The sequence below is a fragment of the Vibrio caribbeanicus ATCC BAA-2122 genome (assembly GCF_000165125.1).
GTDB lineage: Bacteria > Pseudomonadota > Gammaproteobacteria > Enterobacterales > Vibrionaceae > Vibrio > Vibrio caribbeanicus.
Genome location: NZ_AEIU01000074.1, coordinates 1 through 57,671 on the forward strand (window position 1 = coordinate 1; position 57,671 = coordinate 57,671).

General features: G+C 40.3%; 39 protein-coding genes (1 of these 39 running past the window's edge). 23 read left to right on the forward strand and 16 right to left on the reverse strand.

Features of this window, described 5'->3' with window-relative positions; genetic code table 11:
- Positions 1 to 53 precede the first annotated feature (53 nt).
- Positions 54 to 1,574 carry an acetaldehyde dehydrogenase ExaC gene (exaC, locus tag RH40_RS10115; protein ID WP_009601376.1) on the reverse strand — a complete coding sequence of 507 codons (1,521 nt, stop codon included), beginning with the start codon at positions 1,572 to 1,574 and terminating at the stop codon, positions 54 to 56.
- A 235-nt stretch (positions 1,575 to 1,809) separates the two neighbouring features.
- Here exaC and RH40_RS10120 point away from each other — a divergent pair, with 235 nt between their 5' ends.
- Positions 1,810 to 3,567, forward strand: coding sequence for a sigma-54-dependent Fis family transcriptional regulator (locus RH40_RS10120; RefSeq protein ID WP_009601377.1), 1,758 nt, complete (start codon positions 1,810 to 1,812; stop codon positions 3,565 to 3,567).
- 131 nt (positions 3,568 to 3,698) lie between these two features.
- Here RH40_RS10120 and gnd read toward each other — a convergent pair whose 3' ends face one another.
- The 4 genes from gnd to RH40_RS10140 all read right to left on the reverse strand — a co-directional run bounded on the left by gnd (position 3,699) and on the right by RH40_RS10140 (position 10,646).
- Positions 3,699 to 5,147, reverse strand: coding sequence for a decarboxylating NADP(+)-dependent phosphogluconate dehydrogenase (gnd, locus tag RH40_RS10125; RefSeq protein ID WP_009601379.1), 1,449 nt, complete (start codon positions 5,145 to 5,147; stop codon positions 3,699 to 3,701).
- 36 nt (positions 5,148 to 5,183) lie between these two features.
- Positions 5,184 to 5,900 carry a 6-phosphogluconolactonase gene (gene pgl / locus RH40_RS10130; protein ID WP_009601380.1) on the reverse strand — a complete coding sequence of 239 codons (717 nt, stop codon included), beginning with the start codon at positions 5,898 to 5,900 and terminating at the stop codon, positions 5,184 to 5,186.
- The gene (gene zwf / locus RH40_RS10135; RefSeq protein WP_009601381.1) at positions 5,897 to 7,399 is read right to left on the reverse strand and encodes a glucose-6-phosphate dehydrogenase; all 1,503 of its coding nucleotides are present in this window, start codon (positions 7,397 to 7,399) and stop codon (positions 5,897 to 5,899) included. Before zwf ends, pgl begins: the two co-directional genes overlap by 4 nt.
- A 385-nt stretch (positions 7,400 to 7,784) precedes the next feature.
- Positions 7,785 to 10,646: an HD domain-containing phosphohydrolase gene (locus tag RH40_RS10140; protein WP_009601382.1), complete on the reverse strand. Its 2,862-nt coding sequence runs from the start codon at positions 10,644 to 10,646 to the stop codon at positions 7,785 to 7,787.
- A 204-nt stretch (positions 10,647 to 10,850) separates the two neighbouring features.
- On the opposite strand from RH40_RS10140, the gene RH40_RS10145 reads away from it, so the two are divergent.
- Both RH40_RS10145 and RH40_RS10150 read left to right on the forward strand, forming a co-directional pair.
- Positions 10,851 to 11,234 carry a cytochrome b562 gene (locus RH40_RS10145; protein WP_009601383.1) on the forward strand — a complete coding sequence of 128 codons (384 nt, stop codon included), beginning with the start codon at positions 10,851 to 10,853 and terminating at the stop codon, positions 11,232 to 11,234.
- A 270-nt stretch (positions 11,235 to 11,504) separates the two neighbouring features.
- Positions 11,505 to 12,419 (forward strand): DMT family transporter, encoded by a 915-nt coding sequence (locus RH40_RS10150; protein WP_039954561.1) that lies wholly within the window; start codon positions 11,505 to 11,507, stop codon positions 12,417 to 12,419.
- Positions 12,420 to 12,538: 119 nt separating this feature from the next.
- Here the strand turns inward: RH40_RS10150 and RH40_RS10155 are convergent, their stop codons facing one another.
- Positions 12,539 to 13,477 (reverse strand): LysR family transcriptional regulator, encoded by a 939-nt coding sequence (locus tag RH40_RS10155; RefSeq protein WP_009601385.1) that lies wholly within the window; start codon positions 13,475 to 13,477, stop codon positions 12,539 to 12,541.
- A 230-nt stretch (positions 13,478 to 13,707) separates the two neighbouring features.
- Here RH40_RS10155 and RH40_RS10160 point away from each other — a divergent pair, with 230 nt between their 5' ends.
- Complete coding sequence (locus RH40_RS10160; protein WP_009601386.1) at positions 13,708 to 14,904, forward strand: glycine C-acetyltransferase; 1,197 nt, start codon at positions 13,708 to 13,710, stop codon at positions 14,902 to 14,904.
- Positions 14,905 to 14,944: 40 nt separating this feature from the next.
- Positions 14,945 to 15,976 (forward strand): L-threonine 3-dehydrogenase, encoded by a 1,032-nt coding sequence (gene tdh, locus RH40_RS10165; RefSeq protein WP_009601387.1) that lies wholly within the window; start codon positions 14,945 to 14,947, stop codon positions 15,974 to 15,976.
- 84 nt (positions 15,977 to 16,060) lie between these two features.
- Here the strand turns inward: tdh and RH40_RS10170 are convergent, their stop codons facing one another.
- Positions 16,061 to 16,282: a hypothetical protein gene (locus RH40_RS10170; protein WP_139056874.1), complete on the reverse strand. Its 222-nt coding sequence runs from the start codon at positions 16,280 to 16,282 to the stop codon at positions 16,061 to 16,063.
- A 559-nt stretch (positions 16,283 to 16,841) separates the two neighbouring features.
- Between RH40_RS10170 and RH40_RS10175 the strand changes: the two genes are divergently transcribed.
- Positions 16,842 to 23,501 (forward strand): RTX-family protein-10, encoded by a 6,660-nt coding sequence (locus tag RH40_RS10175; protein ID WP_009601389.1) that lies wholly within the window; start codon positions 16,842 to 16,844, stop codon positions 23,499 to 23,501.
- A 36-nt stretch (positions 23,502 to 23,537) separates the two neighbouring features.
- On the opposite strand, the gene RH40_RS10180 is transcribed toward RH40_RS10175, so the two are convergent.
- Genes RH40_RS10180 through RH40_RS10190 form a run of 3 tightly spaced genes read right to left on the reverse strand, consistent with a single transcriptional unit; the run spans position 23,538 to position 26,490 of the window.
- A complete protein-coding gene (locus RH40_RS10180) occupies positions 23,538 to 24,791 on the reverse strand; it encodes an NAD(P)/FAD-dependent oxidoreductase (RefSeq protein WP_009601390.1) in 1,254 nt (417 codons plus the stop codon).
- Positions 24,791 to 26,173 (reverse strand): FAD/NAD(P)-dependent oxidoreductase, encoded by a 1,383-nt coding sequence (locus RH40_RS10185; protein ID WP_009601391.1) that lies wholly within the window; start codon positions 26,171 to 26,173, stop codon positions 24,791 to 24,793. The genes RH40_RS10180 and RH40_RS10185 overlap by 1 nt, the downstream gene beginning before the upstream one ends.
- Complete coding sequence (locus RH40_RS10190; protein ID WP_009601392.1) at positions 26,170 to 26,490, reverse strand: (2Fe-2S)-binding protein; 321 nt, start codon at positions 26,488 to 26,490, stop codon at positions 26,170 to 26,172. Before RH40_RS10190 ends, RH40_RS10185 begins: the two co-directional genes overlap by 4 nt.
- Positions 26,491 to 27,627: 1,137 nt before the next feature.
- Here RH40_RS10190 and RH40_RS10200 point away from each other — a divergent pair.
- Positions 27,628 to 29,259 carry a methyl-accepting chemotaxis protein gene (locus RH40_RS10200; protein ID WP_009601394.1) on the forward strand — a complete coding sequence of 544 codons (1,632 nt, stop codon included), beginning with the start codon at positions 27,628 to 27,630 and terminating at the stop codon, positions 29,257 to 29,259.
- A gap of 96 nt (positions 29,260 to 29,355) precedes the next feature.
- Here RH40_RS10200 and RH40_RS10205 read toward each other — a convergent pair whose 3' ends face one another.
- Together RH40_RS10205 and RH40_RS10210 are read right to left on the reverse strand one after the other, a co-directional pair.
- Complete coding sequence (locus RH40_RS10205; protein ID WP_009601395.1) at positions 29,356 to 30,456, reverse strand: acetate and sugar kinases/Hsc70/actin family protein; 1,101 nt, start codon at positions 30,454 to 30,456, stop codon at positions 29,356 to 29,358.
- Positions 30,457 to 31,204: 748 nt separating this feature from the next.
- Positions 31,205 to 31,639, reverse strand: a complete 435-nt coding sequence (locus RH40_RS10210; RefSeq protein WP_009601396.1) for a hypothetical protein — start codon at positions 31,637 to 31,639, stop codon at positions 31,205 to 31,207.
- 480 nt (positions 31,640 to 32,119) lie between these two features.
- Between RH40_RS10210 and RH40_RS10215 the strand changes: the two genes are divergently transcribed.
- The 4 genes from RH40_RS10215 (at position 32,120) to RH40_RS10230 (ending at position 35,416) form a co-directional block, all read left to right on the forward strand.
- A complete protein-coding gene (locus RH40_RS10215; protein WP_009601397.1) occupies positions 32,120 to 33,328 on the forward strand; it encodes a NupC/NupG family nucleoside CNT transporter in 1,209 nt (402 codons plus the stop codon).
- 105 nt (positions 33,329 to 33,433) lie between these two features.
- Complete coding sequence (locus RH40_RS10220; protein WP_139056875.1) at positions 33,434 to 33,892, forward strand: DUF3429 domain-containing protein; 459 nt, start codon at positions 33,434 to 33,436, stop codon at positions 33,890 to 33,892.
- A gap of 151 nt (positions 33,893 to 34,043) precedes the next feature.
- Entirely contained in the window at positions 34,044 to 34,511 is a 468-nt protein-coding gene (locus RH40_RS10225) for a DM13 domain-containing protein (protein WP_009601399.1), read from the forward strand.
- A 50-nt stretch (positions 34,512 to 34,561) separates the two neighbouring features.
- On the forward strand, positions 34,562 to 35,416 hold the full coding sequence (locus RH40_RS10230; protein ID WP_009601400.1) for a mechanosensitive ion channel family protein: 855 nt from the start codon (positions 34,562 to 34,564) through the stop codon (positions 35,414 to 35,416).
- A gap of 190 nt (positions 35,417 to 35,606) precedes the next feature.
- On the opposite strand, the gene RH40_RS10235 is transcribed toward RH40_RS10230, so the two are convergent.
- The 3 genes from RH40_RS10235 to RH40_RS10245 form a co-directional block, all read right to left on the reverse strand.
- Entirely contained in the window at positions 35,607 to 36,218 is a 612-nt protein-coding gene (locus RH40_RS10235; RefSeq protein WP_009601401.1) for a PGAP1-like alpha/beta domain-containing protein, read from the reverse strand.
- A 163-nt stretch (positions 36,219 to 36,381) separates the two neighbouring features.
- A complete protein-coding gene (locus RH40_RS10240) occupies positions 36,382 to 38,004 on the reverse strand; it encodes an ABC transporter ATP-binding protein (RefSeq protein ID WP_009601402.1) in 1,623 nt (540 codons plus the stop codon).
- Positions 38,005 to 38,017: 13 nt separating this feature from the next.
- Positions 38,018 to 38,512, reverse strand: a complete 495-nt coding sequence (locus RH40_RS10245) for a hypothetical protein (protein ID WP_009601403.1) — start codon at positions 38,510 to 38,512, stop codon at positions 38,018 to 38,020.
- A gap of 204 nt (positions 38,513 to 38,716) precedes the next feature.
- Here RH40_RS10245 and RH40_RS10250 point away from each other — a divergent pair, with 204 nt between their 5' ends.
- Positions 38,717 to 41,077 (forward strand): Lon protease family protein, encoded by a 2,361-nt coding sequence (locus tag RH40_RS10250; protein ID WP_009601404.1) that lies wholly within the window; start codon positions 38,717 to 38,719, stop codon positions 41,075 to 41,077.
- Positions 41,078 to 41,131: 54 nt separating this feature from the next.
- Here the strand turns inward: RH40_RS10250 and RH40_RS10255 are convergent, their stop codons facing one another.
- On the reverse strand, positions 41,132 to 42,124 hold the full coding sequence (locus RH40_RS10255; protein ID WP_009601405.1) for a 2-hydroxyacid dehydrogenase: 993 nt from the start codon (positions 42,122 to 42,124) through the stop codon (positions 41,132 to 41,134).
- 404 nt (positions 42,125 to 42,528) lie between these two features.
- On the opposite strand from RH40_RS10255, the gene RH40_RS10260 reads away from it, so the two are divergent.
- From RH40_RS10260 to RH40_RS10310, 11 genes are all read left to right on the forward strand, one after another.
- Positions 42,529 to 43,035 (forward strand): hypothetical protein, encoded by a 507-nt coding sequence (locus RH40_RS10260; protein ID WP_009601406.1) that lies wholly within the window; start codon positions 42,529 to 42,531, stop codon positions 43,033 to 43,035.
- A 12-nt stretch (positions 43,036 to 43,047) separates the two neighbouring features.
- Positions 43,048 to 45,192 carry a UDP-forming cellulose synthase catalytic subunit gene (gene bcsA / locus RH40_RS10265; RefSeq protein WP_009601407.1) on the forward strand — a complete coding sequence of 715 codons (2,145 nt, stop codon included), beginning with the start codon at positions 43,048 to 43,050 and terminating at the stop codon, positions 45,190 to 45,192.
- A 12-nt stretch (positions 45,193 to 45,204) separates the two neighbouring features.
- Positions 45,205 to 47,127 (forward strand): cellulose biosynthesis cyclic di-GMP-binding regulatory protein BcsB, encoded by a 1,923-nt coding sequence (locus RH40_RS10270; RefSeq protein ID WP_009601408.1) that lies wholly within the window; start codon positions 45,205 to 45,207, stop codon positions 47,125 to 47,127.
- Positions 47,124 to 48,149, forward strand: coding sequence for a family 8 glycosyl hydrolase (locus RH40_RS10275; protein ID WP_009601409.1), 1,026 nt, complete (start codon positions 47,124 to 47,126; stop codon positions 48,147 to 48,149). The genes RH40_RS10270 and RH40_RS10275 overlap by 4 nt, the downstream gene beginning before the upstream one ends.
- Positions 48,146 to 49,567: a hypothetical protein gene (locus tag RH40_RS10280; RefSeq protein WP_009601410.1), complete on the forward strand. Its 1,422-nt coding sequence runs from the start codon at positions 48,146 to 48,148 to the stop codon at positions 49,565 to 49,567. The genes RH40_RS10275 and RH40_RS10280 overlap by 4 nt, the downstream gene beginning before the upstream one ends.
- A gap of 131 nt (positions 49,568 to 49,698) precedes the next feature.
- Positions 49,699 to 50,223, forward strand: a complete 525-nt coding sequence (locus tag RH40_RS10285; RefSeq protein WP_009601411.1) for an NUDIX hydrolase — start codon at positions 49,699 to 49,701, stop codon at positions 50,221 to 50,223.
- Positions 50,224 to 50,459: 236 nt separating this feature from the next.
- Positions 50,460 to 52,283 (forward strand): extracellular solute-binding protein, encoded by a 1,824-nt coding sequence (locus tag RH40_RS10290; protein ID WP_009601412.1) that lies wholly within the window; start codon positions 50,460 to 50,462, stop codon positions 52,281 to 52,283.
- 10 nt (positions 52,284 to 52,293) lie between these two features.
- Positions 52,294 to 53,382: a microcin C ABC transporter permease YejB gene (locus RH40_RS10295; RefSeq protein ID WP_009601413.1), complete on the forward strand. Its 1,089-nt coding sequence runs from the start codon at positions 52,294 to 52,296 to the stop codon at positions 53,380 to 53,382.
- 2 nt (positions 53,383 to 53,384) lie between these two features.
- The gene (locus tag RH40_RS10300; RefSeq protein WP_009601414.1) at positions 53,385 to 54,422 is read left to right on the forward strand and encodes an ABC transporter permease; all 1,038 of its coding nucleotides are present in this window, start codon (positions 53,385 to 53,387) and stop codon (positions 54,420 to 54,422) included.
- A gap of 2 nt (positions 54,423 to 54,424) precedes the next feature.
- Positions 54,425 to 56,017, forward strand: a complete 1,593-nt coding sequence (locus RH40_RS10305) for an ABC transporter ATP-binding protein (protein WP_009601415.1) — start codon at positions 54,425 to 54,427, stop codon at positions 56,015 to 56,017.
- Between the two features lie 858 nt (positions 56,018 to 56,875).
- A protein-coding gene (locus tag RH40_RS10310; RefSeq protein WP_009601416.1) for a LysR family transcriptional regulator crosses the window boundary here: on the forward strand, positions 56,876 to 57,671 show its 5' portion. Its footprint extends 86 nt past the window's final position; only the first 796 of its 882 coding nucleotides appear in the window; the start codon lies at positions 56,876 to 56,878; the stop codon falls past the right edge of the window.

Genomic DNA, 57,671 nt, shown 5'->3' on the forward strand with positions numbered 1-57,671 from the left:
ACTTTTAGGCTACTTGGGTACGGAGCTTTAGTGATGTACCTTAGCTTTTGTCATTAAAAAAATCCGAGTGGATTGACATCGTAGCTTACTAAAAGGTTTTTAGTGTTCTGGTAATGGTCGAGCATCATCTTGTGTGTTTCGCGTCCAATTCCAGACTTTTTGTATCCGCCAAAAGCGGCATGCGCAGGGTAGGCATGATAGCAGTTGATCCAGACTCTCCCAGCCTCAATCTTTCTACCCATTCTATAGGCAAGATTGGTATCACGAGTCCAAACTCCGGCACCGAGACCAAATTCAGTATCATTAGCGATCGATAAGGCCTCCTCTTCATCTTTGAACTTTGTGATAGCAATAACAGGCCCAAAAATCTCTTCTTGGAATATGCGCATTTTATTGTGGCCTTCTAATAACGTAGGCTGGACATAATAGCCTGATTCTAATTCTCCAGTTTGCGGTGCTAATTCACCCCCAAAAATTAAATTTGCTCCTTCCTCACGACCAATTTCTATATAACTCATAATTTTATCTAATTGCTCTTTAGATGCCTGTGCTCCAACTTGAGTCTCGGTATCTAAAGGGTTTCCTTGCTGAATGTTTTTCGCTCGTTCGACGAGCTTGGTAATGAAACGATCGTAAATCGATTCATGTACAAGAACTCTTGATGGGCAAGTACAAACTTCGCCTTGGTTAAAGAAAGCCAGCAGTGTGCCTTCAATACATTTATTCAAGTAGGCATCCTCGTGATCGAAGATGTCGGCAAAATAAATATTTGGAGACTTCCCGCCAAGTTCGACCGTTGAAGGAATAAGATTTTCTGCGGCACATTTAAGGATATGGTGTCCGACATCTGTTGAACCAGTAAAGGCGAGCTTTGCGATCCTGTTGCTGCTTGCTAGAGCTTGTCCCGCCTCTGAACCATATCCATTGACTACATTTATGACGCCTGGGGGTATGAGATGACCAATTTTTTCTATAAGAGCGAGGATAGAAGTTGGCGTTTGCTCTGCAGGCTTTAGCACAACACAACAACCAGCAGCAAGAGCTGGTGCCAGCTTCCAAGCAGCCATCAGCATAGGAAAGTTCCAAGGAATTATTTGACCAACAACACCTATTGGTTCAGGAAAATGATAGCTGGCAGTGTGCATATCAAGTTCTGCCGCTGTCCCCTCTTGTGCGCGAATACAGCTTGCAAAATAGCGAAAATGATCGACAACGAGAGGTAAGTCTGCCTTGAGGGTTTCTCTTATCGGCTTACCGTTCTCCCAAGTCTCTATTATGGCAAGCTCTTCAATATGTTCTTCCACTGTATCTGCGATTTTCAGCAAAATATTGGCTCTTTCGGTAGCACTAGTCAGAGCCCAACTGTCTTTAGCTTTGTGCGCAACGTCGAGAGCGAGATTAACGTCAGCTTCGGTTGACCGAGCGACGCTACAATAAACTTTCCCATCGACAGGTGAGGTATTGTCAAAATAGTTTCCTAAAATTGGTTCAACCCATTGGCCTCCGATGTAGTTGTTATAGTGAGTTTTAAAGTGTACTGAAGAGCCTTCTTCACCTGGACGTTGATAAATCATAATGTTTCCTTTCATTGTTGTTCTTTGATTGAAAATTGTAGCAATAAAGTGGCAGCGGCCAGCAGAGCAAACGCAAATATCACACCAAATTTGATCAATATGTTCTAATTAATTTAAGGTGATGTTTTTACAAGCAAAATTTATGTTATGTTTCAATATCCCCAAAATAAGAGAAAGCAGACGAGTATAGGTGTTGCAAAATGACACATAGACGCTGTTTAGTATTGGAACAGTTATGACTACTAAGACAAAGCCAGATGAAACATGGTTGGCACCCTCATGGCAGAGAAGTCGAGAAGCTGGACTACGCCAAACTAAAGCTCCTGAAAATATACGGGTATCAAGCGCCTCGATACTGGATAAAAGATACAAATCGAGTAAGTTGATTGATGCGGTTGTAAAAACTGCATTACCCCTATTCACACAAATATTAGCCAAAACAAGCAGCAGATTAATTTTAACTGACGATGAAGGGGTTATTCTTGGTACTTGGGGGCAAGAAAAGTTTCATGAAAAGTTGATGACGATTGCTCTTGATACGGGGTACTGTTGGCAAGAGAAATACGCTGGTACCAATGCTATTGGTACCGCACTACATGAAAAGAGATTGGTGTCTGTTGTCGCTAAACAGCATTACATTCGTCATTATCATTTCATTAGTTGTACCGCATGCCCTCTATACAGCCATGCAGGTGAATTGATTGGTATTCTTGATGTTACAAGTGAACAAAATGAACACGGCTTAACCACACAGCAATTGGTTAAAAATATGGTGCAATTAGTACAGAACTCATTGCTGTGTGAACTGGATGAAGGCGAATTTGTCCTTGATGTCGCGTTGAATTCTGCGATGCTCAAGACTGGTTGGCAAGCAAGATTGATTCTTGATGAGGCGCGCTGCATAAAAGCACACAATAATACGGCTCCAACTTTGTTTAATTGCTCTAATCTAATCGGGCAAAATTATGATCGATTTATTGAGAATCACCAACAATCAAAGGCCTTTTTTTCTAACAGTACTCGTTTAAGAAAAAGCGACAAATATAGGGTCAAGGCGCAGAGTTCTCAAAGTCTTCATTATGGCGATAAGCAATTTTCTAGTGCTTTCGATCAAGCGCAAAAGGTTTTTGGTAATGATGTTAGTCTATTGATTCATGGTGAGACAGGTGTTGGTAAAGGTGAGTTTGTTCGGGAGTTGCATAATGTAAGTGTAAGAAGGACGGGACCTTTAGTTTCGCTAAATTGCGGTGCAATACCCAAAGATCTCCTAGAATCCGAATTATTCGGTTATGCCGCCAACGCTTTTACGGGAGCGAATAAAGCGGGCTATATCGGACGTATAAGACAAGCTAATAAAGGGGTTTTATTTCTTGATGAGATTGCTGAGATGCCCCTTGATGCTCAATGCCGTCTGTTATCTGTTTTGCAAGATAAGGTAGTTACACCAGTAGGAGCTCTTGAAAGTGTCTCAATTGATGTTCAAATCGTCGCTGCTACTCACCAAGACCTGTTTGAGCTGGTGCAAAAAGGACGCTTTCGCTCGGATTTGTACTATCGATTAAATGGGTTGACTGTTTCACTTCCTGCACTGAGAAATAGAGAAGATAAGATAAGGCTAATATCAGAAATTTTTTCCAAATATCGAAGGGGGAGCCAGACAATTACAGAGCCTCTTATGTCATTGATGTTGGCTCACGATTGGCCTGGAAATATTCGAGAGTTAGAGAATTGTTTAAAAGTGGCGAGTTTATTGGTTGATGAGAACAAAGCGATTGGGCTTAACGATTTACCCCTGTCTATGCAAACTCAGTTGGCTAGTTTTAAATGTAATGAGAGTCTGGAAGATCAAGGCTCGCTCGATACTCATATCAATGATGCTCTCATTCATGCTTACCATAGATACGATGGTAACATTAGCCAGATTGCGAAGAGTTTAAAAATAAGTCGCAACACCGTTTATCGAAAGCTAAGAGCACTACACATACCCAAGTGATTTCAAAGCAAGCCAATTGTTAAGCCTTGCCTCGAGGGTTCAAGAAGGAAAATAACCAAGTATCTTCAGATTGCTTGGTTGCAGAAGGGGAGTAAACTCCCCTATTAATCATAAGTAACGGTGAATAATGGTTAGACGTCGTAGGTTGTAGACGCTGTATTACCGCCGGTACCAGTCCAATTGGTATGGAAAAACTCTCCTCGCTGACGATCAATGCGCTCGTAGGTATGGGCGCCAAAATAATCTCGTTGCGCTTGCAGCAAGTTTGCAGGTAAGCGCGCAGTAGTATAGCCATCAAGGAAAGTTAAGGCTGAAGTTGTACAGGGCATCGGAATGCCTGTCTCCATAGATTTTGCTGCAACTTTACGCCAAGAAGCGAGGCAGTTATCCAGAATATTCTTAAAGTACGAATCTGAACCTAGGAAGGCAAGATCAGGGTTAGATTCGTACGCGTCTCTGATGTTTCCTAAGAAGGCAGAACGAATGATACACCCACCGCGCCACATTAGAGCAACATTTCCGTAGTTTAGCTCCCAGCCGTTCTCATTTGATGCTTCACGCATAAGCATAAAGCCTTGTGCATAGGAGATGATCTTCGAAGCAAGCAGAGCCTGGCGTAATGCGTCAACCCATTCACTCTTATCTCCTTCCACGGGAAGAATTGTTTTATTAAAAAGCTGCTGTGCTTCAACACGCTGATCTTTCAAGGCAGACAAACAACGAGAGAATACAGATTCTGAAATTAAGGTTAGGGGAATACCTAGGTCGAGAGCATTGATGCCCGTCCATTTACCGGTTCCCTTCTGACCTGCTGTATCGAGAATTTTTTCAACAAGCGCTTCACCGTCTTCATCTTTGTAGCCTAAAATATCAGCTGTAATTTCAACTAGATAGCTATCTAATTCTGTCTTATTCCAATCAGAAAAAACGGCTTGCATTTCGTCAGCAGACATTCCAAGCCCATCTTTCATAAATTGATAGGCCTCAGTAATTAACTGCATATCTCCGTATTCGATACCATTGTGTACCATCTTCACAAAGTGACCTGCACCGTCGTTACCAACCCAGTCACAACATGGCTCACCAGCATCAGTTTTAGCCGAGATACCTTGGAAAATAGGTTTCACTGCTGGCCACGCTTCTGCAGCACCACCTGGCATAATTGAAGGCCCAAATCTTGCCCCCTCTTCACCACCAGATACGCCAGTTCCTATAAAATGAATGCCTTTTTCTCGCAGACTTGCAACGCGACGATTGGTATCTGGATAATTTGTGTTTCCACCGTCAATAATAATATCGCCTTCATCTAAAAGCGGCGTTAGAGAATCAATGAACTTATCAACAACATCTCCAGCGCGAACCATGAGCATTACTTTTCGGGGAGTTTCAAGTTTTTCAACCAGTTCTTCGAGAGTGTAAGCGCCAATGATATTTGTGCCTTTTGCAGGGCCCTCAAGAAACTCATCGACTTTTGCAGCGGTTCGGTTGTGAGCAACCACTTTAAATCCATGGTCATTCATATTTAGGATAAGGTTTTGGCCCATTACTGCAAGACCAATTACACCGATATCACCTTTCATTATTTATCTCCAATACTCTAAATCTGGGACAGTTGTTTATGCGATTTTTGCTGCTGCATCTGCATCTAAATACCATTCTGTTAAGCCGGATTTGGCTTTAATCTTTGCCGCTGGATAGGGCAAGGTATAGTCTGGTACGCTGTTAATTTCTTTCACTATATCTGCTTTTCCTGAGCCTAACACCAAATAGCTAATACGTTTTGCGGACTCAAGAACTTTTGCCGTTTTTGATACTCTGACCTGACCACTTTCTGGATGACTGGCGAGAACGGATAAGTTGGTATCCTCGTAGTTAGTCTGATTTGGAAACAGAGAGGCAGTATGTCCATCAGCACCGACTCCAAGTAAAATCCAATCAAATATGGGGGTGCCGTTGTCGCTAGGGATAATGTTTAGCATTTCCTCAGAAAAACGTTTTACCTCAATACTTGGTTCATCTTCCCCGCGGATTCGGTGAATATTTTCTAATGGAATGTCTACTTTACTAAAGAGCAATTCATTTGCTTCACCGTAATTACTGTCTTTATTATCTGGTGCAACACAACGTTCATCTCCCCACCAAAAATGAAGATTTTTCCATTGTACTGCTTTGGCGTACTGTTCAGAAGCAAGGAGTTTGAATAGCATTTTAGGAGTACTGCCACCTGATAGAGAAATATGGACAGCTCTACCCATATTGCTAAAGGCTTTCATTTCGTTTGCTAAGCTCGTGACGACTTGGTCAGATGTATGGAAGATCTTATGGTTGATCATAATTCGCAATAGTCCGTGTCTGTTAAGTTTTTACAAGGGAAGCGCCACTCTCTTTGGTCACGTCTAAGTAAATCGTCTGATTCTTTAGGACCCCAAGTCCCACAAGCATACCCGAATAGCGATTGAGGGTCTTGCTTGTAATCAAGAATAGGTTGCACGTATTCCCAACAAGCTTCAACGGCATCACTACGAGCAAATAATGTCGCGTCACCATTTAAAGCGTCTAATAGCAGTCGCTGGTAGGCAGTAAGCAGCTGTGTTTCCTGCAGAGAGGCGTAATGAAAATTCATTTTAACCTCTTTCGCATTGAAACCTGCTCCTGGCTCTTTGAGGCCAAAACTCATTTGGATTCCTTCATCTGGTTGAATTCTCAAAATGAGCTTGTTTTCCGGAGCATTTTGCCCAAAAACAGGGTGGGGTGTTTGTTTAAAGTGTATGACTACTTCGGTAACACGCGTTGGTAAGCGTTTGCCGGTCCTTACATAAAAAGGAACACCATTCCAACGCCAGTTATTGATAAAGGCTTTTAGTCCTACATAGGTCTCGGTTCTCGAATCTGGACTGACACCTGTTTCGTCTCGGTAGCTAGGTAGAAAATCACCTCTAACATCCGATTCAGTGTATTGGCCTAGTACTAAGTTTGTCTTTAAGTCATTATTGTCTAATGGCTTTAGGCACTGGAGTACTTTTACGACTTCATCGCGCATTGCGTCTGCATTAATTTTAGCTGGTGGTTCCATTGCAATCATTGCGAGTACTTGGAGCAAATGATTTTGGAACATGTCACGTACTGCACCTGAGCCATCGTAGTAGCCACCACGCCCCTCAACACCAAGAAATTCAGCTCCAGTAATTTCGACATACTCGATAAAGTTTCTGTTCCATAGGGGTTCGAACATTGCGTTTGAGAAACGTAAAACGAGTAAATTTTGTACGGTTTCTTTACCTAGGTAATGATCGATACGGTAGATTTGGTGTTCATGAAAGTGTTTATGTATGTCTTTGTCCAGTTGTAGTGCTGAATTTAGATCATAACCAAATGGTTTCTCAATAATCAAACGTTTCCAACCATCGCTCTCATCATTTAATCCGTGCGCTGCGAGGCTCGCTGGAATAACGCTATAGAGACTAGGAGGGGTTGCTAGGTAGAACAGAGCGTTATTCTTTTCGAATTTATAAAGCTCATTAAGCTGGTTTAAGCGTGTAACTAACTTTTGATAGTCTTTAGTGTCTGAGGTATTGATTGCTTGATAATGTAAGTGTTCGATAAAACGATTGAGAACGGTTTCGTCTGCTTTCTCTGAAGATGATAAGGCGGATTTTAGTTTGTCTCTGTATGATTCGTCGCTGTACTCCGTCCTACTGACACCTAATATGGCAAAGTTTTTCGGTAGCTGATTGTTCGAATAAAGATGATAGAGTGCTGGAATCAATTTTCGATAGGTTAGATCACCTGAAGCACCAAAGATAACGATACTACTATTTTCTGGTATTACCATCATTCTTCCTTTAGAAACGAGGTAGTTAGCATGTGCCTACATGAAGATTTACGTTGTTGGTCAACGGTATCAACGGCACCTTAAATTATACAATCGGTTTTACCTATTATGCAGATAGATAACAACTAACAAGTGAGTCATTTATCCATTCAATAAAGTGCAACGCATAATTTTTGGCAGGTCATTGTCCATGACTCTTTATCAGAACTCAACCTTTGTGAGCGCAATCGATTAAATATTGACTAGTAAGGTGGCTCAGAAAAGATAAAATTGAGGACAGAGAGCAGGCTTTGTTAGGCCTTACCAACCTTAAATCTAGCGGTAGGGTAAGGTAACTTCGAGAAGTATACGAACAGTGGATTTATTTTTCGCCAAAGGAAGACAGTTAAGCGAGTGTTTTGATGTAATTTCTTAACCTGACGATATTTTCTTGCTTTAGTGATGGATCGGAGCTCTTTTGACTTAAAAATTCATGCGCATAAATTTCATCTAAGTTTTGTTCCAAAAATAATAAAAAGAGTTTTGGATCAAGATGACCACCTATGGCCATATCCGTCATTATTCTAGTGGTTTCTTCAAGCGAATGTGCTTTTTTATATGGCCGTTCACGTGACGTGAGGGCCTCAAATATGTCAGCAACTGCCATAACCCGGGCTTGTACGCTTAATTCACTTGATTTGATCCCTCTAGGGTAACCACCGCCATCGATCCTTTCGTGATGTCCTCCCACAATCTCTGGGACACCTTTTAAGTGCGCAGGAAAAGGTAAACAATCAATCATTTCAATCGTCTGGATTATGTGGTCATTGATTATGAAACGTTCTTCATCGTTTAACGTTCCTCTTGAAATGGACAGGTTGTACAGTTCGCCACGATTATTTTTTAGTTCCCCAGGTTGTAAGACAAACTCACTTTTCCAGTCATCATTATGTTTATCTTCCGGACCCCATAAAATTTTGTGCTCTTGCTTGTCACTTAATAAATTTTCTTGAACAGGGAGCTTGGCTGTAGCGCCTCTTCTTGACTGTTCCGTTAAAGAAATACCAAGGTCATCGTTTAACGTACGGGTCCATTGACGTTTTGCAATGGTTTGGAGTTTGGAGAGTGCCTCATCGTCCATACGTTGTTGGCCTGTGTTGCACTGAGCGATGAAGTTAAACTCGTTGTCCAAAACTCGATGTTTCTCCATGAGCTCTTGTTTAAGTTGTATTTCATTACCGCCGTTGCACAGTTCACGCCAATAGTCGATTTCTGCGTCTAATTTAAGTACTTCAAAACGCATGCGTATTTCATGGATTCGGTCGTAAACGGTCTCCAGTTTAGTTCCTTTGTCTATAACGTGATCGGGTGTGGTGACTTTGCCGCAGTCGTGTAGCCATGAGGCTAGGTGTAGCTCTTCCCACTGAGACTTAGACATTGAAAAGAAGGGAAAATAGTCTTGGTCTTCTGCCGCAGCTTGAACCAACATTTCCGTAAGTTTAGGCACTCTTTGACAGTGGTTAGCAGTATGTGGAGATTTTTTATCGATAGCTGCTGCTATTAGTTCAACAAAGACACTGAGCATCTCTTTTTGCTGATCTATCCTGTCTATATTCTCTTTTGCAAGTTCTGCGAAGCTGAGGAGCTCTCGAAGAAAGTCATGCTTTTCAAATTGTTCTGGTGTGATTGATCTTTCATAACCCAGTACAAGCATTCCCACCAGTTCTTTATTACGGTTTTGCAGCGGGAAAAAGTAGAGGTCCGAATTATATAGCGAATCTCTATATCGGGCGAGAGCGTTTTCTTCTCTATTCAGGTGTACGGTTTCGCCTTTGTTGAGTGCGGTGTCTATCCAAGCCGTTGTGGAAAGAAGCTCATCAAGGTCGAGCTTGAAGGGAATAATTGCATGACTTGCTTCTACTTGATAGTGAGAGCTATGTTCATCTTTTACATAGAGCACAATTGTTTCTGCTTTGGTGATTATGAAGCTTTGTTTTGTAATCGTTTTTGCAAGGAGCGAAAAGTCATCATTTTTAGCTGTCTCACGAAGGAGGTTGAATAAGTCGTAAAGTGTGTGTTCCATCAATTCAATAGCATCGGTAAGGTTCGCAACTTCTCTTATTGCGCTTTTTTCATAGCGTGTCTTTCTAAAGTCGAAGCGGGAGATGTTGCCAGTCTGCTTGACCAGTTCTTTGAGTGGCAATGTTAAGCGGCCTGCGAGCAGCCAAACGGCTGTGGTACACAATATCATGAGAATAATAGCAATGCTGATTTGTTGGTCTCGAATTGAGATTAGTTCAGTCAATAGTTCGCTTTGGGGAGTTGCTTCCGCAAGCAGTAAGCGCGTTCCCTTGTTTAGAGAGACTGGTGTCAGGGTGACAGACCAGTCTTCCCCGTTTTTGGTTACCGTTTCATAGATCATCTGGCTGGAACTTCGATTCATGATTGCACTAAAAACGCCATTAGCCAGTGTTTGATCAATGGTCTGGTCAACCTCGATATTATGATGCGCTAATACTTTAAATTGGTTATCAAACAGTACAATTCGAGTGCTAGGTGAATGCCCCATTCCCGCAATTTGATTAGATAAAGATTCTAAGGTGAAGTCTGCGCCTACGACGCTATTTTTATTGAATGCGAGTTTAGAAAGTGTCACACCAGGTTTTTTTAGAAAGAAAAATTCGTAGGGTTGGGTAATTCTTGTTGCTCCATCGTCTTCGGCATTTTTATACCAAGGTCTTATTCGCGGGTCGAATTTGTTGTCATTGAACTTATTGCGGCCAACTTCTCTGTATGCACCATCATAAAAGTAGAAGGCGTTCAATCCAGATGCCCTCGTGCTGTTGACCATCAGAGCAGCCTTCTCTGGTGCATTAAAGCGCTCTCTGTCGGCATTCGTTGCTAAGGAACGGACTAAAGTAAAGTCACCATCGTCATTACCGTAGAATAATGCAACAAGGTTTTTATTTTTTTGAAAGGTGAGCTTGAGTGCAGCCCAAAAGTCGACATTTTTTCCTGGATTGTCGTGGCTATCGATGCTCGATGACGTCGACATAAAATCGAGTGCTGTGAGAATTGGACCTATTTTTCTCTGAAAAGCCGACTCAAGAACAAGTGCATCATCACGACTCAACCTTTTTGCTGTTTCTGTCAAAAGATGATGAGAATTGAAGTAGTTTATTCCGATGAGCGTAACACTCACAAAAGTAACCAACGCCATAAACAGAGTTGTGATGTGGATATTTAGGGAATAGCGTTGTTTTCTCATATTTCGACCATCAGAAGAACACCTACTAAGTATTGAACAATCTCAGAATCATGCAAAATATCTATTGAATTATCGATAAGCAAGTGCACTTTCTAGTAGCAGGCGATACATATAGCTCTATAGAGGATGCAAAGAAATTTGCACTTTATTTATGGTAGACTGCGAATTGTGCTCAGTTTAGAGTCTTAGAATAGGGAGGTTCGGATGAAAAAACTGCTGCTTATCGTGATACTTTGTATTTCTCCTGTTGTTAAAGGAGCAAGTTTTGATTTAAAGGCGACAATGCAAGAAATGAAACTTGAGTTCAAAAAAGCAGTGGAAGCAAACGAAATCGAATCATCTATCGTGGCCGTTGAGAAACTTTCAGAGCTTATTACACGAGCTCAGGAGCAAACTTTTTCGCCTGAAAACCACGAAACCTATCAAGAAGGCTTTCAAAAAGTTTCCGAAGCGCTAATTCTGGTCAAATCTGAGTTAGAAAATGGGGACTTATCCGCCGCCAAAGAATCTCTCAAGAAAATCGATGAGTTACGCATTGAATATCATGACAAACGCAGTCCTAGTTTATGGAAATTGATATTTGGATAGTGTTGAGGGCCTATGCAAACGTGGATGGTAAAACTGAACTTAGGATAAAAAATAACCTATTCACGGTGGCTATTAATTGTTCATTTTTCTTTGCATAGAGAATGGAGAGATTATTTTTCTATATTATCGATATCAATAGAGTTTTTTTCTCTTTGCATCTGAAATTAGCCAGATAAAGGCAAAATGTTTCTCTGTATTAAACGGTATTCTGTACATCATCAAAATTGCATTGCCAATCGTTTAATCTACTTACAGCCAAGAGAACTTTTAATGAACTCAAAGTCCCTTAGTCTACTTCTTTTTGTTTCTGTCTGTCTTATATGGGGAACAACTTGGTTCGCCATGGAGGTTGCGCTTCATTCTATTCCACCCATTTTTGCAACGGCATTACGTTTTTTCCTTGCTGCGCCACTATTAATTATTCTTGCTAAGTCATTTGGCCAACCATTGATGTTTCCCAAAGGGCGTCGTAAGTGGATTATTATTGTAGCCATCATGTATTTTGCCATTCCGTTCACTTTAATGATTTATGGTGAGCAATATATTTCATCGGGCCTAGCTTCAATTATTTTCGCCAATATGCCTGTTGCGGTCATGGCAGTATCGAGCCTCTTCCTTGGGTTACGCTTATCGAAGCACCAACTTTTTGGTTTAGTCGTCGCAGTGGTGAGTTTATGTTTGATACTATCAAATGAAATGAATGTAGGAGGTTCGGATTATCTCATCGGTACGGCTTCATTAGCACTTGCAGTTGCTTTTCATGCACTTATGTATGTATTGGTTCGCAAGTATTGCGGTGATATCCAAGTATTAACGTATAATGCATTGCCTTGTTTGGTTGCATCATTGCTTCTTTTCATTGTTTCAATGTTGGGTGAGAAAGTGACAATTCAAGCGTTCACTTATGACTCTGTAGCCGCAGTTGTTTACCTTGGATTGGTCGCGAGTGTCGGTGGGATCGTGGCGTATTTTAAATTAGGTCAAGTATCGACTCCTTTCCAAGCCTCTATTTGTTTCCTCATATTCCCAATCGTTGCATTAGTTATTTCGGCTATTTTAAGTGGGGATATGTTATCAGAGCAATCATTCATTCTCATGGCACCACTTCTAATGGGAATTCTATTGACGAAAGCACCTGCTAAGTTATTTAAATTCAAATCCAATAGTTTAACAGTGAAAAGTTAGATAACTCGCTTTTCAAATCGTTGCCTTGCCAGTAGAGCAAGCTATTCTTGCTGAACCTAGTATCTTAAGGTTACTTGGGTAGTTTTAGGGCTTGTTATAACAAGCCCTTTTGGTTCAGGTTAACTTTGGGAATTGAACTTATTAAACACATTTCCTAGTTCTTCGCTAATAAAATCGATAAATACTCTCAAGCGGGCAGGCATATACTTGGTTTGCGGATACTGCATAGCTATGGATCCGTGATAGTTGCTTTTTATGGTCCAATCGGAGAGGACAGGAATGACCAAGTTTTGTTCAACAGCCTCTGCGATGACAAAGTCGTGAAAGATACCTATACCTAGGCCATCTTTCACTCCTTGGAGTCTCATTTGAGAATGGTTAACGGCATATTTTCCACTAACCGATACAGTGTGGTATTGATCTTCAGCAAAAAAGCTCCAAATGTTGTCATGTTCAGTTTCAGCTAGATAAAGGCAATCGTGATCAATAAGCTCGGTTGGATGGCTAGGAATTGACCGTTGTGAGAGGTATTCTGGGCTTGCACATAGTACAAGATCTGTCCTTCCAATCTCCTTAAGTACAAGGTTTTCATCTGGCTTGTCAGTTAATTTAAATGCGACATCAATCCCTTCTTTGAATAGATCAATTTCTCCATCAGCGACTCTAAGCTTGAGTTGAATTTGAGGATATTTCTTTAAAAAGGGTACAACAAAAGGTTGTAACACTGAATTTAAGAAGGCTTCCGGAGCTGCAATAGTAAGAGAGCCTGTGGCACTTGTGTGTGCGGTTGTTGATGCTTCCCAAGCTTGATTGGCTGCACTGACCATAATAATCGCTTGGTCGTACACGTGCTTTCCTGTCGGAGTAATGACAAGCTTGCGAGTGGTACGGTCAAAAAGCTTAGTAACAAGTGCTTTTTCTAGCCGAGTAACCAGTTTGCTTAATGCTGAGGGAGTCACATTGAGTTTTTTTGCAGCAGCAGTGAAACTGCCCTCGTCAGTGATCAGTATAAAGGTTGCAAGATCGGGTAGAAGTGCGATGAGTTTTGAATTGACCATGTAATGAGCCTGAAGCCAAATGTAACCCCAAAATTATCATTCTCATGCTTCATATTCCATATTAATTATTCGAATCTCGTCACAAAAAAGTGTCATTTGTGCCTATGGTTCAATAATGTTTTTCCTAAACGCCGACTAATGAAATGGAAAAGCTTGAATTAGACTATTGGGCAGATTTGGTGGCACCCTGATGTGCTGATAATAATAACGACTCAAAAAAGGAAGCGGATATGTCTTCTGCATTTTACCAACAAATAGAAACGCAAATTGAAGAAGTGAAAGCTGAAGGACTTTATAAGTCTGAGCGTGTCATCACGTCGCAGCAACAGGCTGCCGTCAAAATATCTACAGGTGAAGAAGTTCTTAACTTCTGTGCTAATAACTACCTAGGTCTTGCTAATCATCCTGAACTCATTGAAGCGGGTAAAGCGGGCATGGATGTTCATGGATTTGGTATGGCCTCCGTGCGCTTTATCTGTGGTACGCAAGACATTCATAAGCATCTTGAAGAAAAGCTCTCTAAGTTTCTCGGTAAAGAAGATACGATTCTTTACACCTCATGTTTTGATGCCAATGCGGGTCTCTTTGAAACTATTTTAGGTAAGGAAGATGCGATCATCTCTGATGCTTTGAATCATGCATCTATTATTGATGGCGTTCGCTTGTGTAAAGCAATGCGCTTCCGTTATTCCAACAATAATATGCAAGAACTCGAAGAACAGCTTATTGCAGCAAAAGAGGCAGGTGCTCGTCATATATTAATTGTGACAGATGGTGTGTTTTCGATGGACGGGGTTGTTGCTAACTTACCCGCAATTTGTGACTTGGCTGATAAGTATGGTGCGTTGACTATGGTTGATGATTCACACGCAGTTGGGTTTATGGGTAAAACAGGCGCTGGTACACATGAATATCATGGTGTCGTTGACCGTATCGATATTATCACTGGTACGCTCGGCAAAGCGATGGGAGGAGCTTCAGGTGGCTACACATCAGGCAAAAAAGAAGTCATTGATTGGTTACGTCAACGCTCTCGCCCATACCTTTTCTCTAACTCTGTTGCTCCAGCAATTGTTAATGCATCGATTAGAGTACTCGACCTGCTAGAAGAAAGTGGTGATCTTCGCGATCAACTTTGGGCCAATGCGGCACATTTCCGAACCAGAATGGAAGAGGTCGGCTTCACTATGGGCGGTGCTGACCATGCGATTATTCCTATTATGCTTGGTGATGCGAAAGTTGCTGCTGAGTTTGCTGAACGTGCGCTGCAAAAGGGAATTTACGTTATTGGATTCTCATTCCCTGTGGTTCCTAAAGGGCAAGCGCGGATCCGTACACAAATGTCCGCTGCGCACTCACGTGAACAACTTGACCGTGCTATTGATGCCTTCATTGAAGTTGGCAAAGAAATGAAACTTATCAACTAGTTTTTGATTTGTCCAATAAGGACAGGGAGCCTATAAAGTTATGAAAATTAAAGCGCTTGCCAAACTCAAAGCAGAGGAAGGTATTTGGATGACTCAGGTTGAAAAGCCTGAGATTGGTCATAATGATTTGTTAATCAAAATCAAAAAGACTGCTATATGTGGAACTGATGTCCATATCTACAACTGGGATGAGTGGTCACAAAAAACCATACCAGTTCCTATGGTTGTTGGACATGAATATGTTGGTGAGGTTGTTGAAATCGGTCAAGAGGTCAAAGGGTTTGAGCTCGGAGACCGAGTTTCAGGAGAAGGCCATATTACCTGCGGCCACTGTCGAAATTGTCGCGGTGGACGCACACATTTGTGTAGAAACACGACCGGTGTCGGTGTTAACCGTGAAGGCGCATTTGCTGAGTATTTAGTGATCCCCGCGTTCAATGCTTTTAAGATACCGGATGAAGTGTCTGACGACCTTGCTTCCATATTCGACCCATTTGGTAACGCTGTTCATACCGCCCTGTCATTTGACTTAGTTGGTGAGGACGTATTAATTACAGGCGCTGGCCCAATTGGCATCATGGCAGCCGCGGTTGCCAAGCATGTTGGTGCACGTCATGTTGTGATTACTGATGTCAATGAATATCGCCTAGACTTAGCACGGAAAATGGGCGTTAGTCGCGCGGTGAATGTTGCCAAAGAGAATTTAGAAGATGTGATGTCTGATTTGGGAATGACAGAAGGTTTCGATGTTGGTCTAGAGATGTCAGGTAATCCAGCAGCGTTCAACTCTATGTTGACAACCATGAACCATGGTGGACGTATTGCCTTGCTAGGTATACCTCCATCTGATATGGCTGTTGATTGGAACCACGTTATTTTTAAAGGATTAGTGATTAAAGGTATTTATGGCCGAGAGATGTTTGAAACTTGGTACAAGATGGCTTCTTTAATTCAATCTGGCTTAGATCTGACACCACTTATCACTCATCACTACAAGATCGATGACTTCCAAGAAGGCTTTGATGTTATGCGTAGCGGGTTTTCTGGCAAGGTTATCCTAGATTGGGAATAGGCAACATTAGACTCTAAATAGCGACAGGTGACACTGTCGCTTTTTGACTTCTAAAGCCGACTTTTTTAGTCGATACGAGTAATGTTAATTCCTTGCTTTGGGCATACAATATGTAACTAAAGCCGAGGTCAATTCCTCAACAGTTATATGTTCCTTTCCGAGTTTACCTAATCCTAATTGTGAAACTCTTTCCCACGCATTGTTATATTCTCTTCTTATAAGTTCAACAGTGTTTGGATGGGGTTCCAGCATTTGAAGGTTTTTCTCCATACATGAGCTCATCTGTAAAATTGCTGCTCTATCCATCAATAGCTTATCTTGCTCAGTTAAAGCAAGCCATTCTCGCTGAACCTAGTATCTTGAGGTTACTTGGGTATATATAAACTCTTGATATATCTTTTCAACTTCGAGTCGATAGTAATTTTAGCTAGTGAAGTGACATAATCAGATCTTTCAGTTCAATGTAGAATATGTGATTTATGAAATAACAGTTTGTAATTGTTGTTTTTAAAAATGCCCCCGTGTGTGATTAGAGTTGCTGAAATAGGTTTAACCATTATTTTATGTAATGTTTTTGTGTAATTTTTTTATATTATTTTTAAACTTTAATAATATAAAGTAATGGAGTTTATTTTTAATTTCTAGATGAATAACTCTTCTGTTTATATATTACGCGAATAAACAATATATAGCTTTTAACTATTTACACAATGTCGTAGATATTGATATTTTCAGTGGCAGAAATTGAAATGGTAATCATTATTATTCTTAGTCTTTTTCTGGTTTAAGTGACGATATTTATCGCAATAATAATTTTTTAATTCACCAACTTTTGTACGGTGAATATTTTTATGAGTTGAATAGAATGACATTAGAGCATCAAGAAAATAATCAAATAAGGTTAGAAGTGGTAAATGATAAGAGTGACAATAACTCTGAATTTACAGCCCAGGAGCAAGAGGTAATCAAAAAACTGCAGCAAGATTTTGATGTCGAGGTTGTCCGAAGTAATAAACAAGCGAATAAAAACTGGAAGTTAAGTGGAGGAAAACTTGATCACTCTATTTATATTGAAGACTTGAGTGACGCTTATGATCTCGTAAGTAAGGGCTTTTATCTCAAAACAGCCAAACACGTTAATCGGATAATTCGAACACTAGGTCGAGGCCGAAGTAAGGGTAATGTCACATCTGTGGTTTCTGGTGGAGATGGCCCAGTACTTGTCATTGATGGGGGGGATGATTTAGCCGTCAGCCTTGAAAACTCAGGGTTACCGAAAAAGCTTGTTTATGCAGTTCAAGCGAGTGCCTTATATCCTGGTTTTATTGCTGTTGTTCATAAAGGATGGCTTGGCGCCCTCGAGGAAAGAAACGAAAAGTCTGAAGAATTTGATGAGCTTAAACAAACTATCGATAGCCTTCAGGATGAGTTAAAAAATACACTAAAGGCAGAACTCACCGCTCATAATCAAATTACTGAGCCAGCGGATTATGGCAACAAGCTCGAATCTTTGGTCAGTCAAATTCAGTTTAAAAAATATTTATTTGAACAGTTTAAAGACCTGAATTTTGTTGATGAAGATGTTCAATCCGTCATTGAACGAATGAATAAACTCACTGACGATGTTGCCAATCATCGCAACCAGATTGAAAAGTCATTGGCGACAAATAGCACTACGGATGATCCTGTTTTAAATCAGCTTTTTGAAGACCTTGATAGTGCCAGTCTTTTTGACCCCAATAGTAGTGAGACACATGATCTAATAGAAAAAATCGCCGAGGTCAAAACGGCTCAAGAAGAGAAATGGCTCAAGTTTATTGACAGCAAAGTTGCAGGGGCCTTCACCGAGTCTGGTCTTGGCTCTATGTATTGGGGAATGATGGCTTTCCAATCAAGAGCCACAATCCAACTTTTAGAGACTCAAGGTTTAACCTCTTTCGCCGAAATGATTGGCAACATGGGAGATGTGTTAAATGTTGTGGGGCAATCACAAATGGTGGTTGCGGGAATCGCTAAAGCGGGGATCGGAATTCACGAAACACACTCACTAAGTGAGTGGCTAAAAATGCTAAAAGAATCGCCTTTGCAAGATTCAACACCCGAATTTACTAAGGTTCAGGGTATGTTGGAATCGTTTGAATCGAGCAAACGTAATGCGATGATCTTAGATGTCTTTGGAAACATCGTGCTTTCAGCAGGCCAACTTGGAATGATTCTGGGAGGGCCATTTGGTGTTGGCATAAGTGCGGTACTCTTTGCTGGTGTGAGTGCAACCATAGGTGGTGTTGGTTTTACACAGGCCGTTGCTCAATATATGAATAAGAAATTTGCCATTATTGAGGAGCCATCGGCAAGAGAAAAGTCGATTTTGTCTGAGAGCGGTGGAACTGAAGATACGATAAAAAAGACGCTATTGGATAGAATTGAGAAACTGTATCAGTTTTCTGAACAGCAAGCTCCCGCGCGAGTTTGGCAGAAAATATACAAGCAGGTCATTAAAAAGCCTCATTATACATCAGAGCAAATTATTGAAAGACTCAAGAAACAGTTCAGTAAAGAGACGCAGAGCTACCATCAGTCCTATCAAAAAGCCCTGGAACAGATAGAAAAAAATCCAGCGCTAATTGAACAAGCTCTGCAGTCAGTCAAGAAGAAAACGCCTGAGGGGCAATGGGATTTATTGCTTCAAATGGGGGGCCATTTGAGGGCGTTAAAATCGGGAGAGTCGTATGAACATACCAGTGATAATCATGGCCAAAAGGTCAGAACACTCTTTGATGTCGCGGAATCACTGGGTTTTGGTAAGGAGCTTGAACGTCGTTTTGTTAAAGAACTGGTTAATAATCCTAATTACTATCAAAGAAATAAGTTGGTCATCTCAGACTATGTAAAAGAAGTTAATATTGTTAAAAGCAAGCAACCATGGAACATTCCTAACCCACTAAGGCCTATTTTCCATGTTGTGGATTTTGTTCGAGGAACTGACGCAAACCCTATTGAACCATTGTTTAAAATAAGCTGGGGCCATAAAAAAACCAAAATACTCAAATTTGATAAGGCTAAGTTACTCAACGATCTTGAGAATAACTCATCATTGACCGCTGAGATGAAAACCATATTGGATAATGTGTTTTTGCACAAAGGAGTGCTTAACTATGTTGGACATGATAAACGTAGTGTGTTTTTGGCGGCGCTGGATGGTTTAGGTAAGCAAATCTTACGTTCAGACGTTATTCGACCTATCATGGTGGGAGCCAAAAGTCAGATAGAGCTTGGTGAATTACTTCGACCAGCCATTGAAGCGCAACAGTCATCACCAAATCGTCTCGGTGTTACCGAGTCTCAGTTAGCCGACGCTTTTTTATTGACGGCGCATCACAGCGTGGAATCAGGAATTGAGTTTGCGAGCAACCAAAAAAAATTGACTGTACTGCCTAAACTGTCCACAGATTTGGACCCGGATGTGCAGGAAAGGGCAGATTTTCGACAGAGTATCGGCGAGGTTGAAGTTAATCAAGGCGAACACTTTAGTGGTAAAGGTGTCTCGCGACTTGTCACTCAACTCAGGGAAACTAAACAAGCAGAAAACATCCAACTCTATCGTTTGTCCGTTGGTGATAAACATTTTTCAATAGTAAAAGATAATCAACATATTACCTTGTATCAGGCTAAAACAGGCGCTACCTACCTGATGCCCAAAATCAGTTCATTGCGAGAGACACTCACAGATTTAGGAGCAGGTAAGCAGCATTGGCAATTGACTGCTGTCGATGTCCCCGAGAATCTATCGCTAGGTGATGTGGCTACCAAGCTCTCTAAACCCTTCTCTCCCGAATGGCAATCGCTTTTAGAAGCAGACAGCCAATTAGGTAAGTTAACAATAAATGATTTGAGTCTGAGTCGATTAGATCTTTGGCTGTTGGGGCTGGCTGATATAAATACTGATATGCGACTATCGGCAAAAGAGATCGCTTCTATCGGTAATATGAATACGGATAAGCACTACGGGCTTGATGCTAAGATGGTGGATTCGTGGTTAAAATCTGGCAATGAGGAGCAAAGTAATCGCACGCTACTTATGCTGGATAAGATCAAGCAGTCGAGTGGGGAACAATTACAGTTGGTTGGCTCAAGCGACTTGTTAGCTAGATTAACGACACGCATTGAAAATATTCGTTTATTGGAAAGCACAGATGCTTCGCTGAGTGCACTGAGTGAGGACTTAGATGTAACGCTAAAAACACTCGCGCGAGTCAATGAGCACTCGGATGGTTTGTATGGGGATCCCAGTGTCCATAGTACTCCGATGAAAAGGTTAGCTGTCGGGATAAGCCGCGCAAATATGGGGTTGATGTTATCTCGTTTGCCAGGCTCCCTCTATCAAATCGGTAATTCGATACACAACGGTCAGTCATATGAAGCCCTCAAAGAAGGGGTAGGGATGACAACCGACCTTCTTGATATCTCACTCGACTTACTCGCAAATAGCCAGAAAATACAGAGCCTTTCCAGCAAGTTTTCCAATGTGGCTGGTAAATTGGGTGCTGTAATGAACTTTGTCGGTGCAGGTGTCGGGATCTGGTATGCGACGGATGCTTTTACCGCCGCTGCAAAAACATCAGGTGCAGAGCGCACGGATAACATCGTAGCTGGCTCACTGGCAGTTGCGGGTACTTTGGTCTCTGTAGCAACCGGTATCGCATCACTAGTTACAGCAACCGCTGGACCTATCGGTGCCGCGATTGGTTTGGCTATTGGTGTGGCACAAGGCATTTATAATGCGGTTCGGATGACCAATGATCTTAGAGCAGCAGGCATCAGTGAGGGCGAAATCTGGCGAGCAGGCGCGGCGGTATTTTTTGGCTTCCCTGTGCCTGAAAGTATCCAAAATCAGGCAGCATACAATCGCGCCTTTGAATCTTATCAAGCACAGAAAGAAAAAAGTCTAGAAGCATTACATGCGGTAGGATTTGATAAAATTGTTTACAGCAAGCCTTATATCGATACGTTGTATGGTAAGGCTAAGATAAAAGAAAGAAATGATTTCTATAACTTATCTCCTGAGCAAATGGAGCAATATAAAGATTATATTCCAGAACAAGATCCGGGAATGATTTTTGGCAATCAACCCGAGCATGCACTGAGCGTAAGCAAAAACGAACAAAACCAAAAGGGAGAGGGAAGAACCCTATTTATGCTTGGAGACGGATACGATGCCGCGCAAGGTGATATGGACAGAAGCAACCTTTTCAAAATTGATGGCTGGGGCAGAAAGCAGCTGTTTGGCGGGGCAAAAAATGACATTTTTGAAGTGGTTCATTGGCGAACAGGGCCTAAATATCGCAACGATAAACCCTCTATTTTGAAGGGGGGAGAAGGTGAAGATACCTTATCGTTGCGCAGCACGTATTCACACCACCAAGACTCAGGGGAAACACAGGGAGCCTACGTTGATTTATCGTTAGGTAATGCAAGAGCTAGCCACCTCAATCATATAGAAGTATCGGGGATTGAGCACGTTATTGGTTCTATGAGGGATGACAAATTTATTGGAAATGATGAGATCAATCATTTCATTGGCTATGAAGGAAATGATTATCTAAGAGGGCACAAAGGTAATGATACACTCGCCGGTGGCAGAGGTACTGATATTTTGCGAGGCGATCAAGGTAGTGATAGTTATATTATTCAGGCAGACGACTTTTTGTCTGATAAGAGTGTCGATACCATCCAAAATTTTGATGACCACTTTCAGAAAAATTGGCAGGAGAAGTACGACTATTTTTACGACTTAGGAATCAGTTATAGAACTAAAGGTTATGCTTATACCAGTGCTGATTGGCAAGACACGCTTAAACGACAAGCGAAAAGACATGCAGACCACTGGACAAAGCAAAAGCAGGGTCAGTTAGGTATACCCGAATACCCAGCACAAGATTCGTTAATTACAAACCTTGAGACAGTATCGGCAGGCCGAGAGGGTGATGATCTATTGCTATCGGTTAATAGCCAATGGTTAGTGTACCAACAGTTACTTAAAAGTCTCAAAGAATTGGACTCACAAAACGTATCAAATGGAGATGAAAATCAGCTTGCAACAAAAGTCCAGCAGCTCATGAATTCTTATGGTATCACCAAATTGTATTCTGTCGGTGAAATAAGTGAGTTGTTAGCGATAGTGAAGAAAAATAATTCGAACTTATCGACTTCCATTGAACTTAAAGAGTTATTGCAACAAGTTCCAGAACAAGCTTCACGCGCAACCACAGTAACAAGAGTGGAAGATTATTTTGTTGGTAGAGCTTATCAACACCTTTCTTTAGTGGATATGCTGGGCAACCAGTATTCATTGGAAACAGAGGCAGATGACCAAGGAAAGGTTTCAATCTCTTCAATGCAACTATCGTCACAAATGGGTGAGGCGATATTGGTTGACTTGGAACACCACATCTTAAAAGCAGAAACAGGTTTATCTCAGAAGCTGATGAGTGAGGATGTCGATCATGTAAAAGGAGCAAGCTCAGCAGACACGATTTTTGGCAACCAAAATGAAAACTGGATACATGGTGGAGCGGGCTTTGATAATTTACATGGTCATGATGGTGACGATGTATTGATTGGTGGTGCAGATGGAGGACGACTCGCGGGGGGTAATGGTAGCGATGTTTATCTAGTCCAAGGTAATGAGTCTCGACTGGTGATAGATACCACATCGACAGATGAGGTGAGAGACACAATACGCTTTACGAATGGTTTGGAACAACTCAGGTATACAAAGTCTGCTGGTAATCTGAAATTTCAATATTTCGATACAGACATAGAAGTTGCTGACTTATCCAGAGAGGCTGAATCAGCGTTTGGGGTTTCTGTCATCAACCAAGATAATCACAAAGAAGGCGAGATGAACTTTTTTGCTGATAAAGGCAAATTGTGTTTAAGCAGTATTAACCTAACAAGTGGTGTCAATGTCGATTATAGTGTCAACTTAAGCCGTGGTGTTGTTGGTTGGGAACAGGACCTGAAATCCATTAAGCCATTTTTGTCAGAGCAGTCTTATGTCACAACCAGTAGTGGGAATGATTTATTAGTTACAGGAACTGGAGTCAACTATTTAACCGCAGGGCTTGGAAATGATACTTATCAGTTAGGCAGTCAGGATGTCTCGCTTGTCTTAGATAACTTTGCTACTGATGGTAAAGTTGACACACTTATGTGGACAAACATCGAAATTGAGAACATTAGTTACAGTCGAGAGGGGCAAAGCCTTGTACTGATCAACGCAGCAAATATAAACCAGCAAGTGATTATTAAAGACTGGTTCGAAGGAGATGACTATCAGCATTTACAGCTCGAAGATAAAAATGGGGATCTTTGTCCAATTACTGCGCCTGATTTGCTTGTTCAAGCGATGAGCACGTTTGGTTTTGAATCAGAAGGTACCCTAGATAATAATGATGACTCTCGGTCTGCTGTTTTACCGGTATTATCTTTGCCAGGAGCGAATAACATAGGCCTTATGGGCTAGAAAAATGAAGAGGGAAGCATAAGCTTCCCTCTTTCGTCACAAGGCATGTTCGAGTTGATAGTTTGCTTTCATTTCTCCTGACGTATTCAGAAAACGAGAATAAGAGAAAGGCGCAATGTCGATTTCTGGTTTCAAGCCTCGAATAATCTGATTCATAACTTTGCCAGTAATCGCTGAGGTAAGGATCCCTGTTCTAAAATGCCCGCAGGCATTAAAATAACCTTCAACACCCGGAACGGAGCCTAGAATCGGTAACTCATCGGGTGAACCCGGCCTCAAACCAGCCCAACAGCGTTTTATGTTCATATCTTTAAGAATAGGTAGTGATTTAATTGCCCCCATACCTAATTGTTTTATGTATTTGATATCATTGGTGACATCAAAGCCTTTTTCTTCGGTAGTTGAACCAATAAGGATCTCACCGTTATCTTTTTGTGCGATATAGCAATCGCTGGTGGTTAAGCATCCGTTAAGAACTTTAGGAAGCTTCTCAGTAACGATTACTTGACCTTTTACTGGAAACACAGGCAAAGGATAGCCTGTTGCCCATTTGCTGATCGTCTCTGCCCAAGCACCTGCTGAGTTGACCACTGCTTTACAGGCTAAACGACCCTGTTCAGTGTTTACAGCAGAAATTCGGTTTCCATCTTTTTCGATGCCGACTATTTTAGTATTAAGAAAAAGCTCGACCCCATTTTGGCGTGCTGCTTCAAGATAAGCTTCATTGAGCCGGTATGGATTCACTTGGTGATCGCAGTCAAATTGCATTGCGCCAATAGCATCAAGAGAAACATTAGGCTCTTGCATGCGCAGTTCGCTTTGTGATAGCCACGCTATATGGTTTTTACGCTCAGGTACCGCTGCCGCTATGTGCTCGGCATACATTTTGTCATATTTATCAAACATGACAAATTTAAGACCAGTTCGCTCAAACTTGAAATCCACGTTGTGGTTTTCTTTTAACTCCTCATACAACGATGGGTACATAGCGTTAGATTGCATTGCCATATCAAAAAATGGTTTTGGCATAATATGTGGACTCATTTGAGGAGTCACGCCGCTGCCGGATTCTTGCATTTGTTTAGACAGTGTTTTGAATAATATCACTCCACACCCTAAGCCAGTCGATTCACCCATAGGCCACAATCCACCAGCTGATGCTCGTGAGGCATTACCTGGGTGTTTAAAATCGACTAGTGCAATTTTAAGATCTTTATTTTTGCTAAGAAAGTAAGCAATAGAACTACCAATAACACCGCCACCACAGATTACAACATCAAATGTTTTCATTAGTTTTCCTCCAAAATCGAAAAGGGAATCGGATCAAGGGGAAAACGTGGTCTGACTAACCCTTGCTCCTCTTCAAATCCTTCCTTGGAGAGTCGATCGTAACAATAGTGTGAGCACACTTTTCCTTGACAATCACCCATGGTAATTCTTGTGCGCATTTTTAATGTGACAATGTCACGGCAGCCTTGTGCGATAGCATCATCGATGGCCTCACGTTTGATTTGTTCGCAGCGACATATAATAGTTTCAGCTTTTGGGAGCGAGAGAAGACCGAGTTTGCGATAACTCGAATTATCAAATCCTTTTCTGAATCGGTAAAAGCGCGCTAAGGTTTTTCTCGCAGTCTTAACTTTTCTTTCTAGTTCAGCATCAGTGAGTTTGCCGATTTTATTTGCGATAGCCCAAGCCGCGATTTTACCTTCTAACATGGCTGCGTCTGCCCCCGCAATTTTTGCGCTGTCACCAGCACAATATACCCTGCTGTTGCTACTGTTCTGATAGTCATCAGTGATAGGAATTGTGCCGTTCATATAGTCATACACTACGTCAAGTCCGATAAGTTGAGCCAGTTGAGATCGTGCTGAGAAACCGTATCCTATACCAACAGTATCAACTTTGTGCTCGACGGCTTGGCTTACATCGGGCTCCCAATCTTTGTTATATGGTGCAACTGTTGCACGATGAACTTGATTTTCTCCTTCAGCATTAACGATTCCCCATCCATAGCGTAAAGGGATTTTATGTTTTTTTAAGTACCACATCATGGACAAGCCATCGAGCGCTTGCTGAGGTCGATTGAGAATCGCAAGTGATTCTTTGGCCAGTGCAGAGAATTCACAAGCTTCATATATTGCTTCAATCTTACAACCTGCTTTATGTAACTGGCAGGCAACTAGAACGAGCAATGGGCCAGTGCCAGCGATAAGCACTTTATTACCGGGCCTTACGAGCCCGCTTTTAATTTGTAGTTGTATCGCTCCCAATAACATCACGCCGGGCAACTCCCAACCAGGGAAGGGGATCGCTCTTTCCTGACAGCCTGTAGCTAATAATAGATAGTCATAATCGACTGTCGATAGATTATTGTCTTTGGCTATGAGTAACTGTTGATCCCCGATTGGGCCCAAAACACGAGTTTGGGACTTGAAATGAATAAATTGCGTATTGTTAATATAATCCTGTTGTAAACGACTTATCGCACCAGTTAGTTTTTCATCCAAATGTGGTAGGCTTTCTGTTTTACGCCAAGGGCCACGGTAGATAACCCCTCCAACTTTAGGCGCTTCATCTAAAACAGTACTGACGATATCGAAACTAGAAAGCTCAGATGCTGCAGACATCCCTGCAGGTCCACCACCTACAATCACAACTTCGTTTTTCATGATAACTTGCCTGCCTCTGTAACATTATTTCTATGGGTTTCAACGTTCATATTAGGTTTTACGAGGGTTTGACATGCCTTTCTCTTGTGCCGCCCATCTACATGTAGCAAACAGCAATGGCATACTCCCATCCCACAATAGGCACCGGAATGTTTCCCATAATCATTCTGCATTAGTTGACGAATATCTGAAGCAAGTAACGCGCTGAGTATACTTTCTCCTTCAATTGCTTTTATTGGTTGCCCATCGACAAAAATAACGAAGGGTTGATCTACACAATGTGTAATATCCTGACTTCTGTTTTCTATATTTTTCATGACCACTCACAATTGTTATTAAAATCTGTAATAAAAAACATAGTCAGTAAAAAAACGCTCTTATAATTAATTTCTCTCTTTTTTTTCGAACCTGACTCAACCCCTCATATTTAGACGTTTTTAATTACTCCAAGATCATTAAAGTCTTTTGTCATTAATTAGAACAAAAAATGATATATTTTTTGCATGATTTAATTCAATTTTTTAAATATTTGTTATGATTTTGTTTAAAATGTTGTGGATCTTGTGAATTTTTTTTTGATACGTCTTTTATTGATATTAATAACGAATTTTTGCTGCAAGTATGTGATTTAATTTCATTACAAGAGATAAATAAATATGAGAATTTTAGGTCTATTTTTATCAGTTCTGTTTATATTTTTTAATAATTCCTCAAGAGCACGGAGTTTAGTTCGGGGGGCTAAGTTGTCTCTTTTCTATGATAAGGGACAAGAACTTCCTTATAAAAAAGTTGATAGTGGCTTTTCAGTGTACTCAAACTCCCTAAATTCGGAGGTAAATGTTGAGAGCGTGGTTCCTGAAAAACCGAAAGCAACTTTGGATTGGAGTGTTTCCGCATATTCTAGTGTGGATTGGATATTTTATGAACGTTTTCGATCGCAAAACACATAAGTGAGAGATTATAAGTCCTCTACATAAAGTCTGTTATACATTCTGAATAACACTAAAAGGGCTTTTGAGGTTCGCCACAACTGAGAATTTGCCGTTCCTTTCATGATGAGACACTTATAAACAAAGCACAGAGCAAGGTTAGAGAAGCGAAACAAGAGTTCAAGCCTATGCGCCAAATTGAGTCCGATATCAACTCAGAAATTTTCTCTCAAGGTGCAGAATTCTCTGGTGTGCTTAACCGCTCATACGAATTGCCAGAATGTAAAGAACGTCTGCGGTAATAAGTTAGGAAGAAGAAGTTGTCGCTTGTTGTAGACCCAATTGTTATGGCACAGATGTTCGCATTCGAGAAAGTAAAACTATATGAACCCGGAAAATTGAAAAATATCATTAGAGTATGTTTTTAGTTGACTTACCTATAAGTTAACAATTTGATATACATCAACGCATGCTTCAATTTTTCGACTAAAATTATTAACTGAACCCCAAATTAGGATCCATTGTATGAATGCTTTGCAAAAATTACCGACGAAAATGCTGATTTTAAGTGCTCTCGCCGTGATTATTTTGGGCTTTGCGTCGGTCGCTTTGCTCGCAAGCCAATCAAACAAAAACGTAATAAACAGCCAGAAAGAAGTTTCCAAAACATACGGAATCAAAGAAAAAATCGACAGTCTTTTGGAAAATATCCTGAATATAGAGACTGGGTTTCGCGGCTATATGCTGACTCAATCAAAAGATTCGCTATTGCCATACAATATTGGCAGTGAAAATATCAATAAAGATATCAAGTTCCTTGAGAAGATTTTTGCGAACAACCCTACAGATGTTCAAACGAAGAGGTTGGAACAAATAAAGAATTTATATGATGAGTGGCTTGCCGCTGAAATCGATAAAGGTATTGCTCTCAGAGCGGTATCTAGTGACAAAGAAGTCCTAGATTTTATTGGTCAAAGCAGGCCGAAATACGTCGATCAGATGCGAGTGATCTTTGACAAAATTCATGATGGTGAGGAAGAGTTTTTACAAAGTAGGTATGTTGCATTAAGTGATTCATTATCATCTTCAGTGGTAAATCTGATCATTTTATCTATCATATGCTGTGTTGTTTCTGGTTCATTCTTGATGTTTATTAATCACTTACTTGGCAAAAATATCACTGAAATGTCTGATGCCATCAAGCAACTAGCGGATGGTGTTCTCAAGCCACTGGAATTGGTGCCGTCTAAAAACGAATTCTTTAAAATCAAAAAAACATACAACCAGTCTATTGAACAGTTATCACAGCTGATTAAAGAACTTACAAGTTCGTCCGACAATACGAATTCAGCTTCTGATAACTTGAGTCAGCTTATGACTAGTACTGCCGACAACACGCAGAATGTTCTGACGAGGGTAGAGAGTATTTCGACCGCGATCAGTGAGCTATCTAGTACCTCTAAAGAAGTTTCGTCCAATGCGGTTCAGGCAGAAGACGAAACGAGGAAGGCGACTGAGAATGTAAAACATGGTAACAAAGCGCTCGATAAATCGATTGTGCTAACTCAGAGCATCAATAATTCGGTACAAGAAACGGCGGGTATGATAGAAGAGCTCAAAAATAGTGCTGTCAATATCGGTGAGGTTACTAACGTTATTAGTTCCATTTCGGAGCAAACTAACTTGCTTGCATTGAATGCGGCGATTGAAGCAGCTCGAGCTGGCGAGCAGGGACGAGGATTTGCTGTGGTTGCCGATGAGGTTCGTCAGCTTGCAGGTAAAACACAAGAATCTACTCAAAATATTCAGGAAATAATATCGAAACTTCAAGAGCAATCAGAGAAAGCCAATAATAACATGATTGCTAACGTAGCCTCTATTCAAGAGTCTGTTGAGCTATCCGATAACGTAAAATCATCTTTTGACGACATAGCAAACTCGGTAGAGGTTATCTCTGGTATAAATACTCTTGTTGCCACTGCCTCTCAGGAGCAATACAGCGTTACTGAGGAAATTGCACAAAGTACAGTAACCATGTTTGATTTGGTAAGCGAAAACGTTGGTGCAGTTGACCAAGCGCAGCGTTCAGCCTCAGAGCTGTCGAGCTTAGCGGAGAAACAGAATAAAGAACTGTCTTTCTTCAAAGTTAAGCAATAGAGTATTGGACTCCATCAGAGAACAAACTTTAAAGAGGAGCCTATGGCTCCTCTACTTTTAGACTTTTGATAAGAAATTATACTTAATTGGACTCCTCTATAGATCCGGTGCTAGGATTGGTCCTAGCGTCCAACTGATTGTCTTTTCGTCTATCTTTTTAACAACCTTTATATCATTATCACCATCACTAAATTCGTATCCCTTACTTAGTAATGTGTGCTGATAAGCTGCATTGTAACAATAAGAGTAGAGGTAAGGGTTAACCTGGTATTGTGTTTGCCCGCTTTCTAATTCGCTCCATTGCTTCGAGCAAAAGTCCTTACCTTTTTCTGCAAGGTTTGAAAGGCTGAAGTAACTGTTAATCCCAAGCTCAGAACTCGTATAATAGTAACCGCTTATTGAGTAAAACGGTAAGCCATGCTGTGGCTTATCTTGAGTGCTAGCTATTGAGTGTGTTTTGTTAATCAGAGGTTCTACTTTAATGGCACATTCTAGAAAGTCTCCCGTTCCTTTTTGACCATTGGGGAGTTCATATCCTACTGGAAAACACGCGGGTTCGTTTAAGTATTGTTTGATGCTGAGATCTTGCCCAAGTCCAAGATAGCTGGTTGATGAAAGTTTGTATTGACGATTTCCAACGTCAACAGTCAATAGATTATCGCCGTCATCACTTTCAAAACTTATTTGTGTTGAGGCACCTCCAAGATCCATAATTCCATGAGTTGGTTCTTCACCTATCAATGCGCCATTAATGTAATTTGCAGTTAGCCATGCATATGCCCCTTCAATCTGGCCGCTGATAGTTCGTACTTGTATATCAGTGCTAGGAAAATGTTCTAGAAGCCAAGCTTTGACGGCTGTATTTATATTATTTCTATTAGTTGAAGAAATTGTGCGCATACCTGCTGTGGAGTAAAAGTAAATATGATTTGGTATTGTCTTTGTTTGGCTAAATAGATCTGAAAGATATTCATCTAGTCTTATATCTTCTATGGTCTGAATTCCACCCTGAAGGTTCCCATACTTTTTTTCATGTCTTATTATAGGCAAGCCATTATTCGAAGGAGAACTGTATTGATACTCATACTCGTATAACCGAGTCCCTGAACTACCAGCATCAACTACAAAAGAACTCTCTGCAAAAGCAGAAGAAGTTAAAAACGTTGCCACTACTAAAGTTAGTTTTTTTATATTCATCAAGGTATCCAAAAATTAAATTCCATATCATTAAGTAAAAGCCTTTTCGTGTTCAGAAGTTAGCCTTCTGACGTTGCCATTATGCATTGGATTGAGTATTGGTCAAATATATATTTAAAGCATTGCATATAATAATTTTTTCTTTATTTTTCGTTATGTTATAACATTAGTTTTTGATGTTTTTTCTAATATTGGTCTGACCAGATTTATCTTTAGGAGTTTTAGTCAAAAGAGGGCTATATCAATACAACCTCAGGGGGTTAGGTTAAGTTTGAATGGCTTGCTTTGTAGATAGTGTGAAGATCTTATGATTAAAAAGTTTCGAGAAAGCTCTCTATTCCTCAGCATAATTTTAAATCAGTGCATCTCTAATGTTCTGATTATTATGTGTTGAGATTAATTGACTAAAGTGATTTTGAAAATATAGATTACGGAGAGGCCGACTGTTAAAAGTTATTATAGGGAGTAGGCTTTAATGTTTGCCACGACTTTGGGGGCTAATATTATGAAAGTAGAATAATTCATTTTGATAGAAATTTTGGCGTAAAAAATAACACAGTAACATGAATTCAATGCGTGAATTAATAATGTTCTACTAGGTATAACAATCAAAAAAGTGGTATTTTTAAAGAATCGCCCAACATTCGTCGTTAACGATTTTTAATTTAGAGACTAAATTGAAAATCGTTATCTTCCCAGTAAAGCAAGTCATGCTCACTGAACCGAGTATTTTGAGGATAGTTGGGTATTATAGTTTTGAATAGTGATGTAATAAATCAGTGAGTGATGTTAACCATTCCAAGGTACTTTTGGGTGAGTCTTTGAGAATGGATTCAACGCATTGACAATGTGTACTCAATGGAACAGCTGACTCTAACTTAAAGGAGACGGCATAAAAATGCCAAAGTAGTAGGCGCTGCATTCTTGCTACATTTTGCTGCTCATTTTTTGAGTTTTCGAATAAAGCGGGCAAAAGGCCTAGAGCGATGGCATTCATCCTCAACATACTATCGAATTGAGCTTCTAATAGTGAATCTTGGTCTTCAGCTTGAACAGAGTCGAAGGTGAAGAGCTCAGTCATCATACTTTCGTCGATAACTCTACTTATTAATCTATTACTCAGTTCTTGCAGTTCATCCCTTGGAATGGAGACGAGAGTGTCGTACTTGTAGTCGGTAGTCATTTAAGACCTCTGTCGTGATATATCGTGACAGATACTATCGTCTCTTTTCTATTGGGGCTAGTTTAATCAATATTATTTTTCGTTTAAGCCAATGACGCTGTTAGCTCCAAAAATTGTCAAACTCAAATATACGTTAGGAACACGTATATAAAACTAGATGCTATTCACCAATACACTAGAAAAATAAATTGTTCTTTTCTTTGCATTTTTGTAAATGTGATATTGATCTAACTTTACTGTAATAAAATGAAAGAAAATTAGTAAAAATATGATTAAAATCACTTATAGGGTAAAAGTTTTTAATCGCTGCTCAAGTTAATCGATTGCATAAAAAAATGTGATGAATATCTCTTAAATGCCGCTATAATCCCCGCTCGGTTGAGGCTGAGTACTCTGCCAATACAAGCTGTCATAGGGACAAGTGAATGACCCCAAGGAACGGACCGGCTACTGTTTAATGCTTGTAAAGGTAAATTCTTAATGAATATCTTATTTGGCCTATTGGGTGTCTTAACACTCATTTTTTGTGCTTTAATACTTTCTGAAAACCGTAAATCTATTAATTGGAAAACCGTTTCTCGTGCTCTTATCCTTCAAGTTGGATTTGCTGCTTTGGTTCTTTATGTACCTTGGGGCCAGTCAGCTCTGACAAGCTTGAGTGAGGGGGTGGCAAAGCTACTTTTCTTTGCCCAAATTGGGACAGAGTTTTTATTTGGTCACCTGGCCTCAGATGGTTTTATATTCGCAGTTCGGGTCCTCCCAATTATCATCTTCTTTAGTGCACTAATTTCTGCCTTATATTATCTGGGCGTTATGCAGAGAGTTATTGAATTTATCGGTGGCGGCATTCAACGATTTTTAGGGACAAGTAAGGCTGAATCTCTTGTAGCGACAGGCAATATCTTTTTATCTCAAGGAGAGTCCCCACTATTGATCCGCCCTTTCTTGGCAAAAATGACGCGCTCAGAACTCTTTGCTGTAATGGCGGGGGGGATGGCATCCGTTGCTGGAAGCGTTTTAGGCGGTTACGCGGGCTTGGGGATAGAGTTGAAATATCTTATTGCCGCTAGTTTTATGGCAGCTCCTGGTAGCCTTTTGATGGCAAAGATTATCGTTCCAGAAAGAGATACGCCAATAGATCAAAGTGACATCGAGATAGACAAAGCTCATGACAGTAACATAATTGATGCTTTAGCAAGCGGTGCTATGAACGGAATGAAGGTCGCCGTTGCAGTCGGTACAATGCTTATCGCTTTTGTTAGTGTCATTGCCATGGCGAATTCAGGTTTGGAGTATCTTGGAGAGCTATTTGGCTTCTCTGGAATCACTCTTCAAGCAATATTCGGCTATCTTTTTTCACCTTTGGCATGGCTTATTGGTGTAGCAAGTGATGAAGTTTTGATGGCTGGCTCCTATATAGGCCAAAAAATTATAATGAATGAGTTTGTTGCATTCAATGACTTCGTTGAACATAAAGAAATGCTTTCTGCGCACACCCAAGTCATTATCACTTTTGCTCTTTGTGGGTTCGCCAATATAGGTTCTATTGCAATTCAACTTGGCTCTATCGGAGTTATTGCTCCCGAGAGGCGTGCTGAAGTAGCAAATTTAGGAATAAAAGCCGTTTTAGCCGGTACACTTGCGAATTTGATGAGTGCATGCTTGGCAGGTATCTTTATTCTGCTTTAATTCCTAAAAATTATGAGATTTATCCCGAATAGAGAACTGTTCGGGATTTTTTTTCGTAACTGCTCTAGGTTTATAAAAGTGATATCAATCTAGAGAGTGATAAAATTGAAAACAAAGCAAAACACGATGTACGGCCTCGGTTATTTGGGCTTGATTCCCTTCATTGTTGGTGTGGTTAGCTACGCAACACAGATAAATATAAAAGAGATTGGTGGTGACCATTTATTTGTTAGTTACAGCATCATAATTTTTACCTTTTTGGCGGGAGTTTTGTGGGGAAATGGGATTTACCAAGCATCGGGGACAGGGGCAAGACTAGCGTTAATTATGAGTAACGTTTTCGCCTTAACGTCTTGGGCCATGCTGTTCATAATCTCGGAGCATAATATTCTGATAGTCACTGGGTTAGCTATCGGTTATCTAGCTATCTGGTTTATCGAGAGGTCTAACAGACATCGTTTTGCAAATAAGTTAGACGAATATGATATGATGCGTTTTCGACTCACAGTGGGTGTGGTTTTTTTACACCTTGTCATGTTGCTTTTCTTGCTACAAAGAGCTTAGGTTCGAGTTAGTTTCTTTTTCCATAGTCGAGTGTGTGAGTCTACTTTGGCCTCTTAACCTGTTATTAATATCAATTTGTGAGCAAATTTTCTTTTATTTCATCTTGAATCATATACATTTATAACAATTGAGCCTTTAAATGAGCACTGAGATGAAAAAAATCGCTTTAGTAATGACACACTTTTTGTGTGTGGGTGTGGGTTTTGGCTTAGGGATATACACTTTGCCTATATTGATTCAGCCAGACTCACCCAGCATGAAGGACGTACAATCTGTTACTAACCATGCACTATATACTGCCGCCTTTCAAAAAGATCGTAAAGATAGTGATTTCCTGCATTGGGGGGAAGGCTCTGTATCAATAGGTGCTGAATACATAGCATTTGTTGGTGAGTTGGCTCCAGGCCCTGATTATAAGTTGTACTTCTCACCGACATTCATTGAAACTGAAAACGATTTCAATAAACAGAAAAGTAAAATGAGAAAAGTAGGGGAGATTAAGACCTTCGATCGCTTTACGATAAAGCTACCTGATGATATGAGGCTTGATGATTATAATACAGTTATCGTGTGGTGTGAAACGTTTGGAGAGTTTATTACCTCAGCACGGTACAAATAATTTATGAATTTGGTATTTTTCTGATTTTTAGCAGTAATTTGGAGTCGTTTGTGGAACAAATTCATCAAGTATTCGATTTTTTACTTAATAATAAGCTCATTTTTACACTTCTTATTATCGTGTTCCTTTCTTTGATAAGGAAGCTAATACTATCTCGAATACGGGGTGATGTTGCGTTTGTCTCTGAAGAGCAACGTAACTGGATGTCTCGTACTAAAAATACTGCGTTTATCATCACGGTTGTCGCCTTGTTTACGTTGTGGCACTCAGAAATCAATCAGTTCGCTCTCTCTGTAACAGCAATTGCTGTCGCTATTGTTGTCGCATCTAAAGAGATCATTTTGTGTTTTACTGGGTCAATACAAAGGGCGAGTTCGCGTTCTTTCCGAGTGGGAGATTGGATCGAGGTAGGAAAAATCTGTGGTGAAGTTATTGAACACAATATGATGGCAACCGTGCTTCAAGAGATTGATCTTCACCATGGCCATTATGACTACACTGGGAAGACAGCAACACTGCCCAATAGTATGTTTTTCACTTATCCTGTGAAAAACTTGAATTTCATGAAACGATACGTTTATCACCATTTTTCGATTGTTGTACCAAAGTTTGTCAATTTGTATCCCCTCATTCCTCTTATGATCGAAAAGATCAATGATCATACTAGTTATTTCTATGATGTGGCTGCCCGTTACAATACCATGATCGAAAAACACGCCGGGGTCGATTTACCGGGAGCTGAACCGCATATGCACATCACCAGCGGAGCATCGGGAGAGCAAATTGTGCATTTTATGCTGTTTTGTCCAACCGACAAGGCTACTCACCTAGAACATAAAATTCGCGCGGATTTTATGGAGGTTTATGAAGCTCATTTTCCATTAGATGAAGAAAAAGACGAGTAATACGTCTGTTTGTTTTGTAATCGCGCATTTACCAGCGTGCTTAACTCGGGAGCCTCAATACTCTCGTTAAGGTTTGAGGAGCCTGCTACCTTGTTGTCGAGGTTTAATTTACATAGCTAGATTGAACATCGCTGCCTTGCAAGCAAGCCATTTTTGCTGAACTCAGTGACTTTAGGTTATCCGGTTAGAACTAGTGTTTAAATTTATTAGTAGTAATGAAGTGGTGTATTTGTGAAGGTACTTCCGAGGAATATATTAAGCTAGTATGGCTGCTTTTGATTTCTATATGATCAGACATTCCTTCGATTTTTGTTTCTTCCAAGGTTACAGTTCCATCGGACTTTCCACGCATTAGAAGCAGTGGCCTTACTCCAATAGGTATTGTTCCGGCGATACTGCCTAATTTTTGTGAAAATTGCCATTTGTCCTGATGCTCTTCCAAACCATGGGATGCTGCATTGCCTAGAAACATACCCATACCCAATTTTTGTATTTTTGTCACAACGGAGGCGCCCTGAAGGGGACTTCCTATGGTAACTACGTGAGAAATCTTCATCTTGTGTTCAGTGGCTGTAGACAAATACCGCTTGATTATTAGGCCTCCTAAGCTGTGGCCAACTAAAACGTTATCGCAATCATTGTGTAAAGCTCTACTTATCTTTTCGAATAACTTTTTTTCATTTATAGCAACACTATTATAAGTTAACGTCCTAGTGTCGTAGCCTAATGATTTTAGTTCTTTGCTTAGTGGCAACATAACTAGACCATGCATATATAGGCCATGCAAGATAATGATATTCATAAAAACAATGATCTCCCATAGACTTATATGTACAAGAGCGTGAAGTAGAAAATACTTTATTGCACAATAAACAGTAAGTACTGGCTTTGAGTTTAATGTGTGTGACCCCAAGTATCTGATAAAGAAGCTATAGGGCTACCATACAGTAGCCCAAGTTTAATTTCTAAGCAGCCTCTGAGGTTTCATCAAGGTCAAAAGATGCAGCAATCAGTTTTTTGGTGTAGTCATGAGATGGATTGTGGAATATCTCATCGGCTGTACCTTGTTCCATGACTTCCCCTTTTTGCATTACGAGTACGCGATCAGACAGCGCTTTAACGACACTCAAGTCATGGCTGATGAATAGGAAGCCAATATTGTGTTTTTTCTGGAGATCCTTTAGTAAATCAATAACGGTTAGCTGAACAGAGCGATCAAGAGCAGAAGTCGGCTCATCGAGCAGGATGAATGATGGCTCGAGGATCAGTGCTCTCGCTATTGCTATACGTTGACGCTGCCCACCGGAAAATTCATGTGGATATCGGTTGATTGAATGCGGGTCGAGTCTAACTTCCTCTAGTGCTTTTCTGGCTCTTGACATCCTCTCGTTTCGGGAGAGATTTGGCTGGTGAACTGTTAAAGATTCTGTAATGATATCGCCAACAGTCATACGTGGTGACAATGAGCCGTATGGGTCTTGGAATACCATCTGAATGTCTTTTTTAAGAGCAAATCGTTGAGCCTGGTTGAGGTCATCGATATTTTTTCCTTTGAATTCTATATTACCAGTTGACGGTAATAAACCGATAAGTGCTCTACCCAGAGTTGACTTTCCAGAGCCTGACTCACCAACAATGCCTAGAGTCTCACCTTGTTTTAGTTCAAGCGATATACCTTTAACCGCTTCAAAATATTGATTTTTACTGGCTAGAAAATGTGATTTTATTAAGAATTTAACGCGAATATCTTCCGCTTTCAACAAAGCCGAAGCATCTTCTTTTATCGGTTCTTTATTGCCTGAAGGTATAGAGTTTATCAGCATTTTTGTATATTCATGCTTGGGTTGCTTGAATAAATCTAAACAAATGCCTTCTTCTACAACATCACCCTTGCACATTACAATAACTCGATCCGCAAGGTGCTTTACCACACCGAGGTCATGAGTGATAAATAAAATGGACATTCCCATTTTTGCTTGAATTTCTTTGATTAAGTTTAAAACTTCCGCTTGCACAGTCACATCTAGCGCAGTAGTTGGTTCATCAGCAATCAGTATATCCGGCTCATTAATGAGCGCCATCGCAATCATGATACGCTGCAACTGTCCTCCAGAAAATTCATGTGGATACTTTCTGTAAGCTTGCTCAGGGTTAGGTAAATGTACCAAGTTAAAAAGCTCTAAGACCTTATTCTTCGCCTCTGTTTGTGAAACGTGACGGTGGCATGTCACAGCTTCAGCCACTTGAATGCCGACTCTCATAAAAGGATTTAGCGAGGTCATAGGTTCTTGGAAAATCATACCAATTCTATCACCACGGATAGATTGCATTTCAGTCTCAGATAAATCCAAAAGCTGCTGACCTTCAAAGTCGATACTTGATTCTGTTGACAGGATTGCGTTTTTGGGCAGAAGTTGCATCAAAGCGTTGGTTGATACAGACTTACCACTCCCTGATTCACCAACTATCGCTAGGGTTTCACCTTTTTGCAAATCAAAGCTAACGTTTTTAACCGCATCGACTATCCCGTCGTTGGTGGTAAAACTTACAGATAGATTTCTGACCTCTAGAATCGGCTTTACTGACATTGTACATCCCTTTTTAATTAATCAAATGTGAGCTGTCCTTGTATGAATGGTACTGCTGAAGGTTTGTGAAAAAATCATGTGATCTTTGCACATGTTCAAATTCAAGCATCCACTTAGCGCTTCTCTGAGCGCTACAAAACGCTCCTAGGTAGCGTAATAAGTCCTCACATTGACTTTGTATCACAAATAGGGTCGCCTGTACCAGTTCAAACGACTCGATTGATAAAAATTGTAGTTGCGCATAGGTCTGATTTATAAGCTCAAAAGCTTGACGCTGTTGCCCCATTCGGTTGAGTATTTCAGCTTGTGATATTGCAGCATCACTTAAGCCTCTGATCAAACCGCTAAATTGGCATGCTTTAGTTTCATCATCTAAAAGCGCTTCTTGAAGATGAGTCGGTAAGTGGTTTAATACCTGATCATAGAGATAGTGAGCCTCTGGCCAATGGCCTTGTTCAGTGAGCTTTTCTGCTTTGAGATAGGTTGTCCAGCATTGTTGCAAATCCATCGTTGGGCTCCTGTATTTTAAATCAATTGCCCGTATTTAAATCGAATTCAAACATAAATGCAAATGGTTATCATTTATGTTTGTTTGGCTTATGGTTTGGTTAAAAAACGTCCACTTAAACTTAATTAGGCTATAAGTCACTAAAATATAAATAATTATGACCTACACTAACTCCTAATACTAAATACTGACAAGGGTAGAGTGATGACTATACAAAGACTTGAGGCAACTCAGTTATATCTGTCTGCTGAGTTGGAAAAACTTCAAAACAAGTCGACTAAAGAGTTGGCGCCTATCGATGAGATTGTTGGTCAAGAGCGAGCACAAAAAGCAGTTGAGTTCGCGATGTCAATCAAAGAGAAAGGTTATAACATCTATGCTATCGGCCAAAATGGGTTAGGCAAACGAACAATGATTTTGCGTTATCTGAATCGTCACCAGCATGACGAGAAGGCGCTTTTTGATTGGTGTTACATTGCTAACTTTGAGGACATTAGAACCCCCAGAGTATTAAAGCTCCCCTGTGGGATCGGCAGCCGTTTAAAGCAAGATATAGAGAAACTGATGTCGAAGCTGGTCAATGCGATGCCTTTAGCGTTTGATAATGAGCTCTACTATAGCCGTGCTGATAAATTAAAAAATCAGTTAGCTGCAAAGCAAGAAGCAGAGCTCGCAGTTATTACCAAAGATGCAAAGGCAAAAGGGATAAGCCTAACGATTACCTCTCAGGGTGACTACCAGTTTGTTGCAATGAATGGTGATGAACTTCACAGCGAAGAGTCTTTTGATGCATTGAGTAGAAAGGAGCAAGAATATTTTGGCGAGACTATCGATGAGCTTGAAGTTAATCTTAGAAATATGGTACGTCAGCTAACGGAGTGGGAAGAAGCGTACAGTGAAAAGATAAAAAAATTAAATGATGAAGTCACCCTTGATGTAATCACTCATTTTATAAAACAACTTAAAAAAGATTATGCTGGCTATTCAGCGATAAAAACTTACCTAACGGAACTGCAACAAGATATCGTTGAAAATGCTGATATCTTCCTCGAACAGAGCGCAGAGCAAGGGGAGGCTGCTACAGCATCGTTGGATAAAAAACTACCGCGTCGTTATAAGGTCAATGTTCTCGTTAGCCGTAAAGAGGGCGAGTTTCCTATTGTTGTTGAGGAAAATCCCAATTATCACACGCTCTTTGGCTATATCGAAACTGCGACGTTCAAAGGTACAGTTTTCACAGATTTTTCATTGATCAGGCCGGGAAGTTTACATAAAGCGAATGGCGGTGTGCTCCTTATGGATGCTCAGAAGGTTCTCGAGCAACCTTATGTCTGGGACGGCTTAAAACGTGCATTGAGAGCAAGGCAGTTGAGTCTGACATCCTTAGAAAAAGAGGTAACTTTAACGGGAACAGTGTCACTGGATCCCGAAGCTATCCCTCTTGACGTGAAAATCATTCTTTTTGGAGATTATCGCACTTATCAATTACTGCAGCATTACGATCCAGAATTTAGTGAATTATTCAGAGTGACTGCGGATTTTGAAGATGAGATGAATCGCAATGCTGATTCGGAATTACAATATGCAAAATTTATATCTAGTGTAGTAAATGATAACGGCATGCTGCATTGTGACCGCAAAGCTATCGCAAGGATCATTGAACATAGTTCTAGGCTAGCTGGAGATCAGAATAAAATTTCGCTTCACTCTGCCAATATCGCAAACCTTTTGCGCGAGTCTAACTATGTTGCAAGACAAGCAAATTCGAACATGATTCGTTTAAGTCATGTTGAGGAAGCTCTATCGAACCAAGAGCAAAGGGTTAGTAGGCTCAAAGATAGTGTTATGGAAAGTTTTATTAATGGGACGACATTGATACGAACTAGTGGTGAGGCTGTAGGTCAGGTTAATGCCTTATCTGTTCTAAGTACAAGCGAATATATGTTTGGTGCTCCAAATCGAATCACGGCTACAACCTGTTATGGTGATGGGGAGGTCATTGATATTGAACGCAGTGTTGATCTCGGGGGTAGTATCCACTCAAAAGGCGTCATGATTCTAACGGCATACTTGTCTTCAGTATTTGGTAAGACTGCTAAGGTTCCGCTCAGTACTACAATAACATTTGAACAATCTTATGGTGGGGTTGATGGAGATAGCGCGAGTATGGCTGAGTTCTGTGCAGTGGTTTCTGCGTTCTCTAAACAACCCAATAGGCAAGATATAGCCATAACAGGTTCAATGAATCAATTTGGTGAGTCACAGCCTATTGGAGGTGTAAATGAGAAGATCGAAGGTTTCTTTGATGTTTGCACCATCAAGGGACGAAGTGACACTCAAGGCGTAATTATTCCAAGGTCAAACATGCACAATCTTATGCTCAGACCTGACATAGTTAAAGCGGTTGAAAAAGGGGACTTTCACATATGGGCTATTGACCATGTGACAGAAGCTATAGAGTTGTTCACTGGTCGTTCTGCCGGTATTCCGAGTGATGAAGGAAGTTATCCTATCGATACTATTTTTGGTATCGCACAAGCTAAAATTAATTCACTAAGAAAATAGTCCTTGATAAAAAGCCTGCTCTGATTGTAAACATCAGTGCAGGCTTTACTTTACCTAAAAAACTTCGTTTCCGGAACAGATACCCTTGGTATAGGCATCGATGTTCTTGAAGGTTGTTTCGGCTATGTTCGCAAGTGCTTCGTGAGTGAGGAATGCTTGATGCCCAGTAAACAAGACATTGTGACATGCAGATAATCGACGAAAGATATCGTCCACAATTACATCATTTGATTTATCTTGGAAGAAAAGTGCTCTCTCATGCTCGTAAACATCCAAACCAAGCGCACCGATACGGCCAGTCTTCAAGGCTTCAACTGCAGCAGCAGAATCGAGTAGCCCGCCGCGGCTAGTGTTGATTATCATGACTCCATCTTTCATTTGCTCGAATGCGTTTGTATCGAGAAGGTGATAATTTTCGTCGTTCATTGGGCAATGAAGTGTAATGATATCACTGTTTTTGAAAAGATATTCCTTAGTACAGTAGCTTGCTTCCATTTTTAGTGCTTCTTCATTCTCGTATGGGTCATGGCATAAAAGCTTCATACCCAACCCTTTAAGAATTTTCATGGTGGCGATTCCAATCTTTCCGGTACCAATAATACCCGCCGTTTTGCCATAAAAATTGAAACCAACTAGACCATCGAGGTTAAAATTAGCGTCTCTTGTTCTTTGATACGCTTTGTGAAATCGACGATTTAAACTCATCATGAGACCGACGGTATGCTCTGCTACCGATTCAGGAGAGTAGGCTGGGACTCTCACTACATTGATTCCAAGTTGCTTTGCGACGTCTAAGTCAACTCGATCGTAGCCAGCACAGCGCATTGCGATCATTCTAACACCTTCTTGATGAAGTCCTTGCAGTACCTCTGCATCAAGTTCGTCATTTACAAAGGCACAAACTACCTGACAATTGTGTGCGACCTTTGCTGTTTTTTTTGTTAACTGAAAATCATGGAAATAGAGATTATAGTTGTATTTTTTATTGGCTTTGAGAAGGGATTCTTCATCATAAGACTTAGCACTAAATATGGCAATATCGAGCATTTTAACCTCTGATTAGACTTGGGTTTATGATGATATTGAACCCTGATTTAGGATAAAAATAAACAACTTTTTAGCGATAATCCAAAGAGAAACTACGATGAGTTGAGCAGTATTTTGTTACTGCTCTAGCGGCATGGAGATGAGAAAAGGTTTACAGCGATATTCAGTATAAGCCATCATTTTAGAAATGACGCTGCTAATTGTTAAATTGATAGAACTAACAAATTCTATGCATGTTGTTTTATTTAAACTAAGTTTATAAGTGATGATTATTTTATCACTTTAAGTGCCGAGTTTTTGAAAGTACTAACGTGAGGCGCAAACTTTATAGCGTGGTCTGCATTTAAATACAGAAGCCAATAAGGTGTTTTAAGTATTGTATACGTCTGAGTCGAGGAAAAAACGTGTATTCAGGTAAGACGATAGCTTTGATAGGATGTTGTGCTCTATTACTCATAGGTTGTCAGCAGCGGCCCGATGAAATTCAATCCTTTGACCCTGTATTGGAACAAATCGGTAATCTTCCTGCAAACTTACCGACACACATAGATGGACATCATTTTAGCCAGAAATACGGAGATATAACCTTTTTTTGGACATTATTACCAAACGAATCAATGCAGCCACGAGAAAACCTCGTATTGCAAATTGTCGCTAGCAATCCTTATCGTATTCCTCCAGAACGCTTTAACCTACTAATCCCTGATGCACCAGGTAAAAAAATTTTTGAGAAAGATAAGGCATATGAAACGTGGACAATCGTAGAGGATAGTGATACCTGTCTGATTTCTCGTCAATATATTCAGAGTGACGTCGATTGGATTTCGATATTCACCAATTATTGCACGCCATTGAAGCGGCCTATACCAGCTTGGATAAAGGGAGGGATTTTTCTGCATCCTAGGATGTAGTTATCGACTTCTATGTTTAGGGCGGCTCTAGTTTTTATCTTACTGTTATTGTTAGCCTACTTGGCGGCTTTTCATGTTTCAGTTGAATCACACTTAATGTTGGTCGTTATGGCTTTTCTGTTAATAGTGATATTCAGCCGTTTGAAGTCATCGTTTCTACGTGTATTCGTAATGCTACTTGGTGGCTTTATTTCCATAAGATATTTGTGTTGGAGGTTTGTCTATTCGATTCCTTGGGAAAGTCAGTTCGACTTGCCTTTTGCACTCATGTTGTTTGCGGCAGAAAGTTATGGGATCTTGATTTACTTGTTGGGGATGTTTATCACTTTAAAGCTTAACATACGTCAAGTTGTTCCGGTTGATGAGAGCAAACCTCTCCCTTCGATTGATGTGTTCATTACCACCTATGATGAGCGTTTAGATGTTGTTACGCCTACGATTGTTGCTGCGGTCAAGCTACGATATTCTGGACAAGTAAATGTGTATGTTCTTGATGATGGTGGTACGACAGAAAAGCTTCAAAACCCTGACGCTGTAAACGCAAATGAGGCTAAAGAGAGAGCGGAACAGCTAAAAAATTTTTGTGATGAACTCAGCGTAAATTACATAGCTCGTCGGGATAATGAAGGTGCAAAGGCTGGCAATATTAACTATGCATTAGAGCACACTCATGGAGAATTAATACTCGTATTAGATGCTGATCACGTTCCGACACGAGACTTTCTGATCAATACTGTAGGTGCATTTCAAAATAATGGGAACCTTGGCTTTTTACAAACTCCTCATTTTTTTATAACTTCGAATCCGATAGAAAAAAATCTAGAACTTATCGATAAAGTTCAGCCTGAAAATGAAATGTTTTACAACAGCATTTTGATCGGCATGGACAACTGGAATAGCTGCTTTTTTTGTGGTTCTGCTGCACTCCTCAGACGTGCAGCACTGTTGGAGGTGGGAGGTCTTGCGACTCAAACCATAACTGAAGATGCTGACACTTCGGTGAATATTCATGCTAAGGGGTGGGATAGCGCCTATTTAAATAAACCTATGATTGCAGGCTTATCTCCGGATACATTCCAAGCTTATATGATGCAAAGAATGCGCTGGTGTCAAGGTATGATTCAGGTTTTTATGCTGAACAATCCCATTACTAAAAAGGGTTTAGATATTAGCCAGCGGCTTTGTTATTTGAACGCGACCTTACATTGGCTATTTCCAATTTTTAGGACAATTTTTTTAATTTCACCGCTGCTATATCTACTGTTTGATATACAGATTTTTGTATGTGATGCCCGCGATTTTTTATTTTATGTTGTTCCTCACTTACTAAACAGCATGGTCCTTAATCAAATGTTATTTGGTAAAACGCGCAAGGCATTTTTTTCAGAGCTCTACGAAACAGCACTCGCTCTTTACCTGTTTGTTCCAGCGATAGTAACATTGTTCCACCCCAGACCAAAACGCGTTGTTTTTCGTGTTACCCCGAAGGGAGAAACGACAAAGTCCACGGCCTTTTCTCGTTTAACCCCTGTAATGATGATTATGTTCATTCTGATCTTGTTTGCTGAAGTCTGGGGTGTTTACCTTTATTTATATAACATTGATGAACGTGGTCGATTGTTGTTGGTTTTGATATTTAATACGTTTAATTTCATTCTCGTTGTTTTGAGCTTAAGTGGGATGCTTGAGGTAAAGCAGCGCCGTAAAGAGCCGCGTCTATTAATTAATGAAAAAGCATCGGTAGAGCATCAGGAGCATTCAATTAGTGCTGTAATTAATGATATCTCGCTTCATGGCGCACGGCTTACCCTTTCATTAAAAAAGCATCCCATAAAGCTTGGTGACTCTGTTGACGTGCATTTTTTTACCGAAAATGGAAAATTCTTTCATAATAAACCTATGTATCGGCACGAAACCGTTCATATGGTGGTTAAAGCGACATTGAAGGGAGGTCAAATTTGTTGTGAGTGCAAGTGTGAAAGGGCCAAAGATATGTTCGCTCAACATAAAAAAATGTATGGGAGAAGTGAGCGATGGGAGGGAATTCGCCACCACTCAGAGGAGCTAAGACAAAACCTATTGGTATCAAGTCTAAACATTGTTGGTCTTTTTTTTCATCACTTTGTGCGCGTTTTGCGTGCAATAATGCACATATAGAGCTCACTCGAAATGAATAAGTTACTAGCAATCTTCATTCTTTCACTCCTCCCCTTAAGCTCTTTTGCGCAATTTAACAAAGACATTCCTTTTTTATATTTAACAGGTAATGACGATGAGATTATGTTTCGAGGTTTAGCACATGAGGAGCCCATTTTTTTGATGATTCAAGATACAAATCGTCTTAATCGAGTCATCTTTAATTTAGCGATATATAACAATAATGAGGGTGTGGCTACTCGTTTGATTTTGACAGATGGTAAACAATACTTGTCACACGTTGAGTTAGGGCAGTTAAACCATTATCAGTTTGTGCGATTCGATGTGCCTTTACAATCATTATCCAACTCAAAACCAAATTTCAAATTGCGAATTGTTCATTCAGCTTTGAACCATGGTCGGGTCAAACCTCATGAATTGCTGACTGTACTGAATCAAAAAGATTCTTACTATAGGCCGATCTTAGAGCCAATAATCGCCAAAGATAGAAATAACCTGAACACTTTTAACGCCTTGTTAAGGGGAGGCTATTTTTCTCACTACCTGACCTACCTTCACCCTCTTGAAGATGCGATGAGTGAAACATCAATTAACGGAGCAAGTAAAATAGTACAGGGGTTAACACTTCGTACGCAGACCATTCAAGAGAATATAAGATATGGACCGATCTCAGATGACTTTATTCCCGGTGTTCGAATTATTTTTGGAACAACATTAGCTTTGAGAGAGTCAAGGTTTGCCAAAGACTTTAATGTTGCCGGTATCAAAGGCCCCTTTATCGGGGTTACCCAAAAAAGTGATGATTGTGTATTGCTTTTGATAACTGGAACTAACCAAAACGAGGTATTGCGTGCTCTAACACAGTTTGCTTTACAAAGTTCGTGGCTCGATAAAAAAAACAAACAAGGTTCTTCAATAGTTAGGGTCCCATCAAGTGGAAGTCAAAGAGTCTCTCTTGATGATTTTGTAGATAAAGTCAACATCACCCTTAGTTCTATTAATCTTAGAGTCTTTGTACCAAGTACTTTAAAGTTTGATGCGTCATCCAAATTTGTTTTAAATCTCATGGTGAATCATGAGCGGCTTCTACCGAATGATGCAATGCTGATCCTTAGGTTAAACGGTGTCCATAGCAGAAGCGAGTTGCTTCACTCGAGTTGGTGGCGCGAATCTCACTATTATCGCTTAGAGCTACCTTTACAAGGTTTCAAAAAAGGATTGAATACAATTCAGCTTAAAGCATCTAGCTTGGATAAAGACATTAATATTGTCGTTGATAGTCAGAGTTCGACTATGGTAATTGATCCTGGCCTTGAATTTATCCCTCTGCAAACCCATTATTTGAGGCCCGAAGGTGTGCTAGCTGTCGCAGATAGACTCGGACGCGAATCACAAATATCTATCCCTAGAATGGGACAAGAACAATTAAACATGCTTTGGTATTTCTTAAGTAATATTACACTACATGCTCAAAAAGCGTTTCCAGACAATTTAATAACTTTTAGTTCAAAGAAAAGTCGAAGACTCCAAGTAATACTCTCGGAACCTTTTGTTGGGCCTGAATCGATTGATGTTAACGATATGGTGGAAAAGCGTAATACATGGAAACAGAAAATTTTAGACAAGCTGTTTGTGTTTGGGCCTGAATTATCCACTCAACCTAAAAATGCGAGTATTAAACATAATCAGTTAGAAGAAGATGGATATGTGATCAAGCTTGATCACACAGATATTGAAGAACTAAAGCAATTTTTGAGTAGTACGCAAGATGTTCTACCAACTGGCAAAATTAGATTAGGTAATGGACCTCAAAGTTTACATGAGGGGCTAAAGTTTATTGTATTGGTATGGCCTTATGTTTTATCAGGTCTAGTTATAAGCCTGATTGGGATAATTTCTTTTATCATATATAGAAAATTAGAGCGACGCGCATGAATTACTATTATCGCATTATTTTTGTGTCAGTTATGTTTTTCCTTCAGGGTTTCACAACAGTGAACTCTCAATGCGTCGATACGGCTCATCAATGGGAAAAATATAAACTTTGGTATTTGGCGGATGAAGGGCGGGTAATTGATAACGCAAATCAACGTATATCTCATAGTGAAGGCCAAGGTTATGCAATGTTGATGGCGGTCTTTTTTGATGATAATGAAGCCTTCAGCAGGCTATGGGATTGGACTCAGAAAAACTTAACAGTACCGGGAACTGTTTTGCTTGCTTGGAAATGGCAGCCAAGACCCCCTCACACGCCAGATAAAAATAATGCAATCGATGGGGATATTTTAATCGCATGGGCTTTGCTGCGAGCGAGTAGAAAGTGGGGCAATAGCCGTTATTTAGACGATTCAACTAAAATTATCCATCATATCGCAGAGACTCAAATACGAATTGTTGACGGAGATACGATTCTCTTGCCCGGAAATAATGGATTTGAGACACCTGAATCTACCATAGTTAATCCCGCTTACTGGATATTTCCGGCTTTCAAAGAGTTCAACTCTCATAAAAAAGTTTGGGATAGGTTAATTATCAGTGGAAACAACATATTAGATAAAAATCAATACGGTAAATCTCTGCTACCTAGTGACTGGCTTGAATTTTCGCATGGGGAATGGAAACCAGCGAAAAAGTTTGAGACGATTTTTGGTTATTCAAACTATCGTATTCCACTTTATCTATCTTGGTCTGGACAGAGTCATCCCATCAACAAAAAATATTTGAATTGGCTCATGAGCGAGGATGCGGCTTGGGTTGATATCAAAACAGGCCGTAAAGCTTCTTATCAACCACCAATTGGTGCTTATGCGATATCAGAATTGGTTCAGTCTACTCTAAATAAATCCTCAAACATTGCAAAAAAAGGAATCAGAAAACAAGTTCAAGGGGATAACTACTATTCTGACAGTCTAACCCTCCTTTCGCACATTGCATATCAAGAGAGGTTTTGCAGATGAAAAGACACATTATCTTGTCAATAGTTTTCTGTATGAACTTTAGCCATTATGGGTATGGTGAGACGTTACCAGCATCCGCAACAGATGCAATTAACGCTAGTGTTTCAACCGCCATTAATGAACGTAAATATTGGCGTATGTTGGAGGAAGATGGTTGGGAAGTCGTTGAGCAATCAACAAAAGATATTCCGATATCTGAGCGTTTAAGAGAAGAGCTCTATTATAGGAAAACATTAGAGTACATGGGCTTTTTAATCATAAACCGTCGCTATGAAGAGGCGACTAGACTCTCAAAGCAGCATCCTCAGTGGCAAAACTGTGAGCATATCCATTGGCTATGGCAATCTCTCCTAAACGAAGTTTCGACGGGGTATGGTCCTAATTCTCAGCGCCGATATGACGAATTACTAGAAACGTGTCCAGCTCATGCTTTGACAACCACCAAGAAAATGCTTAGCTGGATAAATCGGTCTGCTATCGAAGACATTTTGGCCCGATATGGGGCGAGTCGCTATGTCGATGAATTTGCGTTGGCAGCGTTCAAAGAGGATTATTTGCTCTCTAGCTTGGAACAACCTAAGCCGACATTGAAAACATTACAAGAAATTGGGCGTATAACTACGAAGAGGCAAAGTGGACAACTTGCCGAGGCGTTAGGCTGGAAATATCTCGATATACAGAGACCAGACTTGGCAATGTTTTGGTTTGAAAGCGCAATTGAGTGGGCTGGAGAGACAGAGCTTAGAGTTCGTGGAATACTTTATAGCCTCTCGGTACAAGCAAAGCGAACACTGCAACACTATGAGAAAAAGTTTCCTGAATTAAAATTGAGCACACGAGAGTATAATGACCAAGTCTGCCGCCAGCCTCCATTAGCTGCCACTTGTCTGGTTTTGCTAAATAGCTTGTCCCGTGCTTTGAGCCCAGAGTTGGCTTCTTTACGAGCATGGAAATTGTATGAACTTAAAAGGGTATTCTCTGCAATGTTGGCATTTGAGGAAGTTCTAGCTGAAATTCCTTTGAACCACAGGCGTTGGGAAATTACTCAATATGGTTACGTGTTAACGCTTATACAAGCAGGTTTCCATCAAAAAGCATTGGTTCAAGCTGAGTTTATTCAAAACAGTCAAAACAGAGAGGCACTTAATAAAAGGTGGATGGCTGAAGCAATTTATCAGTTTTATCATCAGGGACAATATAGTCAAGCTTTGCTTCTTCTGGACCAGCATGATAGTCAATATGGCCTAGATATTGCCCTGTTGGAGATCAAGGCATGGTCCCTTCACCATACAAATAAAACCATTGCAGCAAAAGAGATCTTTCACCAACTAACAACTATTTTCCCATTTGATGAGAACATAACTGTTGCCTATGAGCTTCTAAAATGTTTGTCCTCCGGTACAAGAGAGAACTGCTAGTGATATCAATTGATGTAGGTAAGCTCACTTAGACGCTGTATTATCAGACCATACTTCGGGTGATTGGGGGAATTCGGTATTACCAATTTAAAAATGGTAATATTGGAGAAAATTAGCCACACAGCAGATATATGAAACATTTAATTACTTCTTTTCATCCTTCAATTACTTCAATCGAAGGACAACGTATTATAAACCGTAAAGCAACTCGCTCCATTGTTTTAGATGGGGAGGATATTTTGCTCCTATTCACAGAACGATACCATGATTATTCTCTACCGGGAGGGGGGCTCGATGAAGGTGAAGATCTGGTTGAAGGTTTATGTAGAGAATTAAAAGAAGAAACCGGTGCGCGTAATATCTCCGACATTGAGCCATTCGGTATTTATGAGGAATATCGTCCCTGGTATAAAGATAATGCTGAGGTAATGCATATGATGTCGTATTGTTTTACGTGCAAAGTAGAACGCGAATTAGGTATGACGTCACTTGAAGATTATGAAATATCCAATGGTATGACGCCCGTGTGGGTCAATATTCATAAAGCAATCGAACATAATGAACAAACGATTGCCAATAGCTCCAAAAAAGGCATGAGTATTGAGCGAGAAACGTATTTGCTCAAACAGGTTGCCAGTTTGATGGTCAAGTGTTGAGGACTACTACCAGACGTAAATGTATTTTTGTGTTCTGTTGTTTACTTGGGGATTTATTCACTAATGGGCTCGGTATACCAGTTATTAAATTAGCAAAAGTAACTTTCTCGCAAACCTTGAGCTCGGTAGCCTCTTTTTGAAAAGATTTACACTATAGTTTTTCCAAGCAGTTGAATTATTGACGGTAATTAATATTATAGTCACTAGCTCCCTTGAAAAGCTGAAGGATTAGTAATATGAGTATATCTAGGACCAAGTCGTATCGTGGTTTTTTAACTATCATTTTGCTGAGTGGCGTGGCTGACGCAAAAGTTATTGAATCGACGACCTTAGTTGGGTTTGGTGAGGCAAAATATTCTGAAAATTTCTCCCATTTTGATTACGTAAACCCAGAGGCACCTAAATATGGAAAGGTGACTTATGGACAAATAGGGACCTATGATAACTTTAATCGCTATGCCTCGAGAGGGGTCGCTGCAAAGGCAAGTGGTGAGTTGTACGATACTCTGATGTTTAAGCCAAGCGATGAAATTGATACTTACTATCCTCTCATAGCTGAGAGAGTGAGGTACTCTGACGACTTTACTTGGCTAGAAATCGATATTAACCCTAAGGCTCGATTTCATGATGGAGTACCGATCACTGCTCATGACGTTGCATTTACATTTGATAAATTCATGAAAGAGGGTGTGCCCCAATATCGAGTTTATTATAGTGATATTGCTTCGGTAACAGCAAAGACCGATTTAACAGCTCGTATCGAGATGAAAAAGCCCAATCGTGAAAAGTTATTCAGTTTTGCTCAAGGGACTCGAATCTTACCGAAACATTTTTGGCGCGATAAAAACTTTTCTGAGCCGTTAATGACACCGCCAGTGGGTAGTTCAGCTTATGAGATTATCGACTATAAGACAGGTCAATATGTTACTTATGGGTTAGTAGAAAATTATTGGGCGGCCAACTTACCGGTTAATGTTGGCAGAAAAAATTTCCAACAGATACGCTACGACTATTACAGAGATGAAACGGTAATGTTGGAGGCTTTTAAAGCAGGAGAATTTGATTTTCGGCTAGAGACTTCTGCCAAATTTTGGGCTAACTCTTATACTGGTGTTAACTTTGATAAAGGCTATATCGTTAAAAAGGAAATACCTCACCAAAAACCAGAAAGCACTCAAGCCTTTGTCTTTAATAGCCAAAGAGATATATTTTCAGATCCATTGGTAAGAGAGGCGCTGACTTACGCCATGGATTTTGAGTGGATGAATAAGAATATGTTCTACGGTCAGTACAGTCGCACGCGGAGCTATTTTCAGAACACAGATTATGAAGCGAAAGGGGTACCCTCGAAAGAGGAGTTGAGAGTGCTGGAACAATTTCGCAACAAAATTCCTGAGAGAGTTTTTAGTAAAGAATATCAGCCGCCGGTCACTGACGGATCGGGAAGAATAAGAGTCCAAATGCGTCAAGCTTTTAAGTTGTTGAAAAGTGCTGGATGGGAATTAAAAGATAAGGTAATGACCAACATACGCACTGGTGAACCTTTGGCATTTGAGCTCCTTATCTATAGCCCCACCACAGAAAGAATCGCAATCCCTGTTCAGAAAAATCTCAAACGTATGGGTATTGATATGAAGATCAGGACGATCGATACCACTCAATATATTAAGCGCCTTAGAGATCGTGATTTTGATATGGTTTCTTCTGCTTATGGTGCCAATCCTTATCCAAGCCCAAATTTAATGATCGTTTGGAACTCAAATTATTTGGATTCAACTTACAATACAGCAGGTGTGAATGATCCTGTTGTAGACTTTTTAACTGCTGAAATATCAAAGCGTCAGCAAGAACCAAAAGCCCTGCTTTCTTTAGGCCGAGCACTAGATAGAGTTCTTCAATGGAATTTCTATATTATCCCGCAATGGCATGTTAGTGAATATCGAGTTGCAATGTGGGATAAATTTGAACGACCAGAGACAACCCCAAAATATGACTTGGGAGTAGATACTTGGTGGGTTTCAGAGAATAAAGCACAACTTTTGCCAGAAAAACGTCGTTAAGGGAGAATTGATGTTAGCTTATGCATTGAGGCGTTTGCTGTTAGTTATCCCGACATTGTGGGCGATTATTACCATAAATTTTTTCATCATTCAGGTTGCTCCTGGAGGACCAGTAGAACAGGCAATCGCGCAACTTGAGGGACATAGCTCAGGTATAATGGAGCGTTTTTCTGGCGGTGGAAATGAGGTTGATTCGAGCTTCAAAGCGGATGATACAGGTTCTGGATACAAGGGCTCTAGAGGCTTAGACCCAGAGGTTGTTGAGGCGATTAAAGTTCAGTTTGGTTTCGACAAACCTGTTCTTGAGCGCTACTTTGATATGTTAAAAAACTATCTCATGTTTGATTTTGGAGAAAGTCTGTTTAAAGGAGGTGACGTAATAGATCTGATTATCGAGCGCTTACCTGTCTCCATCTCATTAGGACTATGGAGTACCTTGATAATCTACTTTGTTTCTATCCCTCTCGGTGTTGTAAAAGCACTCCATCATGGCAGCCGCTTCGATATCTGGAGTAGCACTATTGTTATTGTAGGATATGCGATTCCAGGCTTTCTTTTCGCCATTATTCTGATTATCTTTTTTGCAAGCGGTAACTATTTCAGCTGGTTCCCACTTCGAGGTTTAGTTTCTACAAATTTCGACCAACTTAATTGGTATCAGCAAATTATTGATTACTTTTGGCACCTTTCACTGCCTATTTTAGCCATGGTAATCGGTGGATTTGCCACGTTGAGTATGTTAACCAAAAACTCATTTCTTGATGAGATTAATAAACAATATGTTGTCACAGCAAGAGCCAAGGGATTGGATGAAGGAGCGATTTTGTACAAACATATTTTTCGTAATGCGATGCTAATTATTATCGCAGGCTTTCCAGCTGCCTTTATCAGTATATTTTTTACAGGCTCAATGTTGATTGAGGTTATGTTTTCACTTGAAGGTATCGGTTTACTTGGTTTTGAGTCAACTATCCAACGTGACTATCCCGTCGTCTTTAGTTCGCTTTATATTATGACGTTACTCGGCCTTGTCTTAAGTATTATCTCTGATCTCACCTATACATGGGTAGATCCTAGGATAGATTTTGAGGCGCGTTGACCATGTATAAGCAAAAGAGAAAAAATCCACTCAATGAAATGAGGTGGCTCCGTTTTAAATTAAATCGGCGTGGTTATTGGTCTGCATGGATATTCTGCCTGCTGTTTGTTCTGAGTCTGTTTGCAGAGTTAATTGCTAATGACAAGCCATTATTTATTAGCTATTCAGATCAATGGTATTTCCCCGTAATCTACCAGTATTCTGAAACTCAATTTGGCGGGGAGTTTGATACAGAGGCTGACTATACAGATCCTTTTGTTGTCGATTTGATTAATGAAGAGGGCTATATCGTTTGGCCCATAATCCGATTCAGCTATGACACTATCAACTTTGATCTCACTACAGCGGTGCCCTCTGCGCCTGATAGAACAAACCTACTGGGGACTGATGATAAAGGCCGCGACGTCTTGGCTCGTGTTATATACGGCTTTCGTATTTCTGTATTGTTCGGTTTTATTCTCACGGTTATCTCCAGCATTATTGGTGTTTTTGTCGGTGCGACACAAGGCTATTACGGAGGGAAAATTGATTTATTTGGGCAACGCTTTATTGAGGTTTGGTCAGGTATGCCGACGCTTTTCTTGCTCATTATTCTTTCAAGCTTCGTCGAGCCGAACTTTTGGTGGCTTCTTGGTATCATGGTCGCATTTAGCTGGATGAGTCTAGTTGGGATTGTACGAGCAGAGTTTTTGCGTTGTAGGAATTTCGATTACGTCAGGGCTGCTCATGCCATGGGTGTGAATGATCGCCGAATAATGTTGAGGCACATGCTGCCTAATGCCATGGTTGCTTCACTGACTATGATGCCTTTTATTCTATCAGGTTCCGTAACGACGTTGACTTCTCTGGATTTTCTTGGCTTTGGTTTACCGACGGGATCTCCTTCTTTGGGAGAGCTTTTGGCGCAGGGAAAAGCAAACTTACAAGCACCTTGGCTGGGACTTTCTGCATTCTTTGTTCTGTCCATTATGCTCACCCTTCTGGTGTTTATAGGAGAAGCGGTAAGGGATGCATTTGATCCGCATTTGCAAAGGGTATAATTATGGAAAAAAGTGTACTCTCGATAGATAAGCTGAGTATTGGTTTTGAGTCGAAAAATGGGATAGAGCCAATTACTCGTAATGTATCACTGTCACTCAATAAAGGAGAAACATTAGCTTTAGTCGGTGAAAGTGGCTCTGGAAAATCAGTGACAGCGAATGCCATTCTGAAATTATTGCCCAAACATTCAACAAAGTATTTAACAGGAACTGTGACTTTTGGTAAGTCGAACTTGCTTAATTGTTCAGAACGTAAGCTTCGTGGAATAAGAGGCAGTAGGATAGGTATGATTTTCCAGGAGCCTATGGTTTCTCTAAACCCTTTACATAAAATAGGCAAGCAACTTACGGAGACCCTAGCAGTTCATCAAGGCTTACGCAAAAGACAAGCAGAAGAAGTTGCGATAAGTTGGTTAGGTAAGGTTGGAATCCGCTTTCCAGAACAAAAAATATTAGCTTACCCACATGAACTCTCAGGGGGGGAACGTCAGCGAGTTATGATAGCGATGGCTTTGATTAACGAACCTGAAGTGCTAATTGCAGACGAGCCTACCACAGCTCTTGATGTCTCGGTACAAGCACAAATTCTAGAATTATTAAAAAATCTACAGAAAGAACTTGGTATGGCAATGCTGTTTATTACGCATGATTTAAGTATTGTGCGCAGTATTGCAGATAGAGTTGCCGTTATGCTGGATGGTTCAATTATAGAAACTGGTCCGTGTTGTGAGGTATTTAGTTCACCCAAGCATGAATACACTAAGACCTTGATTAGTTCAGATCCCAAAGGTCGTCCAGTCCCTGTTAGCGGTAGCACATCGCCTTTACTAAGCATTAAAGACCTAAAAGTCTGGTTTCCAATAAAAAGTGGTATTTTCAAACGGATATCTTCACACATAAAAGCAGTGACAGATATGAACTTCACATTGGAAGTGGGTCAGGCTATTGGGATTGTAGGAGAGAGTGGTTCAGGAAAGTCTACAACAGGACTCGCATTGCTTCGTCTTTTAAACTCAGAAGGCTCAGTTTCATTTTTAGGTAAAGAACTCCAGGGTTTAAACCGACGTGCAATGCTTCCTTATCGGAGTCAATTACAAGTGGTCTTTCAAGATCCATTTTCTGCTTTAAATCCCCGAATGTCAGTAGCTGACGTTATCGGAGAAGGTGTAAGAGTTCACGAGAAATTAAGTGAAAGTGAAATCGACATAAAAATATGTACGGTAATGAATGATGTGGGATTAGTGCCTGAAATGAGATTCCGTTACCCAAACGAGTTATCCGGAGGGCAGCGTCAAAGAGTGGCTATTGCGAGAGCGTTGATTCTAAATCCCCAATTTATTCTACTTGATGAACCAACATCATCACTTGATAGAACAGTTCAAGCTCAGGTTCTTGAACTATTGAAAAAACTTCAGAAACAGTACGATCTTTCTTATCTATTTATCAGTCATGACTTGAGTGTTGTGCGTTCTTTGTGTCATTACACGATTGTGATGAAAGATGGTAGAGTCGTCGAGCAAGGGGAAACAGAAGCTATCTTTAGTGCACCTAAAGATAAATATACCCAACAACTGGTTGCTCTTTCTTGTCTGTAATATTTTTATACCCAAGTGACGTCAAAATGCAGGATTCAGAGCGATACCACAGTGTTGAGTTCAAGGAAAATAACGCAGCGGAAAAGTGAGCTCTTACCAAGTTATTTGACGATGAAATCGGCGCTGTGGCACGCTCCCAAAGGGCGAGTTGCCTTGCCTGTGAAGTAAGCGATTCCCGCCGAACCTAGCACCTTGAGGTTACTTGGGTATATGTTGTTTGCTCTGTTTTATTGAAAGAATATAGATCAAAGAGGGACACAAGCGGTCTCAAGATTCTGACGTAGAGAGACGAGGTATTGTTTTCAAATTAAGCGACAACGATAAAGCCTCATGTTCATTACCAACCTTTTACATTGTATGCGCCTGTTAGAACTGCTAGCTCTTCGAGCATTTGTTCAAAAGTACAGATTATGGTTTAGCTGCTAATTGTTCTTACATCTTGTTTTTAATGAAACTATGCTGTGATAATGCTGCAAATCCTATTTCTTGCAGCTGTGTGGTTACTTCTTGCTAAATCAATAGCTTTGACATCGAAAATAATATCAATCGTTATGAATTTATCTTTATTTATATGGGTGGTTAAATTCAATATTATCAGTAGCTTATATATATTATTTAATTTGTTAATACGAATTTTAACTTTGTTTTTAGTAGCTTACGAATAGATGGGTTAACTTGTCTGAGTAAAACACATCAAGCACCAACTTAAGTATTGATTATATCGAAATATTTTTTCTTCAGACAAGGCAAGCATAGGGGTACTACAAAGTCAGTCCTTCGCATGTTTGAGGTCAATGCATCGCTGATTAGGAGTGAAATAATATTGTGATATATAAATCGCATTAAAGGTAAATTTATATGATGAACAAACCCAGTTGCCTTATTGATTCTAAGTATCTGATGACGCTAACTAGAGTCGCAAAACACAGAAGTGTTACAGTTGCGGCAGAGTCGTTATTCATGACCCAACCAGCTGTATCCCAACACATTAAGAAAATTGAGAGTGTTATTGGCGCGGAAATTTTTGATAGGAAAGAAAGTTTTGACCTTACCGATCATGGGAGAATCATGCTAGAGCATGCGGAAAAAACCTTGAAAATGAATGAAAATCTGTTTGAACAGCTAAGAAATATTAATCTAAGTGGACGTATTAGCATAGCGTTAGAGGATACACTTTGCAGCAGCTTCATAAACAATATTGTAAGTGAACTAAAAAAACACAGTTATGACAATCTTACGGTGAATATTTTCAATGTGAATCAATCAAGTTCAATAGATGATTATGATCTTATCTTTAGCACAGAAAGGTTACCTAAAGGTAGAGGATCTTCTCAACATATTTATACATCAAAATATATTATGGCTAAAAAGAGGGGTGGTTCCTCCCATGTATCTAAAGTTGTCTTTTGTGGCACACTCAAAAAAAATCTTATAGTTGAGTTTTTGCAAAAAGAAAATATAACTATATCAGATGGTTGTATCTGGTTGGCAACGGGATCGGCAAGTATGATGGAAAATGAATTACTTTCTTCTGACACCATAGTTATTTGTCCAAAATGGTCGTTACTAGATACTGAGTGTGAAAGAAAACCTTTAAGACAGCCGATTAACCTTTATGCGTGGAGCCGGGACGATGCAATTGCGCAGATTGTTT

Bases quoted from the DNA above. Each gene is read 5' to 3' on its own strand.
- exaC (WP_009601376.1), bottom strand. From the start codon at position 1,574: ATGATTTATCAACGTCCAGGTGAAGAAGGCTCTTCAGTACACTTTAAA.
- RH40_RS10120 (WP_009601377.1), top strand. From the start codon at position 1,810: ATGACTACTAAGACAAAGCCAGATGAAACATGGTTGGCACCCTCATGG.
- gnd (WP_009601379.1), bottom strand. From the start codon at position 5,147: ATGAAAGGTGATATCGGTGTAATTGGTCTTGCAGTAATGGGCCAAAAC.
- pgl (WP_009601380.1), bottom strand. From the start codon at position 5,900: ATGATCAACCATAAGATCTTCCATACATCTGACCAAGTCGTCACGAGC.
- zwf (WP_009601381.1), bottom strand. From the start codon at position 7,399: ATGGTAATACCAGAAAATAGTAGTATCGTTATCTTTGGTGCTTCAGGT.
- RH40_RS10140 (WP_009601382.1), bottom strand. From the start codon at position 10,646: ATGAGAAAACAACGCTATTCCCTAAATATCCACATCACAACTCTGTTT.
- RH40_RS10145 (WP_009601383.1), top strand. From the start codon at position 10,851: ATGAAAAAACTGCTGCTTATCGTGATACTTTGTATTTCTCCTGTTGTT.
- RH40_RS10150 (WP_039954561.1), top strand. From the start codon at position 11,505: ATGAACTCAAAGTCCCTTAGTCTACTTCTTTTTGTTTCTGTCTGTCTT.
- RH40_RS10155 (WP_009601385.1), bottom strand. From the start codon at position 13,477: ATGGTCAATTCAAAACTCATCGCACTTCTACCCGATCTTGCAACCTTT.
- RH40_RS10160 (WP_009601386.1), top strand. From the start codon at position 13,708: ATGTCTTCTGCATTTTACCAACAAATAGAAACGCAAATTGAAGAAGTG.
- tdh (WP_009601387.1), top strand. From the start codon at position 14,945: ATGAAAATTAAAGCGCTTGCCAAACTCAAAGCAGAGGAAGGTATTTGG.
- RH40_RS10170 (WP_139056874.1), bottom strand. From the start codon at position 16,282: ATGGATAGAGCAGCAATTTTACAGATGAGCTCATGTATGGAGAAAAAC.
- RH40_RS10175 (WP_009601389.1), top strand. From the start codon at position 16,842: ATGACATTAGAGCATCAAGAAAATAATCAAATAAGGTTAGAAGTGGTA.
- RH40_RS10180 (WP_009601390.1), bottom strand. From the start codon at position 24,791: ATGAAAACATTTGATGTTGTAATCTGTGGTGGCGGTGTTATTGGTAGT.
- RH40_RS10185 (WP_009601391.1), bottom strand. From the start codon at position 26,173: ATGAAAAACGAAGTTGTGATTGTAGGTGGTGGACCTGCAGGGATGTCT.
- RH40_RS10190 (WP_009601392.1), bottom strand. From the start codon at position 26,490: ATGAAAAATATAGAAAACAGAAGTCAGGATATTACACATTGTGTAGAT.
- RH40_RS10200 (WP_009601394.1), top strand. From the start codon at position 27,628: ATGAATGCTTTGCAAAAATTACCGACGAAAATGCTGATTTTAAGTGCT.
- RH40_RS10205 (WP_009601395.1), bottom strand. From the start codon at position 30,456: ATGAATATAAAAAAACTAACTTTAGTAGTGGCAACGTTTTTAACTTCT.
- RH40_RS10210 (WP_009601396.1), bottom strand. From the start codon at position 31,639: ATGACTACCGACTACAAGTACGACACTCTCGTCTCCATTCCAAGGGAT.
- RH40_RS10215 (WP_009601397.1), top strand. From the start codon at position 32,120: ATGAATATCTTATTTGGCCTATTGGGTGTCTTAACACTCATTTTTTGT.
- RH40_RS10225 (WP_009601399.1), top strand. From the start codon at position 34,044: ATGAAAAAAATCGCTTTAGTAATGACACACTTTTTGTGTGTGGGTGTG.
- RH40_RS10235 (WP_009601401.1), bottom strand. From the start codon at position 36,218: ATGAATATCATTATCTTGCATGGCCTATATATGCATGGTCTAGTTATG.
- RH40_RS10240 (WP_009601402.1), bottom strand. From the start codon at position 38,004: ATGTCAGTAAAGCCGATTCTAGAGGTCAGAAATCTATCTGTAAGTTTT.
- RH40_RS10245 (WP_009601403.1), bottom strand. From the start codon at position 38,512: ATGGATTTGCAACAATGCTGGACAACCTATCTCAAAGCAGAAAAGCTC.
- RH40_RS10250 (WP_009601404.1), top strand. From the start codon at position 38,717: ATGACTATACAAAGACTTGAGGCAACTCAGTTATATCTGTCTGCTGAG.
- RH40_RS10255 (WP_009601405.1), bottom strand. From the start codon at position 42,124: ATGCTCGATATTGCCATATTTAGTGCTAAGTCTTATGATGAAGAATCC.
- bcsA (WP_009601407.1), top strand. From the start codon at position 43,048: ATGTTTAGGGCGGCTCTAGTTTTTATCTTACTGTTATTGTTAGCCTAC.
- RH40_RS10270 (WP_009601408.1), top strand. From the start codon at position 45,205: ATGAATAAGTTACTAGCAATCTTCATTCTTTCACTCCTCCCCTTAAGC.
- RH40_RS10275 (WP_009601409.1), top strand. From the start codon at position 47,124: ATGAATTACTATTATCGCATTATTTTTGTGTCAGTTATGTTTTTCCTT.
- RH40_RS10280 (WP_009601410.1), top strand. From the start codon at position 48,146: ATGAAAAGACACATTATCTTGTCAATAGTTTTCTGTATGAACTTTAGC.
- RH40_RS10285 (WP_009601411.1), top strand. From the start codon at position 49,699: ATGAAACATTTAATTACTTCTTTTCATCCTTCAATTACTTCAATCGAA.
- RH40_RS10290 (WP_009601412.1), top strand. From the start codon at position 50,460: ATGAGTATATCTAGGACCAAGTCGTATCGTGGTTTTTTAACTATCATT.
- RH40_RS10295 (WP_009601413.1), top strand. From the start codon at position 52,294: ATGTTAGCTTATGCATTGAGGCGTTTGCTGTTAGTTATCCCGACATTG.
- RH40_RS10300 (WP_009601414.1), top strand. From the start codon at position 53,385: ATGTATAAGCAAAAGAGAAAAAATCCACTCAATGAAATGAGGTGGCTC.
- RH40_RS10305 (WP_009601415.1), top strand. From the start codon at position 54,425: ATGGAAAAAAGTGTACTCTCGATAGATAAGCTGAGTATTGGTTTTGAG.